The 51,944-nt window shown below is 45.7% G+C and carries 35 protein-coding genes, 1 rRNA gene, 1 other RNA gene and 1 pseudogene; 2 read left to right on the plus strand and 36 right to left on the minus strand.

The window, feature by feature from the left end; translation table 11 throughout:
• Positions 1-171 (minus strand): 16S ribosomal RNA (locus G636_RS0111550); the annotation flags it as partial.
• A 506-nt stretch (positions 172-677) separates the two neighbouring features.
• Positions 678-1,985, minus strand: a complete 1,308-nt coding sequence (locus G636_RS0111555; RefSeq protein ID WP_026508184.1) for an HlyC/CorC family transporter — start codon at positions 1,983-1,985, stop codon at positions 678-680.
• A gap of 284 nt (positions 1,986-2,269) precedes the next feature.
• On the opposite strand from G636_RS0111555, the gene G636_RS18355 reads away from it, so the two are divergent.
• A complete protein-coding gene (locus G636_RS18355; RefSeq protein WP_035779614.1) occupies positions 2,270-3,046 on the plus strand; it encodes a 4'-phosphopantetheinyl transferase family protein in 777 nt (258 codons plus the stop codon).
• Positions 3,047-3,473: 427 nt separating this feature from the next.
• Here G636_RS18355 and hisS read toward each other — a convergent pair whose 3' ends face one another.
• The 34 genes and pseudogenes from hisS to G636_RS0111740 all read right to left on the minus strand — a co-directional run bounded on the left by hisS (position 3,474) and on the right by G636_RS0111740 (position 51,458).
• Positions 3,474-4,739, minus strand: coding sequence for a histidine--tRNA ligase (gene hisS / locus G636_RS0111565; RefSeq protein ID WP_026508185.1), 1,266 nt, complete (start codon positions 4,737-4,739; stop codon positions 3,474-3,476).
• A 69-nt stretch (positions 4,740-4,808) separates the two neighbouring features.
• An RNA gene (gene rnpB, locus G636_RS19665) (RNase P RNA component class A) lies at positions 4,809-5,161 on the minus strand.
• Between the two features lie 45 nt (positions 5,162-5,206).
• A complete protein-coding gene (locus G636_RS0111575; RefSeq protein ID WP_026508186.1) occupies positions 5,207-6,853 on the minus strand; it encodes a nucleoside kinase in 1,647 nt (548 codons plus the stop codon).
• 76 nt (positions 6,854-6,929) lie between these two features.
• Positions 6,930-7,712: a Nif3-like dinuclear metal center hexameric protein gene (locus G636_RS0111580; RefSeq protein ID WP_026508187.1), complete on the minus strand. Its 783-nt coding sequence runs from the start codon at positions 7,710-7,712 to the stop codon at positions 6,930-6,932.
• Positions 7,713-7,741: 29 nt separating this feature from the next.
• Entirely contained in the window at positions 7,742-8,596 is an 855-nt protein-coding gene (locus G636_RS19650; protein WP_051226949.1) for a class I SAM-dependent methyltransferase, read from the minus strand.
• Entirely contained in the window at positions 8,593-9,255 is a 663-nt protein-coding gene (gene hypB / locus G636_RS0111590; RefSeq protein WP_026508188.1) for a hydrogenase nickel incorporation protein HypB, read from the minus strand. The genes G636_RS19650 and hypB (G636_RS0111590) overlap by 4 nt, the downstream gene beginning before the upstream one ends.
• 80 nt (positions 9,256-9,335) lie before the next feature.
• Entirely contained in the window at positions 9,336-10,013 is a 678-nt protein-coding gene (gene hypB, locus G636_RS0111595) for a hydrogenase nickel incorporation protein HypB (RefSeq protein WP_026508189.1), read from the minus strand.
• A gap of 108 nt (positions 10,014-10,121) precedes the next feature.
• Complete coding sequence (locus G636_RS19655) at positions 10,122-16,940, minus strand: DUF5057 domain-containing protein (protein WP_051226951.1); 6,819 nt, start codon at positions 16,938-16,940, stop codon at positions 10,122-10,124.
• Positions 16,941-17,024: 84 nt separating this feature from the next.
• A complete protein-coding gene (locus G636_RS0111610; RefSeq protein ID WP_026508190.1) occupies positions 17,025-19,016 on the minus strand; it encodes a prepilin-type N-terminal cleavage/methylation domain-containing protein in 1,992 nt (663 codons plus the stop codon).
• A 14-nt stretch (positions 19,017-19,030) separates the two neighbouring features.
• The gene (locus G636_RS18370; protein WP_035779615.1) at positions 19,031-19,636 is read right to left on the minus strand and encodes a pilus assembly FimT family protein; all 606 of its coding nucleotides are present in this window, start codon (positions 19,634-19,636) and stop codon (positions 19,031-19,033) included.
• An 8-nt stretch (positions 19,637-19,644) separates the two neighbouring features.
• Positions 19,645-22,068 (minus strand): hypothetical protein, encoded by a 2,424-nt coding sequence (locus tag G636_RS0111620; protein ID WP_155832383.1) that lies wholly within the window; start codon positions 22,066-22,068, stop codon positions 19,645-19,647.
• A 3-nt stretch (positions 22,069-22,071) separates the two neighbouring features.
• A complete protein-coding gene (locus tag G636_RS0111630; protein ID WP_026508192.1) occupies positions 22,072-23,535 on the minus strand; it encodes a prepilin-type N-terminal cleavage/methylation domain-containing protein in 1,464 nt (487 codons plus the stop codon).
• A gap of 86 nt (positions 23,536-23,621) precedes the next feature.
• Positions 23,622-24,569 carry a hypothetical protein gene (locus G636_RS0111635; RefSeq protein WP_026508193.1) on the minus strand — a complete coding sequence of 316 codons (948 nt, stop codon included), beginning with the start codon at positions 24,567-24,569 and terminating at the stop codon, positions 23,622-23,624.
• A gap of 14 nt (positions 24,570-24,583) precedes the next feature.
• The gene (pilM, locus tag G636_RS0111640) at positions 24,584-27,115 is read right to left on the minus strand and encodes a pilus assembly protein PilM (protein WP_026508194.1); all 2,532 of its coding nucleotides are present in this window, start codon (positions 27,113-27,115) and stop codon (positions 24,584-24,586) included.
• Between the two features lie 38 nt (positions 27,116-27,153).
• A complete protein-coding gene (locus G636_RS0111645) occupies positions 27,154-27,900 on the minus strand; it encodes a prepilin peptidase (RefSeq protein ID WP_026508195.1) in 747 nt (248 codons plus the stop codon).
• Positions 27,901-28,126: 226 nt separating this feature from the next.
• Complete coding sequence (locus G636_RS0111650) at positions 28,127-29,098, minus strand: methyl-accepting chemotaxis protein (protein ID WP_026508196.1); 972 nt, start codon at positions 29,096-29,098, stop codon at positions 28,127-28,129.
• A 166-nt stretch (positions 29,099-29,264) separates the two neighbouring features.
• Entirely contained in the window at positions 29,265-31,310 is a 2,046-nt protein-coding gene (locus G636_RS0111655; RefSeq protein WP_026508197.1) for a HelD family protein, read from the minus strand.
• 96 nt (positions 31,311-31,406) lie between these two features.
• A complete protein-coding gene (locus tag G636_RS0111660) occupies positions 31,407-32,831 on the minus strand; it encodes an AAA family ATPase (RefSeq protein WP_026508198.1) in 1,425 nt (474 codons plus the stop codon).
• A gap of 179 nt (positions 32,832-33,010) precedes the next feature.
• The gene (locus G636_RS0111665) at positions 33,011-35,425 is read right to left on the minus strand and encodes an alpha-galactosidase (protein WP_026508199.1); all 2,415 of its coding nucleotides are present in this window, start codon (positions 35,423-35,425) and stop codon (positions 33,011-33,013) included.
• A gap of 40 nt (positions 35,426-35,465) precedes the next feature.
• Complete coding sequence (locus tag G636_RS21095) at positions 35,466-36,689, minus strand: MFS transporter (protein ID WP_081668422.1); 1,224 nt, start codon at positions 36,687-36,689, stop codon at positions 35,466-35,468.
• 72 nt (positions 36,690-36,761) lie between these two features.
• A pseudogene (locus G636_RS21200) lies at positions 36,762-37,292 on the minus strand (MFS transporter); the annotation flags it as partial.
• A gap of 46 nt (positions 37,293-37,338) precedes the next feature.
• On the minus strand, positions 37,339-38,844 hold the full coding sequence (locus G636_RS0111675) for a DUF6937 domain-containing protein (protein WP_026508200.1): 1,506 nt from the start codon (positions 38,842-38,844) through the stop codon (positions 37,339-37,341).
• A gap of 94 nt (positions 38,845-38,938) precedes the next feature.
• Entirely contained in the window at positions 38,939-39,073 is a 135-nt protein-coding gene (locus G636_RS21000; protein ID WP_256379609.1) for a hypothetical protein, read from the minus strand.
• A gap of 181 nt (positions 39,074-39,254) precedes the next feature.
• Positions 39,255-40,430, minus strand: coding sequence for an ABC transporter permease subunit (locus tag G636_RS0111685; RefSeq protein WP_035779616.1), 1,176 nt, complete (start codon positions 40,428-40,430; stop codon positions 39,255-39,257).
• 12 nt (positions 40,431-40,442) lie between these two features.
• Positions 40,443-41,612, minus strand: coding sequence for an ABC transporter permease subunit (locus G636_RS0111690; protein WP_026508202.1), 1,170 nt, complete (start codon positions 41,610-41,612; stop codon positions 40,443-40,445).
• Positions 41,609-43,156, minus strand: coding sequence for a multiple monosaccharide ABC transporter ATP-binding protein (gene mmsA / locus G636_RS0111695; RefSeq protein WP_026508203.1), 1,548 nt, complete (start codon positions 43,154-43,156; stop codon positions 41,609-41,611). Before mmsA ends, G636_RS0111690 begins: the two co-directional genes overlap by 4 nt.
• A 97-nt stretch (positions 43,157-43,253) precedes the next feature.
• Positions 43,254-44,405: a substrate-binding domain-containing protein gene (locus G636_RS0111700; protein ID WP_026508204.1), complete on the minus strand. Its 1,152-nt coding sequence runs from the start codon at positions 44,403-44,405 to the stop codon at positions 43,254-43,256.
• Between the two features lie 529 nt (positions 44,406-44,934).
• The gene (locus G636_RS0111705) at positions 44,935-45,705 is read right to left on the minus strand and encodes an inositol monophosphatase family protein (protein WP_051226953.1); all 771 of its coding nucleotides are present in this window, start codon (positions 45,703-45,705) and stop codon (positions 44,935-44,937) included.
• 11 nt (positions 45,706-45,716) lie between these two features.
• Complete coding sequence (locus G636_RS0111710; RefSeq protein ID WP_026508206.1) at positions 45,717-47,276, minus strand: ABC-F family ATP-binding cassette domain-containing protein; 1,560 nt, start codon at positions 47,274-47,276, stop codon at positions 45,717-45,719.
• 223 nt (positions 47,277-47,499) lie between these two features.
• The gene (locus G636_RS19660; protein ID WP_026508207.1) at positions 47,500-48,309 is read right to left on the minus strand and encodes a CPBP family intramembrane glutamic endopeptidase; all 810 of its coding nucleotides are present in this window, start codon (positions 48,307-48,309) and stop codon (positions 47,500-47,502) included.
• Between the two features lie 54 nt (positions 48,310-48,363).
• Positions 48,364-49,173, minus strand: coding sequence for a PrsW family glutamic-type intramembrane protease (locus G636_RS0111725; protein WP_026508208.1), 810 nt, complete (start codon positions 49,171-49,173; stop codon positions 48,364-48,366).
• 87 nt (positions 49,174-49,260) lie between these two features.
• Positions 49,261-50,340 (minus strand): DUF6765 family protein, encoded by a 1,080-nt coding sequence (locus tag G636_RS0111730; RefSeq protein WP_026508209.1) that lies wholly within the window; start codon positions 50,338-50,340, stop codon positions 49,261-49,263.
• Between the two features lie 18 nt (positions 50,341-50,358).
• Positions 50,359-50,889 (minus strand): DUF308 domain-containing protein, encoded by a 531-nt coding sequence (locus G636_RS0111735; protein ID WP_026508210.1) that lies wholly within the window; start codon positions 50,887-50,889, stop codon positions 50,359-50,361.
• Complete coding sequence (locus tag G636_RS0111740; protein WP_026508211.1) at positions 50,886-51,458, minus strand: hypothetical protein; 573 nt, start codon at positions 51,456-51,458, stop codon at positions 50,886-50,888. Before G636_RS0111740 ends, G636_RS0111735 begins: the two co-directional genes overlap by 4 nt.
• A 261-nt stretch (positions 51,459-51,719) precedes the next feature.
• Between G636_RS0111740 and tnpA the strand changes: the two genes are divergently transcribed.
• On the plus strand, positions 51,720-51,944 hold a 225-nt coding region (gene tnpA / locus G636_RS0111745), incomplete at its 3' end, for an IS66 family insertion sequence element accessory protein TnpA (protein ID WP_026508212.1).

Here is a 51,944-nt window from a genome sequence, read left to right on the forward strand (position 1 = left end):
CCAACTGCTATCCCCCAGTACGAGGCAGGTTACCCACGCGTTACTCACCCGTCCGCCACTAAGTTACTCAAGATTCTGCCGAAGCTTCATCAGCGAGCAACTCCGTTCGACTTGCATGTGTTAGGCACGCCGCCAGCGTTCATCCTGAGCCAGGATCGAACTCTCACTTTAAAATTCGATTCGGTTCAGAATTACACTAGCTGTAATTCTGCTTTCCGTTTACTTTTGGTTTTGGTTCTCTGAAAATAACTTTGCTTCTTATTAGAAGCTTGGAATCTTCAGGGTTGCATTGCTGTTCAGTTGTCAAAGTTCATTCTGCTTTGCTTTGTCTTGGCTCTTGTTTCTCGTGAGCCGCAACGTATTTTATTTTAACTCATTTCGTTCTTGTTGTCAAGAACTTTTTGAATTTATTTTATCGCTTTTTGAGAAGCGATAATGCTGCCAAATTCGCTTCGGGAGCGGCCTCAAGGGGTCCTGCATCCTGTCCGTTTCACCGGCAGCAAAAATGATTATAGGACTATACAAGGGATAAGTCAAACACTTTTTGACAAAAAAATACAAAAATCGCTATTCCGTAAGCACTAATCTCGGAATAGCGATTTAATCATGAATGTTTGCATAAAAAGCACAAGCATCAAACCCTTATAGCTGTGAGAAAGAATACTAAATACAGCATATTACTCTGCATTTTCATTCATTTTTTCTGTATTTTCTTCCGTATTTTGAGGTATTGTCATGAGTACCTTCATGATCCTGTGCTGCTTTATCCCTCTTACTGCAAGGGTGATACCGTTATCCAGCTTCACAACCTCTCTGTTATAAGGGAGCCTGTCCAGCTGACCTATCATCAGACCGCCTATAGAGTCATAATCCTCACTCTGAAAATCCGTATGCAGAGCATTATTGATATCATCCAGCTTCATTGCGCCCTCTATGATATATTTACCTTCTCCCACATTGCGAATCTGCAGAGCTTCATCCTGGTCATACTCATCTCTGATCTCACCCACTATCTCTTCAAGAAGGTCCTCGAGAGTCACCATGCCCACTGTAGTACCATACTCAGACAGGACCATGGCTATGTTATAGGCCTTTTCCCTCATCTCTTCGAGAAGATCAGCGGTTTTCTTGTATTCGTATGTATAGTAAGCCTTGCGAAGATAATTCTTTACATGAAAATTATCCTTGTCTTTGACAAAGAATATATCCTTGATATTAATAACACCTATAATATTATCCTGGTTATCCTCAAAGACAGGAAGTCTTGTATACATATCCTTACGAAAGGCATCCCTTACCTCTTTATACGAAGCATCTGCAGAAACGCAGGACATGTCAATTCTGGGGATCATAACGTCCTTGGCCACCGTATCGCCAAAATCAAACACGTTGATGATCATGTCCTTTTCCTCGGACTCGATGACGCCGTCCTGGTGACTTGCATCCACATAGGTCCTAAGCTCCTTTTCTGTAATGGTACTGCGCTGATCCCTGTCTATATGGAGAAGGCCCAGTACCACGCCTGCCATGGCATCCACCACTACCACAAAAGGAGTCATCACTGTCATAAGGCTCCTTATAATACTGCTATAGCGAAGGCAGGTCTCCAGGGATCTGGCGGTAGCTGCGCTCTTGGGCGTGATCTCCCCAAATATCAGGACCAGCACTGTCAGTATGCCTGTACCAAGACCTATAAATGCACTGCCAAAAAGGTCTGTGACCAGCACTGTAGCAAGGGCAGATGCCGAAAGATTTACTATGTTATTGCCTATCAGGATTGTGGATAGAAACTTGGAATAGTTATCCAGGATATAGATAACAGTGCCTGCTCTCTTATTCTTTTTGTCCTTGTCATCCGCAAGAGACATGACACTTATCCTGTTAACAGAGGAAAAGGCAGACTCCGCTCCGCTGAAAAAGGATGACAAAAACAGCAGTACAAGGAGCACAAGCCAAAGGATCACTGTCTTTGTAGAATTATTCATGATATAAGCTCCAGCCTTTCATATTCTTAGCAAATATATATATGGATAGATAAAATCGGTGGTATTTATAAGCACAGATCCAACGGCAAATATGCCGGCAAAAATGCCGGCAAAGATGCCGGCAAAGATACCGGTTAGGATACTGACAAAGATACCGGTTAAGATGCCGTCAAATATGCGACAAATATACGAAAAAAAGCCAGCAAAAAACAGATATCATCACCAGACTTAATCTGCTAATATGTTATATGAACACAGATTAACGCTTTTTCATACGGATCATTATGCTTAGATACTACTATTTTGATATTAACAACTTTATATCCGCTGCACAAGTAGAAGAAAGGCAGGTATCCGGCGACGACTTTACAGCTCGCTACAGTAAATATATGCCTTATATATCAAAAGAGCGCCTTGAAAAGCTTCTTAGATTCAAGTTTGAAAAGGACAGATTAAGGTCCATGGCAGGGTCTCTTATGATGACTGCAATATATGCTCTGTCCGGTGACAGGATGAGCCTCCCTGATATTATGGATGAGCACATGCTCTGTGCAGATCATTTGCTCTCAGTACTAAGGGATAGCAAGGCAGCTCCTGCACAAGTGGAATTTGGCCCCTATGGCAAGCCGTATCTTGTGGGGCGCAGGGATATTCCCTTTTCCCTGTCACACTCCGGTGACTATGTAGCTCTTGCCATCGGTTCTACCAAGGACAAACACACCGGCAGCATAGGGATAGATATCCAGGAGACTTGCTCTGTAAGGAACTCCGACTCTATAGCGCGCAGATTCTATACAGAAAGCGAGCTTGACTATATATCCGGTTCAAATAATAAAGAAACCGCCTTTTATAAGATCTGGACTGCAAAAGAAGCAGCCTCCAAGGCAGTAGGGAGCGGTCTATTCACAGAGAACCTTACCTATGAAGCTGATCCCAACGCCGCTATTGTCAAAGTATCAGACAAAATAACCAAGGAGACTCAGCTTCCCGATAACGGTATCATCCCCATCAGCTACCCGCCTGCACCGGATGGATATGTATGCTGCATCGCAGCAATATAAGCGCACCAAAATAATGGCTCACATAAAATGAGGTAGGTGTCAAAAGTTCCTTTTGACACCTTATGACTAACGGATTGTTCCGTTTCTTCGAAACTCTCACAATCCTAAAACATTCGCAAATCCGCACTACGTGCTACTTTGCTCATGTTTTGCGGGTCATAAATTCATATTCGATTTCGAGCAAGCTCGAATCGAAATGACTTTTGACCCTTACGTCATAAAATAAATTCATAGGACTACAGACATACGAAAATAAACTTGCAGATAAGCAAAGCGCAAAAGCCAATAAGAAAATACAAAAGCCGGTCCATTCCCATATGACCACGCTGATCATATAAACAGCGCTATCATATAGGGATTAACCGGCTTAAATATTGACGCGAGGTTCTGACTCATATTATGATCTGTTCAAAATCCATTACACAGCTTAGTTGAGGGGATTCTTATAGAAATCCCTAAACTCCGTATAACCCTGCTCTGTAAGCTGCTGCTTCTGGAATTTCTTGTTCTTGTTCATCCTGACTACCAGGATCTGCTCACCCTCCATACGGGCCTTCTGAGCCTCTCCCAGGATATCAGAGAGCATCTGTCCGCCAACTCCCTTCTCAATGAGGTATGCAGTCTTCTTGGGTGCTCCGGGCACCTTAAAGCCCTCGTCCATCATGATCATGATGATACGTTCAAAACCAATAGAGAATCCGCAAGCAGGAGTATCCTGTCCCAGGAACTTGCCTACCATCTTGTCATATCTTCCGCCGCCACCGCAACTGCCACCATACTGAGGCATAGCTATCTCAAATATGGTACCTGTATAATAGCTCATACCACGTACCAGAGTAGGATCAAATACCATTTCAAATTCAGCAGCCTTATTGGCATCAACGCTGGAAATTATCTCGTTAAGATTATCAGCTGCGCCTTCTTCCAGATATTCGCCAACTGTATCAGCAATAAATCTGATAGCTTCAATGCCCTTTCTCTCTTCAAGTTCCCCAAAAAGTCCCAGGTATTTATCAACAATCTCTGCAGCGTAGCCTGATTCGAGAAGCTCTGCGCTAACGCCCTGGGGGCCTATCTTGTCCATCTTGTCCAGAGTAACAAAAACTGAATCGTAGTTCTCTTCGCTAATACCTGAATATGCGGCCATAGCCTTTAAGATACGACGATCATTGATCCTGATCTGGAAGCCCTTAAAGCCCAGCTTGCCAAGAGTAGTGGTAGTAGCCAGGATCAGCTCTATCTCAGCCAGATTGGAAGCTTCTCCAAGAATATCTATATCGCACTGCATAAACTGACGATATCTGCCCTTCTGGGGCCTGTCAGCCCTCCATACGTATCCCATCTGAAGAGCCTTAAAAGGAGAAGGAAGCTCTGCAGCATGATTGGCATAGAATCTTACAAGAGGTACGGTGAGGTCATAACGAAGGCCTGAATCTGTAAGGTCATTTTCCTCTTTGGCCTCAGACAGCCTGAGCTTCTCGCCTCTCTTCATGATCTTGAAGATCAGCTTCTCATTATCTCCGCCCTGCTTGGAATTAAGATTAGCCAGGGACTCCACACAGGGAGTGTCGATGGATGTAAAGCCGTAATTTGCGTATGTTTCCTTGATAACTCCGATGACGTAATCCCTTAGCTGCATCTCTGCAGGAAGCACGTCCTTCATTCCTGTAACAGGTTTCTTGATAAGTGCCATTGTCTTCTCCGATTAAATGTATTATTAAGTAAGCTCCGGTAAGCCGCAGCAGGTGCGGTATTATTATAAAAAGTGAGTAGGCCTGTAAGCCGGGTTATGTCTGGGATGATCATCTATCTAGAACACTTGTCGCCAAGTGCTTCAAGCGACCCACCTGAAAGCGAGCCGGGCCGACTCATGGCTTTCTATTTGGTCTTGCTTCGGATAGGGTTTACATGGCTACGGATGTTACCACCCGCACGGTAGTCTCTTACACTGCCTTTCCACCCTTACGCCAGCCTTAGCTAACGCGGTATCTCTCTGTTGCACTGTCCCGGGAGTCACCTCCGCCGGATGTTATCCGGTATCCTGCCCTGCGAAGCCCGGACTTTCCTCACCTGCGCCCTTGCGGGACTTGCAGCCGCGATCATCCAGCCTACTCACACAATTAGTTAATTTACCTCTTTTGAAAGATATTGTCAAACTGCTCAGACATCAAATGCCGATCCGCCTACAAATTCCCTGATGATTGAATTTCTGGGCAGCTCTGCAGAATCTATCCCTACGAAATAATCCAGGAATTTCAAAAGGCGCTTGGCTTCAAAGTATTCCTTGTCGTCCTTGGTAATGGAGAACAAAAGGGGCTCTGCGTGGATCTTGAGCACTGCCAGCTCGTATATCTGGGATGAGTTAAACATTTCATCGGCTGATTCCTGGAAGGGGAATATATATTTTTCTTCGCCACGCCTTACAGAGGGCCACATGCCTATAGTGCGCTTACCGCTGGCACCTCTGGTCCTGGCATCCCTGACCATTCTCCTGATAAGTCTGGCGTCAGTGGTTGCGATCCTGTTATGGGCATCAACATTAAGTGTTGTCAAACAGGAAATATAGATCCTGTACTTACTCTCCTTGGGAAGACGATAGCTCATCTTGTCATTGAGACCATGTATACCCTCTATTACCAGCACATCCTCAGGTCCCAGCTGTAATTTATCTCCCCTGTATTCTCTCTCGCCGCTGATAAAGTTATATGTGGGCATATCCACTTCTTCACCTGCAAGGAGTTTCTCCATATCATTATTGAACTGCTCCACATCCATGGCTTCGAGGCATTCAAAATCGTAATTGCCGTCCTCATCTCTTGGAGTGTCCACCCTGTTTTTGAAATAATTGTCCAGAGCGATGGGATGTGGCTTCATACCAAAGGTCCGAAGCTGAATGGACAATCTGTGTGAAAAAGATGTTTTGCCCGAAGATGAAGGTCCCGCTATCATGATAAATTTGATAGAAGGGTTATTATAGATCTTCTCAGCGATCTGGCCAATGCGATGTTCCTGAAGAGCCTCCTGCACCAGGATCATATCAGATACCTTGCCGTTACAGATAGCCTCGTTAAGGTCGCCCACATTGTCTATGCCCATCATGGCTCCCCATTCGTCAGCCATGGCCATCTGCTCAAAGAGCTTCTCCCTGGGCGCAAAAGGCTTGATCTGAGAAGGTGAGGATGAAGGAGGCAGTACCAGCATTATCCCTTCATGATAGAGCTTGACCTCAAAATGCTCCACATAGGAAGTATTAGGGAGCATATAACCATAGAAGTAATCGCAAAAGCCATCAAACCTGTAGACATTGATCTCACTGGCTCTCCTGTAATGGAAGAGCTTGACCTTGTCCTCCATGCCCTGCTTTCTGAAAATCTCAATAGCCTCAGCGACAGGATAGGTCCTCTTGGTGATAGGGATAGCCTGATCTCTCATCTCTTCCATCCTGGACTGGATCTTGTCAGCCAGAGACTGGTCTACTTTGTCCACGCCTTCCAGTTTGCAGTAATATCCATAGCCAATCTTAAATTCAACCTTGGTCCTGATGTTAGCATCAACATCGTGCGCAGCCTTGATCAGCATCATGACTGCAGTACGGCTGTAGGTCTTATGGCCGATGGAATCGTCCATGGTGATAAAAGATAATACGCCGTCCTTTTCCACCTTTTTAAACAGCTCTCTGATCTTGCCATTGAAGATCACCAGGCCTATACGATTGCTGAATCTGACCTGATATTCCTTGGCAATCTGTTCAAAACTGGTCCCTTTCTCGTAGTCTCTTTTCTCTCCCTGGATGATAAGTGTAGGCATAGGCACCTCCCGTCAAATAAGCTGTTGTTGTTCCATTTTTTGCTCAGAACTGCATGGATGCAGTTCTATGTCGTATTCAGATATCCGCAAAAGGGGCTTTGTATTCAGCGCAGAGCACCTCTATTTCCGGCAGTTCTCTGTGAAGATAATCTCTCATGTAAGGGATAAATATCTTCTCAAGGCCGTAGTGACCTGCATCAATTATTGATAGCCCCTTTGCCACAGCATCTATACCATCATGGTGGTCTATATCACCTGTAATGAGGACGTCTGCATGACCTGCAATGGCCTTGTCTATACAACCGGACCCCGATCCGGGGCAAATGGCGACCTTGCGCACCTTTTGACCGGGCTCGCCGTACATTCGCACATTGCCTATGTGAAAGCACTCCTTCACATATTTGGCACATTCCATCAGGGTCATCTTCCTCTCAAGATCCCCAATCCTGCCAATACCTTCTCTGGATATATCATCCTCATAGGTCACATCCAGTACCTCTCTGCGCTCTAACTTCATCTCATCAGCTGCCGCATCTGCCATTCCCATTACGTCAAAATTGGTATGCATGGCATAATAGCTGATATCATAGCGAAGGAGGCGTACTATGCGCCTGCCGATAAAGTCGTCATCACTGACCTTCCTGATACCTTTGAAAATAAGAGGATGGTGAGTCAGGAGCATATCAGCCTCGTGTCTGACAGCCTCATCAACCACCTCATCAGTGGCATCCAGGGCAACAAATATACGTCTGACTTCCCTCTCCCTACGGCCTGCCAAAAGGCCTACATTATCCCATTCCTCTGCAAAAGAAACAGGTGACAGACTTTCAAGATGATCGATGATATCTCCGCACCTCATGACTTACCTCCCCCCATAGGCCTCTGATTTTAATAGACACAAAGAGCAGCGCTTGCCATCCTCTTCTCCCTAAGGACAGCCTTATAACGCTCTGTTTCTCTGCGATCTGCAGCTTCTAATCTACTTAAAATTGTATCACATACCTCTATAGAGTGCATTAAGAGCCTGCGCAGGTCATCGCCTTTTTTGGCCAGGATCACAGGCCCAAAAGAGTCGCAGACAGAGACTAATAATCCCGTCTCACCCTTCATATCATCCACGGTAGTGCAAAAATGCTCGCCATCAGAGACGCTTCCATATGAGATGTCCCTTTTTCCTGCCATAGCAGCCAAAAGCTCTGTTATCATCTTCCTATAAGACAAAGGCAGCTTATCAGCCTTATCATCTACAGCCTTATATATCGCCTTGATCACGGGATAATACTTGCCCTCTTCAAAGACAAGAGTCTCGTCTATGATCTCATAGCCCTCTATTCTCAGGAATCTTCGAAAGCTCTCAAGCTCGGACTGAGGCTCTAAAACAAGAGTCTCTATGCCCTTGTCATAAGGACAGCCATCGCGGAGTATCCTCTCCATAAGAACGCCTCCCATACCTGCACAGATAAGGGTGTTGCTCTCACCGGGCATGAGCTTCTCCAGGCCGTCGGAGAGTCTGCATTCTATCATGTCTGTAAGGCCATATTCAGATACATGCCCGGCGGCTCTTTCAAGAGGGCCCTTGCGCACATCCATGGCTATGGCATGATCCGCCCTTTGCTCCATAATAAGGGTAATGGGTACGAAACCGTGATCCGTACCCACATCTGCCACCCTGCTGCCCATATCTACCATGTCACAGACAGTCCTAAGGCGCAGGGATATCTTTGGTAATCTCTTGTCTGTCATTTATTTCTCCAGTCAGCTATCTTCTCCTCAAGCCAGGCTTCAAGCTCATCCATTCCCTCTCCGGTCCTGGCTGATACAGGGAATATCCTGATATCCGGATTAAGGGCCAGTACACGCTCTCTGCATGCCTTCATATCAAAGTCAAAGTAAGGCGCTGTATCAGTCTTGGTAATCACCAGTCCGTCGCTGACCTGAAACATCAAAGGATATTTCAGAGGCTTGTCATCTCCTTCGGGAAGAGAGAGTATCATGAGATTGCAGCCTGCACCTGTATCAAACTCCGCAGGGCAGATGAGATTGCCTACATTCTCCAAAAAGATCAGGTCCATACCCTCTGCTCCCATCTCGTCCATGGCCTTTTTTGTCATAAGAGCATCCATATGGCACATGCCGTCTGTATGAGCCTGGATGACCCTGGCTCCTGCCTGCTCTGCTCTTATAGCATCCACGTCAGAAGCAATATCTGCTTCCAGGATGCCTATATTAAGCCTATCCTTCATATCACTGACGATCCTGGTCAGAAGTGTAGTCTTGCCTGATCCCGGTGATGACATGAGATTGACCAAAAGAGTGCCCTTTTGTCTCATATCCTCCCTGATCTGTCTGGCATCCTCATCATTATCTTCTGTAACTGATTTATTAAGCTCTATTACTTTCACTATATAACCTCCGTTGTCTGCATATCATCAGGCGTCATTATCAATGATCGAAAATCACTATCTCTCACTGCCTACACCTGTCATTTTGCTTTCTTGGTCTCAATAACGCTCACAATCCAATCTTCCAGCTTGTCAAAGCCCTCACCTGTCCTTGCTGATACCTGCAATATCTCTTCAGCAGGATTAAGCTCATGAACCCTCCTGCAAAAAGCATCCATGTCAAAATCAAAGGCAGGAGCTGTATCCATCTTGCCCACCATGCACAGATCACTGACTGTAAACATAAGAGGATATTTAAGGGGCTTGTCATCTCCCTCAGGAATACTCAGGATCATGATCCTCTTGTCAGCACCTACGTCAAACTCCGCAGGGCATACCAGATTACCCACATTCTCCAAAAAGACGATGTCCAGATCATCGACTCCCAGGCCCTCAAGGCCCCTGCGGGTCATGTCCGCGTCCATATGGCAGCTCCCGCCTGTGTGAAGCTGGATGACCTTGGCGCCTGCCGCCATTACAGTCCTGGCATCCACATCAGAATCCACATCTGCTTCCATGACTCCTATCCTGTACCTGTCCTTCAGGTCACTTATGAGCCTCACCAAAGTAGTGGTCTTGCCTGCTCCCGGAGAAGCCATAAGATTGATCAGCACGATCTTCTTTTCATTCAGGATGTCACGTACTCTCTGCGCCTCTTTATCATTATCTGCCAGGACTCTCTCCTTGGTCTCAAGTATCTCAAAATCTCTGTTTGACATATTTCCTCCCAGTTTCCTCTTTTCTTATAAAAAAGATAGCACAAATCCCTCATTATTGCACATAATGATCCCCTGCCGCCGTCAGGAAGCAGGGGATCCATATAAGCTTTAATCCAGATCAAACATTTCCTGGTGACTGATGCTGAGCCTTGCAGTTCCCGGTACGGATACCGAATTCTTTTCCCTCTGCTGAGTAACAGTACAGGAGATATAGATATCCAGGTTATCCGTATCCTTAAAGAGGCCAGCCCTTATCAGATCATAGATGGATATCCTAAGCCTGTACCTCTCTCCGCTCTTAAGCTGAGTGTGGCTCTCAAGGCCATAGCTCCTGGCCACTGAATCAGTCCAGTCTACAAACTCATCGCCGGAGAGTATCTGCAGCTGATAATCCGTGGTATAACGGGAGAGCCTGTCGTTCTCATCAAAGGCACCTGACTCCCTGCCACTGCTGGATGAGCCCACATAGAAATTGTAATTCATCCAATGAGGATACTTGGAAACATTCAGGTCGTTGGGCGTGAAGTATACATAGTAGTCAGAGAACTGGGCGCTCTGTTTGATGACAGCCTGCCTTGCCACATCGCCTATGGTATTATCCTCTGCCTCCTGCACTATCTGGCCCGAAATATCCGAGTCAAAGGGAAGCACATCCCTGTTCATCTGCCTCGTGTAGGTCTTGTCATTGATAGTCACAACAGGAGCACGTACGCCGGCATTATAGGCAGCGATCATGGTATTAACAAAGAGCTGTATCTCCTGAGGAGTATCTGTCACAGACTGATGTCCCACTCCGGAGTAGGTGATACTACCGCGGTTATAGATATAGTAATTGTTTCTCGTGTCATAAGGATTGATACCATAACGGCTCTTGTTATAATCTGCATTTCCGCCCAGTGTATACCATACTGAGATATCGGAATCCTTGTCATTGTCCTCGTCCAGTTCCAAAAAGAGCTGGTAGTACTGAGAGTGGGTCTCTGCTATATGCATATCATCAGGAATGCTGTAGGGATATGAGGATATAGCTCCGTCATTACACTTCTGCACTCTGCTGGTACCTTCATTTCTATAGCCCTTACCCATACCGGCATTATATTCTATCTGATCATAGCCCGGATAGAGCTCAGAATAGGAAGCTCCAACCAAAATGGAATCCGGTACAGCAGAATAGTCGGTACTGTTAACAGGATACTCTTTGTCATGGACTGTGGCATAATCGCTGTGCTGGGCATTGCCGTCGCCTACATATCCAAAGCGGTCCATACCTGTCAGGTCTCTGATGGCATTACTCAGATAGGAGCTGATAAAGCCGCCTCTTGTGGAGTTGTAGAGCCACCAGCCCTCCAGATTGTCCTTACCTGCGACCTCGCTGGGATGTTCCCCATAATAACTATCCCTGCCATAGTAGGCATCCAGGCCATCATCCCTGTCCCAGAACCAAGATGAAGTATCATGGGTAAAGAGCATGGACCTTCCGCTCTTTCCAAAGCCTACCAGCTGCCTGATAGCTTCGGCACTGGGGATATTGGGATAGGAATCCTCAAAGCCTACGATGACCATATCGTAGTCATAGAGGCAGTCCGGCTTCTCATTATCGGGATCATCCACGTCAAAGGCCTTGTATTCTGTATAGCTACCATCTTCCAAGAGCTCACTTCCCTGGAGTATGACATTGCCCTCAGAATCCTTCTTGGGATTCTTGTAGCTGTTTGCAAAGTCAACATTGGTAATGGTGACAAGGTTGATATCATATCCGGGCACATTGTTGAGCATCCTGGACCAGTAGCCTTCAGTATTGATCTTTTGTTGATACATGAGGTTACAATTCCTGGGATCATTACTGATCCAGTACTTACTGGCTATCTGCAGGACATTGATCTTGACATTGGGCTGACCTCTGGGGATGACCGCAGTCATACCGATCTCGGAATCATGGGAATAAATGGATGATCCCGATCCGTTCATAGTCACCTTGAGCTTCCAGGGTATACAGCCAAAGTATCCGTCAGGGAGCCTTCTCCTGATGTGATAGGAGTTGTAAGCAAGGAGCGCAGAAGGATTCACCCCTGCCCCTGATGAATCAGTTATATTGGCTGATGTCAGGGTGATCTCTTCCGTAGAGCCCTCATCTCTGGCTTCACTCTTACCATCATCTGTAGATCCCGAGAATCTTCCGTCGGAATTGGAATCCAGATAGAGCTGCACACGGTAATTTGTGGACAGCGGTGTTACATTGGCTATATCTGTGATATTAAATTCAAAATCCAGATAATAGGAGCCATCAGGATCCTTTTCCAGGTACTGGCAGCTGGCCGGATCCAGGATATAACTGTCAGGTCCTGATGTGCCCTTCATCACAGCTGTATAAGGAGTAGGCTGACCTGTAAGGTTAAGTGTGAGTTTTGCAGTATTAAGACAGTCGGTCAGGGATTTTCTGCCCTCTATCTCATTATTGGTATAGTAGATGGCCTCATACTCAGTCATGATATTCTGATAAGACCTGTCTATCCATTTGCCGCCGGAGTTATCCTTGGTCCTGGCATAGTCCACCAGCTTGTATATATTGGAATTAAGGTCCAGTGTTCCAATATATTTATTTTCTCCATTTGAAGAGATGAACTGATCGTTGCCCTGGCTGATCCTGTCGGGATTGGCCGATACCACATTATTCTCATAGCTAAAGAAGTCATTGGATACTATGATGGGGTAACCCAGATCCAGGTAATTCTTGAACACAGGAAGCTGCAGGTCTGTAATATCTATACCTGAATAGGTAAGCGCAGAACCATTGGAGCTGTTCCAGTTATACCAGAGAGAATTGCCATCATTAGGCTCTACGATGGTATCGCCAACACCTGCGTATACTACGCCGTTCATTGAGGTGTTGTTGTAAACAGGATAATACTTGGTCCTGTACCAACAGCCAAGACTCTTATTCCAGACATATTCCTGTCCGTTGTCATAAGCTGTGGCTGTGCTGGGAGAATTGTCCTCAGCGCTTCCTGTCCACTTGCTGCCATCCCAGATCTTGCCGGATACGTCTATTGTGGTAAGAGGGCCTGCGCCGTTAAGGCACCTGACACCATTAAGCTCTTGTTTATCATTGATATTTATAACAGGCGAGCCTATCTGGTCAGTGATCCTCACGATAGTCCTGTTCTCACCATCAATCCTGTCAGTAGCCTGACTGATAGCAGTCTTGACACCCTGAGTACCTATGAAGATCAGGTCATACTCCTCGCAAATATCTCCAATATTGCCCACAAACTGGTTCATGCTCATACCGGTGATCTTGATCTGATTCTCTATACCGGCCAGAGTATTATTGTCATAGCTGTACTTTGCAAACTGAGGAGCAAAGCTCTCTGCAAATGCCTCAGTCCTGCGCCTCTGATTAACAGAGTCTTCTGCAGCGCCGGGCTCATAATATCTAAAGCAGTACCAGGGCTCCAGCTCCAAAACGCTTATAGTAGATTTGTAGATCAGGGCATGGGACTCGGAATTAAGGAGTATATACTGGATGACTATGGCAGGACTGATAAAGCCTGCATCCATGGAGTCCTTTTTGTCCGTCTGACGTCTGATATTCTCCTCTGTTATAAACTGATATACTCCGGAAAAGCCTGCGCCGTACTCAGCAGATGTAAAAGCGCTGTTAAAATCCATATTGGCAATATCTGCAATAGGATTGTCCTTGTAAGAAGCAGAGGCTGAATCTGCAAATTTGGACGCAGCATAATTCACCACAAATACATTGCCCAGTGCATAATTGCCGTCTCTGGAGGAATTAAGAGCCTTAAAGGCTCCTGTAGCCTTGGAGATAATGCTCTGCCTGCCTGCATCTGTAGAAAAGTCACATGAGCTGATGATCTCTTCTCTTGCAGAAATATCTGACATGAGACCTGTAGAGAGGCTATAGAGCACAGGCAGGGAAGATGCAGCATTTGAGCTATTCCTCTTGCCATAAAGATCATAATTGACTATCACACCTGTATAAAGCCCCAGAGCCGCATGAGCACCCTCATACTTATCAGAATAAGTCATAAAGAGCCTTGCATTATCAGGGTCTATATCTCTGATAGCTCTGTCCGATATACCATCAAGATTGGCAATGACGCAGTCATCCTTAATACCGTCTGCGGAGATATAGACGATATCAGGTGACTGGGAAGCCTTCATGATAGCAGACTTCCTGTCTGATACAGACTCGGGAAGCCTAGAGAGATCCACAAGGGATATCTGAAGGTTAAAAGCCTTCTTCTTGCCTGCATCTGTCACGCCAAATACATACTGTTTGAACCACTCATTATTATAAATAGTATATGTCGCATATCCGTAGCCGGGTATAGCAGTATCAAGAGCTGTTCCCGTAGGCTTATCAATGACAAACTTATATCTGGTCTTACCGGATAATAGTGCACTATCCTGAGCAAAGCTCATGACCATGCGTGAAGAGCTGTCATCACTATCATCCTCTGAAGCTGAGCCTGATGCCGAGCTGGCATGGGCTTTTAATGTAAAGGCCCCTTTTATCCTATCCAGGATGGAAGGATCAGCCATAGCTCCGCCTTCATCGGAAGATGAGCCTGTAGTATCCGTATCAGTATGAGAGTCAGTATCATTTCCAGTATCATTTCCGGTATCATTTCCAGTACCAGCTCCTTCTGATGTGCCACTTCCTGAGCTACTTCCATTATCACCGGAGCCGCCATTTTCTGAGCCTGAACCATCCAGGCTTTCTCCGGAATCAGTGCCGCCTGTGCCTGTTCCGCTATCTCCTGACTCAGAACCGCCTTCGCCTGTTCCTGTACCGGATCCGCTGCCGCTATCGCCGGAGTTATCATCTCCTGAGGAATTATCGTTTCCGCCGGTTTGTGAGTTGCCACCACCGGAGCCGTTTCCCCCACTATTATTTCCACCTGAAGCATTCCCGCCATCGCCAGGAACGGTAATATCTGAGGAACTATAGATACTGTTTTGGATAGTAAACGAATACTTCAATCCGCCATATTCTACTGTTGTATTGGAAGTACTTCCACTCTCCAGATTATTTGCAAGTCCTACTATACTAACAATATCTTCCTTGGATTTTATAGAGGCATTTATTTTTCCATCTGCTGCAGTAATTTCTATAACAGCAATCTCTTGACTAATTTCATCATATATATATGTGATTCCCAGCTCATAGCTTGTATTATCTTTCTTTATAGTAAGCGTGCCATCATTAAGCGAAGCATCCTCGGAATTTGTAAAAGATGGTCTTAATTCAGCATTCTCCGGTGCGTAAGCCTTGAAAGTAAAGGTCTCTGTCAGTTCAATATCCCCATTACTTATAGTTAGTGAAAAACTGGCCGTTTGACCAATCTTTAGCTTTGCAATATAAGACGGGTCAACAGTTACCCTAAATTCTGCGTTTTGACATAATACACCGGTAATATCCGAGTGATCGCCAACAAGATTTACTGTTGCCTGACTATTATTCTGACCAAACACAGTTATGGAAGTTGCGCCTATCAATCCCGGATCACCCTCTACTTCATATGAGGATGTACTACCTCCGACCAATAGTCCCTGTTCAGTAGTCAGATTCTCCGAAATGATATTCAGATAATACGAGGCAGTGGGATTATTGCTATCAAACTCAATTTCATCAGGATCAAAATAAACGCCTTCAACAATGCGAACTTTACAGCTTACTATTTCAGAGCTGTATTCAACACCCTTATATGAAGCTGTGGCTGTGACATTGATCTTGGCAGTCTGGTGCTGGGATCCCAAAGCCCTTACTCCAACGGCATTTATACTGCTTGCTGTGATCTTGCTCACAGTTTCTTCGGGATTATTTAGGTCAAACAGACCTACAACATCAGCGTCTTCATATTCATCAGAAACCGTCCAGGTATAGAGAATGTCACTATCTTCGAACTCCTTGGAATCATCGTCAAGGCTGACCATAAGAGCAACATCAGAAGCACTCCAGCTGCCGCCGTTGGACGGAGTTTCAGGAATCTGTTCGCCTTCCTTCAAGTAGAGATTCTTGCTGCTGAGTTTGAGCTTCAGCGCCCTATCAATAGGTCCTTCCACGCTGACTACGCAGTAGTAATAGCCCACAAGATTATCACCGTTTACCACCTTGCAGGTAACATAGGTCACTCCGCCGCCGGCACCTGTGATCGCAGCAGTGGTGCCGTCTCCATCTACAGTTGCAACCAAGCTGTCATCAGTAGACCAGCTGTATTTATAACTGCCTGACTGAGCATTATCAGGCAGATGAACCAAGGCAGTGCCTCCCTTTGTAAGCTCAACGCCGGAGAGCTTAGATGTCTGAAGTCCCAGCTCCACGCTGCCGGAGAGGTCTTCTTCATAATATCTTCCGCTATTATCAGGCACATACCAGCCCTTTACAAGGTCCCTACCCATAAGGCCAGTGCCCTTATTGACTGTAAAGGCATTATAAGCTCCTTCTCCGGGAGCTGTTCCTTCATAAGGAGCCATATCGTAATAAAGGGGATGGACAGGAGACTGGTCATTACCCCTCTTGTCACCCAGAAGACCGTTTTTCTGGAGCTGACCGATGAGCTTACCCAGTGAATCAGTGGGATCCTGGTCCCTGTCATTACCCTCTGTCTTTATCTCATTCAGCACAGTATCAAAGCTTCTGAAGGGTTCATAGCCTGCTGCCAGATAACCAATAGAGGCTTCTTCGTCATTGTCAGCTATTTCCACAATCCTAAAGGCATCAGAACCTGTGAATTTGGTCGCTGAGTTCTCTATGCCGATAAACACTCCTGCGGCAGCGCTGGCATCCATGACTGCAGAGCTTGCAAGGCCAATAGTCACAGCAAGTGCAGCAGCGCTGCTAATAATAGCTTTAGCAGCAGGTCTTCTTAGTATTCTTCTACTTTTTCTGAAAACTCTATTCATCAACAACCTCATTATCATTCAGACCAATTGTTTTATATACATTTAATGATAGTAAATCTTCATCAAGTATAGTCACAAACAAGATCATTCATCACTCATCTGAACCGTGATAGTAGTCGTAGTAGCAGGGATATTGTCCACATTGATATTGACTGTCCATACAGAGTTCTTGATAAAGGGAGCCGATGCTCTGATGACAATCTCTCCTCCGCTGACATCCGCAGAGATCTGGGATGTGGAAGGTGATATGGATACTACCCTCACATTACCGGAATCTATACCGGTAAGTGTATAGGGAACGGATACGCTGCTGACGGCAACTGTGCCTATGTAGCGTCCCGGTTCTTTCTTAACCAGCTCAGAAGCTGCCGCAGACGTAGATGTAAATGTTACTGAGGAGCTCTGAGGTACTATAGTCACCTTAGGGATAGTCACGCTGGCGCTTCCCCTGACCAGAGCTATGGTCTCGCCCTGGGATGTGACCTTGGCTACAGCTTCAACAGATACTGTGTAGCTGTTGTTATAGGATATGGCGCTGGATGCTCTGATAGTGCCGTCCTGACTAAGGGTGAGCATATCCTTGCCCAGAGTCCCATAATCAGCTATGGAATAGGTGAGCGTATACTCGCTGCCGCCGCTTAGTCCCTCTACTGTAGGGCTAAATACCAGTGCTCCGCCTCTGTTAAGTATTGCTTCCGAAGGAGTAAGTGCAACAGATACTTCCTCATCACTACCCACAGTAAATCTGTATTCGCCAAAGATCTCCTTGCCGGATAGACTGGCAGATGCCCGTACTCTGACCACAGATCCGGAATCCAGGCTGGGCACCTTAAGAGATGCCGTGGCACCGCTGCCGCTTATATTAACGCTCCCTCCGGGGCTTCCGGAAGGCGTGGTATAATCAGCGCTCCAGCTGTCAGGATCTGTGGAGCCTGTCATATTAGAGCCAATAAGGGAAGCAGTAAGATTAAGTACTGTTCCCGGTAATATCTTGTTATCAGGACTGTTTCCGTTGACATTGGAGGATCTGATCTCATAACCTGTGTACTGGGCTATGGATACATATCCTCTGCCTACAAGGCCGCCTACTTCATCTGAAGTTGTAGTGGCTACTACAGTGAGATTCTCAGCTGTCTCGCCTGCGCCTACTATCATCACACCCGAAGCTGGATCTATAACTGTAGCAGGATCCGTAGGAGTACCCTCAAGAGTCCATACAACGCTCTGATCGGGATAGCCTATACCTGATACGATAGCCGCAAATTCCTGATTCTGGCCAGGCGCCATAGTCACAGATGCAGGTTCTACGGTCACTCCCGTAGCACGGGCCTGACCTGTGCCCGGCTGATCAGTGTTCAGGAAGCCTCCTGCCTCATCTGAGAAGGCTGCTGCAGTATTTCTCTTGGCCACGGAAAAGCCTGTTGCAAAATCAGCTGTGTCATTCTCCATATTTACAGAGACATTGATCACAGGATTGTCCTGATCAACGTCACAGTAGAAGGCTGTAACATCCTCTGCTATAAGAGCCCAGCTATGCTCTACATCTGCTACGAAGCTGTCACCGTCCACTCCGGGAGCAAAATCAAATTTGCTGCCGCGGATTCCTTCGCTAAGGGTCACAGGACACTCATTGTAATAAAGCTTATCAACATCTCCGCCAAACCAGATGACATAGCCTTCCTTATAGCTGATAAGGTCACTCCCATCTTCTGCCTTGGACAATTCGCTCCCTGTAGTCACCAGCAGGGCATCGCCTCCTGTGCTGTTTAAAATCCATTTGTATCTGTCTTCGGATATGTCAGTATTCTCTTCCTCAGAGTCCTTGTCATTGGTGAAATATACCAGCATATCAGCATTAACAACACGGTTCTCGATCTGGTTCTTGAGAAGCTGGGCAGAGGTCTGAAGCTGTACCTGGGCATTTTGCCGCCTGTACTGAGTGGTACTGGTGACCATAAGCCCCATAATGGCACTACCTACTATAGCAAGCAGTGCTATGGCTATTATGAGCTCCACCAGGGAAAAGCCCTTATCATCTGTATGCAGTTTGTATCCTGTATTATCTGATCTCTTCATAGAATTCCTGTTTATTAAGCACCCTTAAGCTCTACCTTGCCTGTTGCAGGGGTCAGTATCAGTTCATAAGCCCTGTTGCCCTGGGCGATACGTATCTTCTTGATATAATGCTCAGCGTCATCCTGAGGGATAAAGCCCCCTGTGGACCTGTCATAAGCCAGGATCAGGGTATAGCCGTCAGAGCCCATATGCTCTGCACCTGTCACACCATCTCCCACAAGAGCTGTGATACCGGTATCGGAAAAGGTCATAAAGGAGGTCAGGCCATCTGACTTTATCCTGATGCTGTCTACAACATAAATGGTGCCATCATCCTTTTTCCTAACCTGGCTGATATTGCAAAAGCCGCCTGTAAGCTCCACTTCCAGGTATACATCAGCCTCTGCAGCTGTATCTGCTGCTCCCGTAGACTGGGACATGGTGATCACTCTGACCTTGCCCAGGGATGATAGCAGGTCCTCTGCAATCTCCCTGGCCTGCCTTCCAGCCAGGATATTGAATATGCCAACCACGCCTGTAGTGAGTATGCCTATGATGGCCAGTATCACTATAAGCTCGATCAGAGTGTAACCCTTATTATCCCATGAGGGATATTTTTTAGTTTTTTTAAGTCTGCTCATAAATCAAATCACTTCTTGGTCCAGTTGCTAAAGGTGACAAGAGAGTCTGCAGGCACAGTGGCATCAACGCTCTCTCCGGGATCTCTTCCTGTCTGTATTGCTGCAAAATCAGCACCTTCATTAAAGATATTGGCAACACTGACTTCATGTACAGTCTCGCCGCCTATCACTGCATCCATCTCCCTGGTCAGGTTCAGACACTCACTGATCTTCTCGGAATCTGCAAAGATATCTGCTCCGTTGGTGATCCTGGTGGAACCGGAGGTCAATATGGTACCTGTAAAGCCCACATCTATCTCCACATCCTGGCTGGTGATCACCAAGATCCCTGATGAAGGATCAAGCTTGTCACCCCCTACACCTGTGATCTCACTGAGCTTTAAGGTATCAGAGCTGTCTGTCCTCTTGGACACATATACTCTGCTGCGACCGTAAGCATCCTTGAATATCACAGAGGATGTCCCGTTAAGGATGGCATTCATATTGTCCTTTGATACCAGATTATCAAAAACATCCTTCTGGCTCTGCTCTACAGACATGGCAGAATAGTCTGCGGACAGGATCCTGCTCAGCGAATCAAAAGAACGGGAATACATCTCATACTCTACCCTGAGCTCTTCTCTTTCTGTATCTTCATTGTCCTCAGGAGATATCATGATATAGTTGGGGCTTCCTTCCAGACCGGAGTCCGAAGGGTAAAAGATATTACCTGCAAGATTTAGTCTAAGGCCACCGTTGCTGCCGCTGATGCCTGTAAGGGAATCATTGAATTTAAACTCCCCTATGTAGCTACTGATATAGCGATCTATAAATTCATGATTGGCATTGTAGTAGTCCCTGAAGAAGTTGCCGGCGCTCTGCTCATTGGCAAAGTTCAGATAATAATATCTCCAGTCAGAGCCCTGGGGGATCACCACTCTGTAGGGATGCTCTTCATCAAACTTGTAGCTGCTGCTCATATTATCAGTAATGGAGCTAAGGTCCACTTCCATGATATTATCTGCAGTTGCAAGTCCCCCCTCTGCAAAGCTCTCTATGAAATCCCTGTATTCCGATGAGGATACAGGATTCTTGCCCAGGACACATTTATCAGCCTGGCCGTCCTTCACCGTCCAGCCAATGCATTCCGGAGGTACCAGATATGCTATCTGTCCTGCCTTGGAAGCCAGGGACTCACCCATCCTGATATCCTTGCCCTGCTCTGCAGTCAGGGCATTGTCAGTAGAGTCAGTATTAACACCACTCTCGTATACATCAAAAGAACTATCTCCATCGCCGCTCATACCTATAAAGGCATTGCCTGCCAGCACCAACTGACTTAGATTCTCCATATCAAGGCTGGTCTTGTATCCGTTGAGGAGGATGGCACTGCTGCCTTCTGCCTTGCTACCGCTCCCTTTGCCATAACCGTAATAGGAGCCTGCGAGCTTGACTACGCTCTTGGTACCGCTGACAGTCAGATCATCCTTTATATAAGAAGAGCCGGACAGGTTCAGATTCCTGCTGTGAGGGCCTGCGGAAGGTGCAGAAGATGTGACATCTATACCACCTGCCCAAAGGCCTGTGCCCTCTCCTGCTTCAAAATAGGAACCGGAGCCGGCCACTTCGACATCGCCTCTGCTCACTACATATTCACAATTTCTAAATTCTATACCGCCTCTTGAAGAACTGCCGCCGGCTACAGGTCTTCCTACGATAAAGCTGGAAGTCTCACCCTCTGACAGTCCTGCATATACATTGGCATTTGATACTACGCTGCCTTCCATGGCTACATTGACGCTTCCGCTGGAAATCAGAGCATAATCCACGATCTCGGGAAGAGACAGCTGTCTGTTAAAGTCCAGATTAGGCATAAGGAGATTGATATCTGTAGATATAATGGACACATTGGAATTATCAGGATCTGTGTAGGTCACAGTCACATCCTCTAAGACTATCCTGTCCAGATAGGTCTCCATGACAGGATGAGAGGAGCTGACAGTAACTACAGGAGGCGCCTGGGTCAGGTAAGTCATGAGCACATCCGGATCATAGGTCTTGTCAGATGCGCCCCGGATACCGCAATTAGTCAGATGATGGAAAAAGTCATACTGGAACCTTGAAGCTCTCTGGGCTTCGCTATACTCAGCATAATTCTCCATAACATCAAAGTAGCCCTTGTTGACGGCTGTGGATACTTCTTTTTCAAGTCCCGCCTTGATCTCATTCAGAGCCATCTCAGCTGAATAGAAGGTATTTTGAGCCGAGAAATCCATGGTCCTCATCTGATAGCTGTAGAGGGACATATATGTGATCATTGACAGCAAAAGGGCAACAAAAGCAAGGATAACAACCACCATTACCATGGAGATTCCCCTGTCATCCTTTGCCGCTTTTTTTAACATCTTCTTATACCACTGCCCTAAGGACAGCCTTGTGAGTAATCTTATCATCCTTTAATCCACTCCTGTCAGGCTCAGGAGCGCATCGTCCTCATAGCCTGAATAAAGGGCATTGCCGCTATTAAACGTATCGGCATACCAACCTTTGTTGTATATTCTTATGGTCGTATCATAAATACGGTCCATGGAAGAAGCATTATCAAGTCCCTTGATAGTCAGGACATTCTCCAAAAGCTCGGCCCCGGGATAGCCTGATACATCAGCCACCGAAGATCTGTAATGATAATAAACCTGTGTAGGAAGACTGGGAGCAGTGTCGGGGTTAAAAGCCAGGTTCTTGCCAAGATTGGTCAGGATCCTGGTAACACTTGAGCCGGAATTGGTGCCCTCATTGACTTCTACGTCCATATGATAGGCTGTTTCATCAGAGGCAAGTGTGGAGCTCTCGCCGTATTTCTGCTTGACTATACACACATTCACAGGCAGGAGGCCTTCATTATTGATGATGATCTTATCCAGCTTATTTGACTGAGTAGAATAGTAATCCGGCTTATAACAGATAAAGATATTCCTGGGCAGAGTTTCTAGCACACTGCCATCCTCTGCAAGCTCATATGCGTAAGGACCAAAGGCATAGGGGACAGTCACAACTTTGTCGCCATAGCTGTAGCTGATATTCATATCCACGCTGGCAGAGCTGTCGCCGCGGTTTATGGTAACTTCAATAGTCCTTGTGGCTACGCGGCCTATCTCTTCGTCTGACAAAGTGCTGTCTCCGGAAGCGATGCGCAGCTTATGGAACTGCTTCTGGTCATCTGTATATTCCTGCAGCAGCATACAATCCTTTTGAGCAGAAAAAGCTGCTACTGCGCTGTATTCATCTGAGTTATAGGCTATACCTGCGGCAGTGGATGCGGATTCCCTGTACAGGCCTCCCGTATCAAGCTCTAAGAGGGCATCATAATACTGGCCGTCATGGTATATGTTCTGTATGGCAAAGGTGTATCTGTCATCATCCCTTCCCACAAACTGTCCGTCCACTGTAGAAGGGCCTTCGTCTCCAAATACTTCTCTTCGAAGAAAGCGGTCACTTCCCACTGCTCCCCCTTCGTATACTGCGCCGTCCCTGACAAAGTCATAGAGGCTCACTCCCAGACTGTCATTGGCTTCTCCTGTCTCAAAAGAGGGCTTGTCCGCATTAAGTATCTGATTCCTCATGATAAAGTCGGAAGAAATGGATGAGTTAAAACGTCTGCTCACCTCTTCCACAGTATAGGGCTTAATGGATTCCATGAGATTCTGGGCAATGGCATTTGCCCTCTCTGTCTGCCTGGTCCTGGCATTGAGCCTGGCTGTGAGCACAAAGCCTCTCATGAGAGGTATAGCCACCATAGCCAGTACCAGCATGGCCACCAGTACCTCCAGCAGGGAAAAGCCTGCATTGGGATCAGCCTTTCCTTGGGAAGGGGACTTTCTTTTATGGGTTATGGACCTGGTAAATGTCCTGTTAAAGATCATATAAAGCCTCTGTCCTTTTTAAACAATTCGCCGCAGCATATAAACGTGCTCTGCTGCGGCGTTAAACTTCGTAATAGAGATCAGGCTCAGCCATGGCCTCCGGTATCGATCCTGCCGGAGTCTGTAAGGGAACCGCCTGATTCTTCACGGCTATCCTCATCTGTATCCTCTTCGCCTGTACCTTCGTCCTGTGTATCCTGATCCGGAGTGTTCTCATCATCGGAGCCTTCATCATAATCCTCGCCAAGAACAGGTCTCTTACCAGCGCCTGTAGGCTTCTCTATGGATCTGAGGCTCTCCTGATCACCAAAGATAGTGTTAACACCTGTGGAATCAACATTGGTATCGGGCTCAGTATATTCTTTACCCAATCCGTCCATATAGTAATGATCCAGCACCATGGACACCGCCAGCATGCCATAGCCCTCATCATAGGCAATGGATATGCTCTTAACAGCCTTGGGTCCTGCACTCTCCGCAATAGAAGTCAGCACTCCCTTGAGACCGTCATAGCTGGTCAGCAGTGATACGGTAGACTCACCCTGATAGAGGGTCATACCATTCACATCCAGATAGCTGCCATCATTTACATACTGATTGGCTGTGATGGCACCTGTGATATCCTGAGAAGATACCAACAGGTCCTCCCTGGCAGGTACCTCTACAGGGACCGCCAGAGTCTCGGGAGTAGAAGCATAGCTGATATATGTATCAGGGATGATCTCCTCCAGCTCTTTGACATAGACGATCATATCCTCTTCCTGAAGGAAGGCGGGATATCTCTCTACCAGCTCAGCTGTAGCCTCATTATAGTCCAGGCGCTTATTGGTATAATCATCAGCGCTGTTGGATAGCTGCAAAAGCAGCTGATTCTGCTGTCCCAGAACCACGTTCTGAGCTTCAATGACCCTGGTCTTATCACCTATCTTTTTATATCCGTATAAATACACCAGAAGGACTACAAGCAAGGACAAAACAATGATAAGAAGGTGTTTTTGCCTGTCTGTAATCTTTAATTGCTCTTTAAGATTCACCGCTCTCTCCCTTCTTATTCACCATCGGCCTCGTCTGTAAGAACTTCTCTTTGGCCGTCTTCGCCTGTGCTGTCATCATCTGTAAATTCATTGTCATTCATCACATCTTCATCATATTCGCCCGCGCTCTCTGACTCCATAGCCAGCTCTTCGGAAGTCTTATAGGTTCCTACAAGAGTCATGCTGACAAGATGAGAAGCATCGGGAGCATAGGTATCTGATATGGACTCAACCGTAAGATCCGACAAGGTCTCAAACTTTCTGATCTGACGGATGGCTTCTGCAGCTTCATCCTTGCCTGTTACCATCAAACTGATCGATACCGTCGAGGCATCAGAGGAAATGGAGCTCACAACAGAACCTGCAGGAAGTCTCTCTTCCAGATCTCCTATGAAGTTCACCAGGTTATCATTGGGAACCTCTGCAAGTGAGTATGCCTTTTCAAGGTACTCATTAAGCTGACGGGACAGAGTGTATTCCTGATATATGGATACTGATTCAGCATTGATCATGACCTGCTTTCTCAGTGAGTCATTGGTCATCTTGGCTGCAAAATAAGGAACAACAGCACCTACCATCAATGCAGCAGACACTCCAAGGCTTCCTATGAGCACATATTTACTGATCTTCTCAAGATCTGCTCCGGCACCTGAGGACTTGGTCTCAGATAGGAAATCAACAGGCTTTAGTCCGGCGCCAAGACATCCAATATATTCACTAAAGGAATCATTCTTAAATGCCTTGCCGATCTGAATGCCTTCCAGACTTCCCAGGACTTCCACAGGTACTTCCAGAGTGTTGGAGATGAGATCTGTAAGACCTCTCACGCTGCCTCCAAGACCTGTGACCACGATCCTGTCAAGTCTCTGCCCGCTATTTCTGGAATAGTAAAGGTCCAGTACAGTGGAGAGACCGCTTATGAGATTCTCAAAAGAATAGGTAACTTCTCTTCTGAGACTCTGCATCTCTTCACTGGCAGGCTCCTCATATGCATTCTCATCATAGGCCGAGGCATTTGAAGCAACGGCAGCCCTCTCTTTTGCTGCATATGCTCCCTGACCGACAGGAGCATCTACTCTTTCATCACCATGAAAGGTTGTCATTCCATCAAGACCGTCAGAAGCCATACCCTGAGATGCAGCATTATCAGTATCTTCAGGAGAAGTAAACGGGCCTATAGCCTCGCCCTCGGCTCCGCCTCTGAAGGTCATAGCTCTGGAGAGGTCAAGCTTTTCCGAGCCTTCACGGGATTCTTCAGCCGAAGCACCTGCAGCATCATCTACGGGAGGGAGTCCCAGTTTGGCAGCTTTGGCAGCTTCCCTGGCTCTCTTCTTCTCAGCCTTCTTTGCTGCCTTTTCAGCCCTTCTCTGATCCTCGAGTCTGTCTTCTTCCTCTTCCTCCCTCCTGATCTTCTCCAGCCTTGCCTGCTTCTTTTCGGCTTTTAATCTCTTCTTCTCGGCCTTTTCTTCAGGAGTCAGCTTGCCCATTGCAAATATGGACATGAAGCCTGACTTCTTCTCTTCAGGGGGAACCTTGCCTTCTCCTTCTCCCTCACCATCACTTACGGGAGCATCAGACCGGGGTCCGTTATCTCCATCATAGCCCTGCTCATCGCCGGGGGCTTCTTCATATCCCTCTCCCTGAGGCAGAGCATCTGATCCTGTAAAGGTACCCATGCTGCCTGCTCTGTCAAAAGAGCCTTCAAGACCTGTAGGCACATAGGAGGAATCATTGAAATGATCCGATGCAAAGGGATCCGGAATACCGTCATCATGGTCACCATCGTTACCCACCCTGCTCATATCAAATGCGGGATTGACGCATCTGATGGCTCTGAGATAACTGATAGCCTGGGATTTGGTAGTATTGTCTGAGTATATCCTGGAATCAATGACTGCATCAGCAGCATCTGCCAGACCATAAGGCACGGTCCTGGTCAGACTCTGAACACCTTCCTTGAGCACAGTCACTATAGACGAATTCTCATCTACCTTGAGTATGATCTGATTACCAACAGCACACTCTTTCTTTACTGCCTGGTATATACTGTTGCCGTCATAGTCAACAGCTTCCAGCTCCAGACCTGCCTCCCGGGCAAAGTTCCTATAGCTGTCAAGTAGCTCTATGGGAGCCGCCAGAGCATTGATCCTAAGGCTTCCCGGCCCGTCAGGCTTTGTCACATGCTCCAGGACAGTGTAGCTGACGCTGTACTCGGACAGATCAACCGGAAAATAATCCGCTGCATTGGCCAGTACCAGCTCCCTGATCTGATTATCCTTGACATAAGGTATCTCTGCTTCCCTGCAGGCTATCCTTGATGAAGACACTGTGAAAATAGCCTTTTTGACGCTAAAGCCCTTCTTCTTGAGCATGCGGTCAAGAGCCTGGGCAAAGGCGCTGTAATTAACCAGCACACCTTCATCCAGCACGCCTTCGGGAGTAGAGATCATCAGGCTTTTATATACTTTGGGGCTTCTGACCCGATAGTCCATTTCGACAATTTCCGTAAGGGAACTGCCGATTTCGATACTAAGGATTTTTGCCATCCTTTTAGATCCTCCAGATCTGTAGATTTATATGAAAGCTATATGTATAGCCTCAGGTATGCTGCTATCATCTCATCGCCCCAAAGAAGGGAGATGATGATACCCGCCGCCAGATAAGGCCCAAGAGCCAGTACTTTGCCGGCGCCTGTCAACTTCATCCTAAGAGGATGAATGATGCTGCCAAGGATACATCCGATGAAAAATGCCAGGATATTGAGCTGCCAGCCCAGTAGTAATCCGCTGGCTGCCATCAGCTTGATATCTCCGCCACCTATGGCTCTTCCTCTTGATATTAAGTATATCAAAAGAAGCAATAAACTTACAGAAAATAGACCTGCCAAATATTTGATCATTCCCTGTGGATCAGTGATAATACCTATCACTCCCATGATCCCTATAAAAAGATTAAGGGATGGAGGTATGATAAATGTGCGCAGATCAATAACTGCAATAGCCACAAGTGCAGACATTGTGAGGCATACAAGCAGGCATCTGATTGAAAATGAGTATTTAACACCCGCTAAGATATATAATACTCCATTTAACGCTTCAATGAAAGGATATTGTACTGAAATCCGTGAACCGCACTTGCGGCAACGACCTCCGTAAATAACCCAGGACACTATAGGGATAAGGTCAAACCACCTGAGCTGATAGCCGCAGCTTGTGCAGTGGGATCTGACCCTGACCACATCCTGATGTTCAGGAAGCCTGTATATGAGCACATTTACAAAGCTGCCTATCACAGCACCATATGCGAACAATATGATATAAAAAATTATCATAATACCCCCAAATGATCATCCTAAAGTTAAACTCGCAAACGCTTCGCTTTTTGCTCGTTATAAAATCACTGCTGACGCAGTTCTACGGGTACGGGGCTTATAACCCCGCACCCGTAATCAAGATATTCCCACCACCTAAAGGTGGTGGGTTATCTTGATTATTTAATATATAATAGCCCGGAAGCAGCACCGATTGCTGCTTCCGGGCTGATCCTTTTCAAATAAGTCACAGCTTTTTGATGGTATCCTTTATGGCAGGCTGGATCTGTTCAAGCTCATCCCCGATCTCATCGATTAGGCTGACACTCTCAGAGAGCTCTTCTTTGGCAGATGTGATAGACTCTGACACATTGCCAAAATGTACAGCTGACTCTTCTATACTAAGTCCCATCTCATCCAGAGTCTTGTCGCACTTGTCAAAAACCTGTACCATTTCTTTACTGTGGCTATCCACAGCATCTGCAGTATTTCTGATAGAATCGATAACTCCCTGAGTATCACTTATACTCTTATGGGACTCTTCCAGAGCACTCTTGGTAGTCTCAAGAGATTCCTTAAGTGATTCATTACTGGACTGAAGCTCATTCATACCCTCTCCGATAGAGGCAACCAGATCCTTGATCTCCACAGAGAGTTTATTTACTTCTGTAGCAACAACTGCAAAGCCCTTGCCTGCTTCACCTGCTCTGGCTGCTTCAATTGAGGCATTGAGCGCCAAAAGGCTGGTCTGTGAAGCGATGCCGTTGATCTTTACTACCTTTTCCCTTATATCATCAAAGCTCTGCTGGAAGGCATCAAACTTCTGCTGCATCTCACTGATGGTATCTGCTACAGAATTGGCACTGTCTCCCACTCTGTCCATTCCCTCACGGGAATCATTGGCGGTAGTCACCATCTCATCCACAATCTCGTTGAACCTGTCGGTGATACCCTTTATATCGCTGAATCTGTCTTTGACATCAAACACATATCCCACGATGCCTTCATATACCCTTGTTACCTGGGTAAAGTAGTTTTCTATATCATCTACACCCTTGCCAAGATGATTTTCATGGTTACTGAGTTCTTTTTGCTTATGTATCGCATTGTCTGTAGCGTCCACAACAGGAGTGAGAATCTTCTGGAGGTCAGAACTCTTACTCTCTTTTACTGTAACAGCTGCTTCAGGAACGCTCTCTTTTTTAGTAAAAAATGACATATCATACCTCCACCACAACTCGTTAAAGAAACAATTAAGCTCATTCCCCCAAAGGGTCATATATTGTATCGGTATACATCGCAAAAAGCTTAGTAAAAATAACGCTGATAAGTCAAAAAAACGCCTATTTTACGGGAACTACACGCCTCTTATAAGTTTCCAAATATCAGTGGACCAAGGTAGTAGTAAGGCATCCCTTTGCCAATATGGAAAGTTGCCTGGTAGCGCGGCTCATAGCAGTATAGAGGCAGTGCCTGCCCAGTTCATCACCCGGATAGCTCTCAGGATCTGCATCCGGTAGGATCACGTGGTCAAATTCCAGTCCCTTGGCATGAGACAGCTCCATCAGGAACACGCCCTTTGAAGGCAGTGTATCATAGCCTGTGATAAGGGGAGGCGCTGCATCGCCCAAAAGAGCTATGAATTGTTCCAGATTGTGCCTGTTTCTGCATATGATAGCTGTAAGGCCATCGCTGCCGCTATATTTATCAAGGAGGCCTGTAACTGCCTTTTTGTAACTATCTTCATCAGGAGCGGTCTCTATGCTGACCTGGTCTCCCGACCTTTGCACAGAGGATACCAGGAGCTGCTTGTCCTTTGGAAGGAGCGATGCAAAAGCGTCTGTGATCTCCGGAGAACTCCTGTAGCTGGTCATAAGGGGGAGTTCTGCATATTCCTTGTCATCAGCTTCCGCCATCTCTCTGATCTCGCCAAAAGTAACAAGACCGGGGCGTATTGCCTGATATTCATCTCCCAGGAGCATAAATTTCGCTGACGGATAATACTTCTTAAATATCATCAGCTGCGCCCTGGTATAATCCTGGACTTCATCCACCATGACATAGCGCATATTCCTGTCGCACAAGCCTGTGAGCTCCATCCTGGTATATAGCAGCTCTGCAGCGCTGATCTGCTTTCTGCCCAGGATCCTCTGAGCAATATGAGCAGCATTTACAAAGCCATACCCCCTGGTCTGACTAAGAGCTCCGCCGTAATCATTTTCCAGCCTGTTCTCTCTGGCTTCTTCACTCCCGGCCATGCCTTCAGAGCCGCCGCGTTCGTCTTCCATATCCCTGAGCCTGCCCTTAACTCTCTGCTCCAGCTCATCTGCCGCAGTCTGGATCAGGCGCACTCCCATAGGGAACCGGTCAAACTTTCTGATAACAGAGAGTACTTCATTCCTGGACAGGACCCTTTTGTCCTTTTGCCTGATATCGTAGAAATCGTCTGCTTCAGGCACGAGAGAGGGAAGCTTTCTTGTGATCTTCATAAGATCCTCTGCACTTGTATAGTCATAACCATCGCCTGCAAAGGGTACTTCCAGCATTTCCAGATATTCCTGCCAGGTCATGGTCAGAGGATTGGTCTCGCCCAGATCCGGAAGGACATTATCTATATAATCTCTGAATATGGGATTTAAGGTCATGAGGCAGAGCTGGTCGGGACGCAGGCTCTTTCTCTTACGGAAAAAGAGATATGCGATCCTCTGCAAAAGGACCGAAGTCTTGCCGCTGCCCGCAATACCATTGACCAAAAGGACAGATACATCGGGATAGCGGATCACACTGTTCTGCTCCTTTTGGATAGTGGCAGTGATAGCCTGCATCTTGTCAGATCTGGTCTGAGAGAGCGACTCCAAAAGAAGCGGATCTTCAATGGCCACCTGAGTGTCAAAATAAGCCTTAAGCACATCCCTATCAAGGTCAAACTGCCTGCGCAATATAAGGTCTACAGCTATCTGCCTGTCATCCACGCTGTAGCTGGTATGACCGCTCTCCTGGTTGTAATAGACCTCTGCAATAGGGCTTCTCCAGTCCACCACCATCTGGTCATAGCCATTCTCAGATACTGCAACTCTGCCTATATAGTAATCCTCCGGCTCCTCCAAAGGATCAAACTGCACTCTGATCTTGGCAAAATAAGGGGATTCCAATAGCTTATTAACAGTAGACAAGCGCCCTGTAAGGGAACTGCTCTCCACATTATAGGTATCAATATAACGGTTCCAGACCTCGATCTCAGCCAGAGTCTCCATAGTGGTCTCTGCATCTGCATAATCAAAGCGGATATTATCCCTTATATCATTTTTGTCATCTACTGCCTTTTCATTAAGATCCCTGATCTGCTTCTCCAGCTCTTCTTTCATGACAAGGAGCCTTTTGTAGACGTGACTTAAGTGCTCTTGTTCATTTTTTAGTACTTCTTTATCCATATAACTCCTTTGATGCTTGCCCTATACACTGGCCATACCCCAGCGTCTTAATCATATATCGGAAATGTCGCTGCATCTTATCAGTATAGCATCATTTCAAGCATCAAACAGATCATCTCCAACTATTATATTCTGCACAATTCCCAAATACTCATTTTGCTTACAGCCATTACCACAGATAAGTGTTATGTGTATTGCTTCTTTCGATCCTGTCTCATTCTGAAACTTTTCCAGTCTGTAGCGGATTTTTTCAGACTCCTTTCTATCAAGCATATATTCTTCATTTGTGAACTTCATTTCACAAATATTTATTACGCCATCCTTCCGACAGATTACCAGATCAATCTGAGCGCCCTTGTCTCCTTCTCTGCTTCTCCAGGAAAATTCATTTGTCTCTATGCCGTTTATACCAAGAGCTTTCTTTATCTGAGCAATATGATTCATGCACACTATCTCAAAAGAGTTTCCCCTCCAGGCATTATACCCCGGAGAATTAATATACTCATTCCAGGAATCAAATCTCTTATTATTAATAAAAGCTATAGCAAAAAGCGTAAATGGATCTATAAGTTGGTAAAAGGCGTCATTTCCTTCTTTCGTATAATTTGCAAACTTTCGAATAAAACCGCACTCTTCAAGCTCACGAAGATCCTTGGTAAGAACTGAACCTCCTCCAATTGATTTTTCACCTGCAAGCTCTGTTCTGCTCATGCCTTCTCTCTTTTTTGCCAATGTCTCAAGTATGGCCATGTGCTTTTCCGGCTTTTCAAAAAGCGAATAAAATAGATTATTATATTCATCATGAAGCTCTCCGAACTCCTTGAAACACAGTTCATTAATATTCTGTGCCAAAGAGAGCCTTGGATCAAAGCGATTGAGATAATGCGGTACACCGCCAAATACCATATAGCTCTCAATCATCTGACTTCTGGTCATGACAATGTCGTTCATCTCAAAAAGCGCCTCACATTCCGCAAGTGAGAAAGGCGCTAAATATATACGTCTGGTAACTCTGTTGTGAAATCCTTTCTTTGCAGTGAGCAGATTAGTTGTTATCCAGGAGGTTGCACTGCCACATACGATCAGCACCAGATCTTCCTGGGCTGATGCCCAGCTGTTCCAAAAATAATCCAAAGCACTCTTAAAGTCAGAACGAGCAGTATCCATCCAGGGCAACTCATCCAAAAATATAACTCTTTTATTATTTATTGGCTCACGATAAACTTTATCACTTTCAAGTAATTCCCTTAGCCATGTGAAAGCCTCAAACCAGTCCTTAGGGGCCGTTTCACTCACATGTCCATACCTTTTCAGGCTCGCATCAAAGCCACGCAATTGCCCCTTAGTTTTTTCATCGGTAAGTCCGGTGGCATAAAACGAAAACTTTTGATTGAAATATTCCCTAATCAGGTAAGTCTTACCAATACGACGTCTGCCGTATACAACAACAAATTCAGGTCTCTTTGATCTAAGACACTGTAATAGTATATCCTTCTCATTTTTTCTTCCGATTATCTTCATAGCGCAGCCTTTCGAATTATATTCCGCCAAAACATGTAAACCAAAACACATTCTGGCGATTTATAAGCTATAATCTTATTATAAATCGCCAGAATGTGTTTTTCAATAAATCTTATGCACTTCTATGTCGTAGATACAAGGAAGTATTTCGACATGTTCAGAAGTGCAGGGATGCACTTCTATGTCGTAAGGAAATAAATCCTTGACCCAAAATCAGGGAAATGGCGCACTTCACTATTAAAGCCCGTAGCGCCAAAGGCTTGCTTAAGGTGTACTCCGCCGTCCATCAGTACGCTCCCGGGTGCAGTGATATCTTCCGTTTCCCCGTCCATCTTGACAAACCTGGCTATGACTCCCATGAGGAGGCCATCCTTTTTGATGTGTATGGGCGAGGCAGTATTTACAAGATCCCCAAATTCCCTGACATCAACTTTGAGAGCTCTGTTATAGAAATGGTATATACTGTCAGGATCAAGCCCCCGCACGTGATAGCAGTGAAAGGGGCTGTTAGGTACAGCAAGCGTCTGCATGACCATTCCCACTGCCCTGGTTTTATCAGGTGATACACAGGTCCACTCTGTGAAATTATCACCGGCAGAGCTGCCGGGGCTGATACCGCTCATGGCAACACTGATCCGGGGCATGGCAGAAGGGCCGATCCCCCTGTAGAAATCGCCCCATTGCAGAACTTCTCTCCATTCCTTATATAGCTCTATCTGGGCCTTAATAGCCGCCAGATCCTCCCTGCTCATATCACAGAGATTACATTCATAGCCAAGGAGCCCAAAGGCTGCCACATTAAACCTGCTCTCCAAAGGCGTGGTGCGCAGAGTCTGATGGTTAGGGCAATCCGACACATGAGCTGATACAGTAGACATGGGATAGCCATAGCTATAGCCGGACTGAATAGCCAATCTGCAAAGGGCATCTGTATCATCACTTGCCCATATCTGAGGAAAATAGCATAGGATCCCCAGATCAAACCTGTTGCCGCCGGATGCACAGCCTTCAAAGAGAATGTGAGGAAAACGCTCTGTGAGGACCTTCATACAGTGGTAGAGACCCAGCACATATCTGTGGGACAGCTCTCCCTGCCTGTCAGCAGGAAGATACTGAGAATAGTAGTCCGAAAAGATCCTGTTCATATCCCATTTTACATAAGCAATAGCAGCTGATGAAAAGACTTCGCTCATCTTGTTAATGACAAATGTCTGCACATCAGGATTGGACAGGTCAAGGAGCCTTTGATTACGTCCCTCGCTGTGGGCCCTTCCGGGAATCTCCACGGACCAGTCAGGATGCGCCTTATAGAGACGGCTATTAACGGATACCATCTCCGGCTCTACCCATATGCCAAAGTCCAGTCCCAGGGAATTCACCTTGTCAGCCAGGCTTTTAAGGCCCCCGGGGAGCTTGGCCTTATTAACGTCCCAGTCGCCAAGAGATGAACTGTCGTCATTTCTCTCACCAAACCAGCCATCATCCATTACAAAAAGCTCTATACCCACTTCCCTGGCCGCTCTTGCCAGTCTAAGAAGTTTACCCTCATTAATATCAAAATATGCAGCTTCCCAGCTGTTTAAGAGAACAGGCCTTGTCTTTTTCTTCCACTCTCCTCTTACTATATGCTCCCTTATGAAATGGTGCATATTATGGCTCATACCGTTATAACCCTTATCACTAAAGGTCATCACAGCTTCCGGTGCATCAAAGCTTTCTCCCGGCTCAAGAGTATACGCAAAGCCCTCAGGATTGATGCCGGATAGCACCCTGGTCTTGCCAAAAGAGCTGCTTTCAGCACACTCATAATGATTACCACTGTAGACCAGGTTAAAGCCGTATACAATGCCGGTATCTTCCGTTGTCTCAAGAGGATGCAGCATAAAGAATGGATTACATCTGTTGGAGCTGGTCCCTGTATAACTGGAAGCTATATATTTACCTCCTGTAAGTAGACAGTCCTCCCTTTGCATCTCTCTGGCCCAGGCTCCGCGAAAAGATGTAAATACATATCCCGACCTGTCAAAATCAAGCATCATGCTCATAAGGCGCAGTAATGTGACGCTTTCTGCAGATCCATTAACAAGCCTTGCATTTCTGCAGATCACATCAGCAGCTTCATATATCACATAATTGAGATAGAGCACCTGGTCATAGGAGCGGTCTATAAGCCTTATAGATAGGGTCTGAGCGCACCCGCTCTCATCATAGGAAGATGGCATATCAGCAAGATGCAAGGTGTCATCCATGATCTCATAGGAATCATAGATAAAGTCACTGCTGGTGCTTCCATCCCAGTGCCTGATGCAGATAAAGGGCTCGCGAATATCCCCTTTGCCATATGAAGACATCTCCAGCCTCATATCTTCAAGAGAATAGCTTTTGTGCTCATCATCATAAACATTTGTATTGCCCGGAGCAAAAGCATGCTTCTCGGTAAGGGCAGCAAGTGCTGCAGCTTCTGACCCATTGGGGATCACAAGCTTTCTACCGTAATAGAGATGTTCCAGTTGACCGGTGGGCAGTAGCCTGAATATATATGAGGTAGATGCTGTTTCCAATATAAAGCTATTATTATCAATCACCCTGATCATATTTACACTTCTCCAGTCTCACACTCTTTACAGATGCTTTTCAATTATTTCTCTTCTTTAACTCTGCTGTAATCTCTTCAATCTTCTCATCTGTCAGGATATACCTGGCTTTGAAGATCATAAGTGCCACAATGAGAACGATCACTGGAAGGACCGTCATCACAAATCGAAGGCCGATAACAGAGCTGCCTGTGACAAGTGTCTTGCCCTCAAGACCGATCTTATCCACCATAGACCTGAGGCCTTCTGCCATGCTACCGTTTACAGCTTCATAGCTGTTTGCAGATTCGCTGATCTTAAATATGGACAGACATATAGAAGCCACAAGTGCTGCAATACCTGATGCCAGCTTGACCACAAAGGTCTGCATGGAGAATATTACAGATTCATCTCTCCTGTTATTTCTCAGTTCGCCGTAGTCAACGGTATTGGCCAGAAATACCGTCACGATAACATTGAGCATACCCACTGCAGACATGATAAAGAAGCCCGGGATCAGGAATGGATAGACACTGGCAGTGCCTAAAAGAGCCATCACCAGGAGAATGATATATCCTGCAATCGCAGAGTAGATACAGATATAGAATATCTTCATAGTGTTAAAGAATCGCCTAAGGAAAGGAAAAAAAGCCATCATCGCCAGTATCTGGCATGCTCCCACAAAGGTGTTAAAGGTAGTATAATCGCCCTGCCAGTTAGATCCCCCAAGATCATATTTAAAGAAATAGATCAGAAGATTGGAGGTGATATAGGTAGCGGAATTCACAAGTACTATGGTAAATACCATAGCCATCGCCTGATCATTTTGGATCAGAGCTTTGAACATATCTCCAACACCGGCTGTATGAACATCTACAGTTGATTTTTCCTTGATAACAAGGCAGGTGATAAGAATAAACACAAAGAAGAGGATGGCTATGATAAGCGAGAACCACTTAAAGCCCAGTCTCTCAACCTCTTTTTTGGAAGAAAAGGCTGCATGAAGCTTGACATCCTTGTCCAGGGAAGCATATTCAGAGCTGCCAACTCCCAGCGCCAGTACAGATTCACCATCCGGAGCATCTATAGCCAGGTCCATAGACCGGAGCTGGGGCGCCTCATTGTCTTCACTATCAAAAAGAGTTTCCCCAAGTTCAACCTGATATTTAGAATTACTGCCATTAAAGGTAAGAGCCTCTTCAAACTCCCCTTTGTCGGCAGTCACTGTGACAGATGCACTGCTGATGACTTCCACATTGCCGGTGGCAGCTCCCGTATCATCCATTTCGATAAGATATACTACAGGGTCAGTCAAATGCTGATCTATGGTATTGGTGCTTTGTCCAAGAGCAAGATTACCAAGACCGGCCACCGCAAGGACAGTCACAATGGTAATGATCGCAGAACCGACGCCTGCACAGGTACGTCCCAGAGCAGACATATTCTCCCTCTCCTTGCCGCTGTCTGTAAAGGCAGGGACCATGGACCAGTAAGGGATATCCATCATTGTATAGGTCACGCCCCAAAGTATATAGAAGGCTGCAGCATATGCTATGAGCCCCTTGGAGCCAAGTCCGGGAGGTGCTGAGAACATGAGGAAGAGAACCACGGCATTGGTAAGGGTACCAATAAAGAGCCAGGGTCTGAACTTCCCCCACCTGCTCCTGGTCCTGGCCACCAGGACACCCATGATAGGATCATTGAAGGCGTCAAATACACGGGCGATAAGAAGTATTATTCCCATGACCCACGCAGATACACCCATGATATCCTGATAATAGTAAAGGATATAGCTGGCAGAGAGCATATATACCATATCCTTGCCAACTGCGCCTATACCATAGGCAAATTTTTCTTTTGCAGATAATTTCTTTTTTGCCTGCTCCATCCTGACCTCCCTCTTTGGAACTGAGCCAATATCTGTCCAAAACACTTTAGTTACAACGGTCCTTAAGTCCCATAGCAAGTTCTACAACCTTGTAAGCACCATCATAAAGGCCTATGGTCTTGTTGATCTTTATAGCTTCGCACATATCACCAAGCAGACCAGGACTATTCATAAACTGCTCTACCATCTGAAGTGTATGGGGGATATCCCTGCATTCAAGACTCCCATCTCCCACCTCTGCGGAATGGATCGCCCCCCACATTTCATGCTTGCCCACTCTCCTGATAAAGAGCTTTGGAACAGGATAAAAGGCAAGCTCGCTGGGTTTGGTCACTAGTACATCACAGCTTCTCATAAGGAGATTGGTACAATATACAGCTTCGAATATATTCCTGTGCCAGAAACCGTGGATACCAGAGATATCCTGATCCGGATCAAGGGCTGACGATGCAAAGCTTACGGTCTCATTCCAGTCGTCCATATGACCTATGCTAAGCTCTTTCATGCCGGGGATCTCAAGGAGGAGTTCATCCCATACATTCCTGTAATCTCCTACGTTGACATAGAGAGCTGCCTTATGCTCTCTGATATAGGGAAGGAGATATTCTATGATCGCTGCAAATATCTCCTTCTGAGCTCCGGCCCCGCCTATGGTGAGAAGAAAGCGCATGGGTCCACCCGCCTTTTGTCTGTCCAGCCTGGCTTTGCAATCTTCTTCTATAGCTTCCACAATTTCATGATCAATATAATGTCCTGTATATACAAGACTGCCCTCTGTCATGGGATGGCATACCTTATTCTTCATCATCCCATTGCAGATCCTGTAGCCCTGATAGGCATTACGGCATTGAATAGTATGGACAGCCCCCTCTGCAAAGTGCAGTGCCATAGGCCAGTTGTCCGGTATGGCATTTACTACATATTTCATTCCTGCGTGAATGGCAGCCTGAGCAGGCCAGACATGAGTACCCACCAGAGGGATATCTTTGGGGATATTTCGAAATACCGGAGCCATAAGCTCAGCATTTTTCTGATCGGCAGCATTATATGAGAGCGCCCTGAAGCCCTCATAATTGGTAGGTTCCCATATTAATTTATTAAAAACAGGATTTTTGGACAGACGAGATCCTAGAGAATAAAGGTCATTTTGAGCACTGATGACCTTGGTACAGGTAGTCTGCCCATAAGAATTAAGATCCATCCAGTATGGAGTATATCCCAGATGCCCCGCAGCAGAGGCAATAGCCATAGAAATACGGTAATGGCCAAAGCCCATACGGATATTGCCTACTATGATCCCTTTATCAATATCCCAGGACTCAGAAGGCAGGTCCTTCGAGGGATCATAGTGGGCATTAGTGCCAAGGTCCCCCACCAGTATATTGTATACTCCCAGGCTATCGCCTATATAGCTGTTCTTTTCAATTCTGACAGGATAATCTGCCTTAGAGTCATCCCCGAATTTACGGGCAAATATCTTCTTTGATCTGACAGCCTTTCTATATACTGCGGGGGACATTCTGTTACCGAAGATAACTTTAGATTTTTCCAAAGCAGGCTCCTTTCACAATAGACTGGCCTATCAGCACATGACATACTTGAAAGAATGTAAACTTTATACCTGCTTTAATTATACTACATAAACGTTATCTCGTATTTGTTTTTAACGTTAAGCTGTATGCATGCTCAGATAGCTTAAGGTCACCCATCTCGATCTCATCTATGCCCAGCTGTCTAAGAGCTCCAATAGTATCAGGATTCTCCATGTTTACAGCCTTCAAAGCCTCCTGATACTTTTCTTACTCGCGCACGAGAATGTTTATATCATATCCATTAATTTACTGTCAATAGTAATTTTGTAACCGCCAGGCCCTGAAAAAAAGCAAAAAAATCCTTTGGCCGTATGCTATCTGTAAATAGCACCCTTAGCCAAAGGATTCTAAACCTGTTTGATAATAATTCTTATTTCTTTGCCTTGGCAGCTGCTCTGGATGAGAAGATGTCAAATGCAACAGCTGCAAGGAGAACCACGCCCTTGATAACCTTCTGGTAGTTGGCATCTATGCCCATAAGACTCATGCCCAGGTTGATAACACCGATAAGTGTAGCACCGATAACTACGCCAAACACGCTGCCCTTACCACCGTATGCGGATACACCGCCCACAACACAGGCAGAGATGGCATCCATCTCGTAGTTGGTACCTGCTGCTGCATTGGCAGACTGGAATCTGGCGATAACAGTAAATGCACTGACAACAGTCAGGATAGACATATTCAGATAAGCTGCAAACTTGATCTTTCTGGTGTCGATACCGGAGAGCCTGGTAGCTTCAGAGTTACCGCCTATGGTATAGAAATATCTGCCCACTGTGGTCTTCTCTGTGATAAAGGCATAGATCAGTACGATGATCAGAGCCCATACCAGAACTGTAGGTATACCACCTGACATAGCCAGCTTATAGGACAGGAGTATTATAAATCCGCCCCATACCAGCAGCTTAACAATAGTTGCTGCAAATGAATCATAGGCATAGCCCTTTTTGATCTTGGTAGCACGGCTGGAGAAGAGCATAAATGCTACGATCACTACAGCTATGATACCGGCAGTCATACAAGGGATATTCAGCACCTTGCCGGGTGTCTCAAAGAGCTTGCCGGAGAATGCTGATATATAGGACTTGGGAAAAGGAGCAATAGATCCTGTAGTACTATTGGCACTAAGGATAGATGTTCCCAGTCCTCTGAATGCAAGGAAGCCTACCAGTGTTGCGATCCACGGAGGGATATTCACATAGGCTATCAAATAGCCCAGGATACAACCGTAGATAATGCCGATCACAATGAGTGCAAATATGGACACTCCCACGTTGACCTGCTTTACTACCATGAGCACACCGCCTATGGCGCCCAGGAAACATATAAAGGAACCGCAGGCCAGATCGATGTTACCGCCTGTGAGCATACACATCAGCATACCACAGCCCAGTATATAAACATATGCATTCTGAACTATAAGAGCATTAAAGTTCAGAGCTGAGAACATTCCTCCTCCTGTAGCGATACAGAAGAACAGGTATACAGCGACCAGAATGAGGAGCCTCGTATTGTCTTTAAGTATCTTACTAAACGTCTGCATCTTCATCCCCCCTTATTTCTTCTGTCTCTTGGACAGGACATCAAACAATACGGCGAGCAGCAGAACGATACCTTTAACTACTCTCTGGTAATTAGCTTCAATACCCATGATACTCATGCCCTGGTTGATAACACCAAGGAGAAGAGCGCCCACAAAGACGCTGGAGATCTTACCTGTACCACCGTAAGCAGAAGCTCCACCTATAAAGCAGGCTGCAATAGCATCCATCTCATAGCCCTGACCATAGGTGGGCTGTGCAGATGTAGCTCTTGCTACTGTCAGGATACCTGCAAGACCTGCAAGGAGTCCCATGTTGGCATAAGCTACAAAGTATACAAGCTTGGTATTGACACCGGAGAGGAGTGTTGCCTTCTCATTGCCACCTACAGCGTAGAGATAACGTCCCACTGAGGTATTGGCCAGTATGTAATTGTATCCCAGCATTACAACGGCTACCCAGATCAGTGTAGAAGGGATGCCCTTGTAATTAGACAGCTTGTAGAAGAACCAGATGATAACACCGCAGATCACAGCAGTCTGAAGGTACTTGGCGGCCAGATTGCCCACATCGATACCCAGCTTCTTGTGACTGATGACTGTACGGATAGTGATAACAGCATAGATGACAGCTATCACAACGCCGGCCACCATACATGTGAGGTTCATTCCGTTGCCACCAAGGAAATCAGGAACATAGCAGCTTGCGCCGCCGCCAAATACATTCAGGAAGGTCTGATTATTGATAGCTACGGCAAAGCCGTTAAGTACCACATTGGAGAAGCCTCTGAAGGCATACATGCCTGCAAGGGTAGCTATAAATGGAGGTACGCTGACCCAGGCTATCCAATAGCCCTGGAACATACCTATAAGAAGGCCTACGACCAGCATCACGATCACTGCCAGCCATACATTGATGCCGCCCTTCATCATCATGGCACCTACCGCACCTGCAAAGCAGACTACAGAGCCTACTGCCAGGTCGATGTTACCACCTGTGAGGATACACAGGAGCATACCTGTTGCCAAAACGAATACATATCCGTTCTGAGAGATAAGGTTGTTAATGTTCTGAGCGTACATAATCTTGCCATCTGTACTAAAGTAAAAGAAGATCATAACCACCACAAGAGCGATTATCATTGTGTATTTCTGAAAAAAGGCCATTACGGGGCTGTTCTTCATGCCGATGCCTCCTTTCCGGAATTGATAATAGCTGCCATGATATTCTCCTGAGTAGCATCCTCAGACTTCATCTCGCCTACGATCCTGCCTTCGTTCATGATATAGATCCTGTCGGACATACCAAGGACTTCGGGAAGCTCGGAGGAGATCATCAGTACTGACTTGCCCTCTCTTACCATGTCATTGATTATGGTATAAATCTCATATTTTGCACCTACGTCGATACCTCTTGTAGGCTCATCCAGCATCAGGATATCAGGATCTGCAAAGAGCCACTTGGCAAGGAGGACCTTTTGCTGGTTACCACCTGAGAGATTACCTACATTCTGTTCTACTGTAGGACACTTGGTCTTAAGCTTCTTTCTGTACTCTTCTGCTACAGCATACTCCTTGTCCTTGTCGATGACACCCCTGCTGGAGATGCTGTCCAGATTAGCCAGAGAAGTATTGACCTTGATAGACTGGGACAATACCAGGCCGTTGCCCTTTCTGTCCTCAGTTACGTATGCGATCTTGTGCTTGATGGCATCAGATGTACTCTTCTTAAGTGTGACTGTCTGACCGTCAAGCCTTAGCTCACCTGATATACCTATTCCGTAAGACTGACCAAAGATACTCATAGCCAGCTCTGTACGTCCTGCACCCATGAGTCCGTAGAGGCCTACCACTTCACCCTTTCTGATATAAAGGGATACGTCGTCTACCACCTTGCGCTCAGGATAGAGAGGATGGAATACATTCCAGTTCTTGACCTCCATCTTGATATCGCCGATCTGTACGTCAGGTCTCCCCGGGAATCTGTCAGTAATCTCACGGCCTACCATTCCCTTGATGATACGATCTTCGGATATAGTCACGCCCTGAGCATTTATTGTTTCTACAGTACCACCGTCTCTAAGTACGGTGATATTATCTGCAACATATGAAACCTCATTTAATTTATGAGTGATTATTATCATAGTCATGCCCTGTTTCTTGAACTCCAGCATGAGATCAAGCAGAGCTTTGGAATCTGTCTCATTAAGAGATGATGTAGGCTCATCAAGAATGAGCAGTTTGGCATGCTTGGCAAGCGCCTTGGCTATCTCTACCAGCTGCTGCTTACCTGTTCCAAGAGCCTTGATAGGTGTCTTGGATGACTCTGTAAGACCTACCATCTTCAGATATTTATCTGCTTCCGAATAGGTTTCAGCCCAATTGATCCTGGCTTTGCTGCCCCTTTCATTTCCAAGGAACATATTTTCACCGATAGACATCTCGGGTACCAGTGCCAGTTCCTGGTGGATGATTACAATACCTTTTTTCTCAGAGTCCTTGATATTGTTAAACTTGCAGACCTCGCCGTTATACACGATGTCGCCCTCATAAGAGCCATAGGGATAAATTCCACTAAGGACGTTCATGAGAGTAGACTTGCCTGCACCGTTCTCCCCTACCAGCGCATGGATCTCACCTTCTTCTACCTGGAAGTTAACATTGTCCAGCGCTTTGACTCCGGGGAAGGTTTTTGTTATATTCTTCATTTCAAGCAAAATCTTAGCCAACCTTCTGCCCTCCCTTGTGATTGAATGTTTATTGCTGTAAATGGAAAGGAGTGAACGGTCCGTAATAAACCGTTCACTCCAATAGAATCACTAAGTATTACTGAAGCTGATCTTCGGTGTAGTATCCGGAATCGATAAGGAGTTCCTTGTAGTTGTTAGCATCAGCAAATACGGGCTCGCAGAGGAATGAAGGAACTGTGATTGTTCCGTTGTTGTATGTCTCTGTATCGTTAACATCAACATCTGCGCCTGTAAGGATCTGACCAACCATCTTAACAACCTGAGAAGCAAGTGTACGTGTATCCTTGAATACGGACATTGACTGCTTGCCTGCGATCATGTTCTTGGTATTCTCAATATCGCAGTCCTGACCTGTGATGATGGGATATGTGCCTGTGTAGTTAGCTGCAAGAGCGTTCTCTACACCAAGAGCTGTTGAGTCATTGGAGCAAAGCCATACATCAACATTGGTTCCATCAGCATAGAATGAGGAGAGAATGTTCTCTGCTCTGGACTGAGCTACTTCAGAAGCCCATGTAGGAGTTGCAACATCGTTGAACTCTGTCTGGCCGGATACAACGTTGAGCTTGCCAGCCTCGATGTAGGGCTTAAGCAGATCCATAGCACCGTTGAAGAAGTAGCCGGCATTGTTATCACCGGGATCACCGGCTGTGAACTCGATATTGAAAGGTCCGTCAGCATTGTCAAGGTCAAGACTATCGATTACATACTGGCCCTGAACTGTACCAACCATGTAGTTATCAAATGTAGCATAGTAAGAAACTGCGTCTGAGTTCATGAGCAGTCTGTCGTAAGCGATTACGGGGATGCCTGCAGACTTTGCCATATCAAGAGCTTCACCAAGTGAAGAACCCTCGATAGCTGCGATAACCAGAACGTCAGCACCGTCATTGATCATGTTCTCAACCTGGGAAAGCTGAGTCTGAACGTCATTGGATGCATACTGAAGGTCAACTTCATATCCTGCAGCTGCCAGCTCTTTCTGCATGTTGTCGCCGTCCTGATTCCATCTCTGAAGATCCTTGGTGGGCATTGATACACCAACTCTTCCTCCGGGAGATGCAACTTCTTCAGCGGGAGCTTCTGCTGTCTCTTCAGCGGGAGCTTCTGCCTGAGTCTCCTCAGCGGGCTGAGCAGCGGGCTCAGCGGGTGTGCTGTTACCGCAACCAGCAAGCAGAACTGCTGCTGTAGCGAAGCACATTGCCTTCTTCAAAACCTGTCTTTTCATAATTCCTTCCTCCTAAAGAATATTGTTAGGATCACTTCCTTTTTCGTCAAAAGGACCAAGCGATCAAGTAACCACAAATTATTATATCATCATTTGTACAATATTTTAATCTTTTTTTACAATTTTTTGCCTTTTCAAGGAACTTTTGTTGTGATTCTGCCAGAACGCTTTTTAATCTTTTCGTGACTATCACATATTCGTATATCTATTGTATGTTTTTTATCATTAATAATAGATATATGATAACTGACCTTTTGTGATATCGACGATAAATTTACTTCCAGCAAGATTATTATTGCTTATTTGACCATAAAACTGTTATGAAAATTCTTTTATGATACTAGAAAATCCTTTGCAGTTTATATGCCTCCATCTAAAACAAAAAAAATTGCAAGCATCAGCTCTGCTTCCCATCAGTGGGACACATAAGTTAATGCTTGCAGGTATTTATTTTGTGACCTGTTAAATTAATAAATAGGTCGCTTTAAGATCAGTAATGATCTCTGTATATGTAATAAAACAGTGATCTTTAGCAGTCTCTGCACAGACCGTTATCTGCCATAATGGAAGATTTCTTCAGCATGCTGACAGGCTCACCGTTTAGATCTGTCACCACGCCTCCTGCTTCCTCTACGATGACCACTCCTGCGCAGATATCATAGGGCTCTATTATGGGCTCGGCATAGAGGCAGGTCCTGCCTGCTGCCACATCACACATATCAAGAGCAGCTGAGCCAAAGCGTCTGATATCAATACATTTGCCAAAAAACTTCTTATATAATGCAAATGATTCTTCCGTCAGCTCTTTATTATACGGAGCGGTACCGATAGTCACTATACCGTTCTCAAGACTGTCTCTATTAACATGGATAGGGCTGCCATTGAGAAAAGCCCCCTCGCCCTTTATAGCCGTATAGAAATGATCTCTGTAGGGATCATATATGATACCCATCATAGGTATGGCATCCAACGTCATGCCCACGGAAATGCAGCTGCGCATAAGGCCCTTGATAAAGTTGCTGGTCCCGTCTATGGGATCTACAACAAAGGCATAGCCCTTGGAGATGTCATCTCTGTCGCCGTTTTCTTCGCCGTAAAAAAGGGCCTGGGGAAAGATCCTGGAAAGAGCATCTTTGAGCTTATCCTGGATCATACTGTCATAAAGCGTGACCAGGTTGTGCCTGCCCTCTTTGGAAGAAGTAGCCTCCTGTCTTTCCTTGAAATCTGTAGAGAGCATGATATCTCCGCACTCTCTCATTACCGCGCATATATCCTGCATTAGCTGCTTATGATCAGGCATCTGTATCCTCCTCAAATCCTGGTGGTCCATTTGCTGCAGTCTATCACATCTGTAGCAAGATCTTCATAGAAATCAGGCTCATGGCACACCATGATCACTGTTCCCTTATATTCCTTAAGTGCCCTGTGTAGTTCCTCTTTGGCATCCACATCAAGATGGTTGGTGGGCTCATCCAGTACCAGTATATTGGACTCCCTGTTCATCAGCTTGCACAGACGCACCTTGGCCTGCTCGCCACCGGAGAGGACCTTGCACTTGCTCTCAATATGCTTGGTTGTGAGGCCACACTTGGCCAGGGCGGAGCGAACTTCATACTGGGTAAAGCCCGGAAATTCATTCCATATCTCTTCAATACAGGTAGTCTGTATATCGGGTGACATCTCCTGTTCAAAATAGCCTATCTCCACATGTTCTCCCCTGTGAACCTTGCCGGATATGGCAGGGATAAGGCCCAGGATGCTCTTTAGGAGCGTAGTCTTACCTATACCGTTTGCACCCTTCAGCACTGTAAAGGTATTTCTCTCAATAGCCAGAGTAAGGGGCTTTGACAAAGGCTCATCATAGCCTATCACCAGATTCTCCAGCTCAAAGAGGAATTTGCCGGGAGTCCTGGCAGTTTTAAAGAAGAATTCAGGCTTTGGCTTTTCCTGGATCTTTTCAATCAGATCCATATTGTCCAGCTTCTTTTGCCTGGCCATGGCCATGTTCCTGGTAGCCACTCTGGCTTTATTCCTTGCCACAAAGTCCTTGAGATCAGCAATCTCCTGCTGCTGCCTGTTATAGGCAGCTTCTCTCTGGGCTTTCTTGGCCTCATATACTTCCGTAAACTTATCATAATCTCCCACATATCTATCCAGGCTGTGGGTCTGTCCATCCATATGATATATGAGATTGACCACGCTGTTGAGGAAGGGTATGTCATGAGATATGAGGATAAAAGCATTCTCATAATCCTGAAGATATCTGGTGAGCCATACTATATGCTCTGCATCCAGATAATTGGTAGGCTCGTCCAGCAGCAGGATATCAGGCTTCTCTAAAAGGAGCTTGGCAAGGAGTATCTTGGTCCTCTGTCCTCCGGAGAGTTCAGTCACGTCTCTGTCCAGGCCCAATTCCAAAAAGCCCAGCGCCCTTGACACCTCTTCAATCTTGGAATCAAGAAGATAGAAATCATGATTGGTCAGAAGATCCTGGATAGTACCAAGCTCCTCCATATATTCCTCCAGCTGCGCTTCATCCGCTTCGCCCATGGCATCGCAGATCTCATTCATCCTGCGCTCCATCTCATATAGCGAGTCAAAGGCTGACGCCAGTACATCTCTTATGGTCATGCCTTTCTTTAATACAGCATGCTGATCCAGATAGCCTGCCTTCACATTTTTGGCCCATTCTATCTTGCCGGCATCGGGAGTAAGCTTACCTGTAATGATATTCATAAAGGTAGACTTGCCCTCGCCATTAGCCCCAACCAGTCCTATGTGCTCTCCCTTCAGGAGTCTGAAGGACACATCATCAAATATAGCCCTGTCCCCAAATCCGTGGGTCAGGTGCTCAACAGTCAAAATACTCATAAAAATCCCTTTGTATAACTCATAATTTTGAATTGCTTTTTTTTACAGTTTTAATATCTCACCAATCTGCTCAAGCTGATAATCCAACCTTCATATTATATTCCCCCGAATGTGAGCTTTTATTATAGCACAGGTCTCTTGAAAATACCCAGAGAAGCGCCGATAGCAGCACGGAATAGGTCAGTCCCTTTAAGAACAGATTTGTTTCCTTCTCCGATTGAATTCAGTTGCTCCACTTGGTCTGCCATATATTCTCTATTGTTTCCTGTTTAGTCTTTCTGATAAGATAACATCCTGCCACAAGAAGTGTCACCGAAACCGCCAGTATAATCACATAATACGAAATACCAACATTCCCGCTATCAGAAACTACAACGCCCTTTTCATTGATGGTTGAATCTGTAACAAAATTGATAAAATCATACACAGCGTGAGCAATCATTCCCGGGATTACCGAGCCGGTCCTCAGATATATTCCGGCGAGAACAAAACCGCCACAGGTCGCCATGAATGCCTGTATCAGAGTCATGACAGGATCTGCTCCTACGAATATATTTGTCAAATGGATCGGTCCGAAGATGGCAGATGAGATAATTACTGCTGCCACTGCCCTATTTTTCACCTTCAGATATCTCATTCCTATAGGAATAAGCATCGCCCTGAAAATGGTCTCCTCACTAATGCCGGCCATTAGTGCCAGGCACACGAAAGAAAATGATGGTTTGAAAGCAAGTCCACTATATATAGCATTTATGATTATGCATCCGATAATAAGGATTGCCATCGCAGAGGATACCATAAGTATCTCTTTTACCGGAACATGAGCCTTAAACACGCCATCAAATTCAGGCGAAAACCACTTATTATAAATGATCAGAAGAACCAGGGACAGAGCGGAGACAATAAGCGCGCTTACTGCTCCCTGTGGCTGGCCGCTCAATTGAGTTAATAAACCCAGAGGAACTGTCAGTATCATTGCAATTACTGCATTTTTTTCACATAATGAATGTTTCCTTACTTTTTTGTTTTCCATAAGCAATGCTCCTTACCATTCTCGTCTGATCTTTTCATGAATTCAATATACTTTTTAAGCATTAGTGTTCTCCTGTTTTGTACTTCCAGCACCTGTGAACGAAAGAGCTACAAGATTTGAGGCGTTTTTCTTAAGGCGTTTGAATAAGTATATCTGAAATATAAATACCGGAATTACCGCAATTAACACCATACCAACCCCAATATATATTGATCTTTGTATTTCTGCTGTCTCAACCTCTACATTTTCCCCGGCATGTATTAGCTTGTTTGCAGCAAAAAAGTCAAAAACAGCATGACACAATACAGGGACAAAATATGCAAGAAGATATTCTTTTATTACAGACCCACTGCCTGTTACTTTGTTATATCTGGCAAGTCCAAGATGCCTTCCCATGGCAAGCCCAAGCATCGTATGCAGTGTTATATTCGGCAGTCTCATCACAAGACCTGAAAGCCCGGCACTATATACAAAATCTTCTATAAGAGTAAATCCGAATCCGACAGCCCCTGCTATCAGCATATATTCATATACATTTCTCATTTTTTTTCTAAAAATGCATAATACAATAAGTGTAACGAGTAGTTTTGCGAGCTCTTCACTCATAGCCGCTGAGAAAAGCGCATGGTTGAAACTGGCAAGTAATGCCGGTCCCTCTGAAGGAGCAAACCCGGTTACCGACCTGAAGCACAACCCAATTATTAAAGCGAAAATAAATGAAATCGGCACAGATAAAAGCCCAAGAAACACCGGCAGCAAAGCCTGTCCTCTTGAAATCCGATAGTCTCCTTCCCAGGCAATCATATTCCTGTAAAGAATACCAATAATGATTAAACACAGAACAAAACTAATAACCGATATCATATCTTTTCTCCTTTCTTATCTGATTTATTACTGCTATGTCATAAGAAGCTTGATCAATTCTGCTAAGTCCACCATTTCCTATTTAAGCTATACCAATCCTGCAAGACGGTTGCCTGATTCCATGATCCTTGATGACACCATTTTTTTCTGGGAATTAGCAGCTTGAAAAAACCGTCCCAGGTATGTATCTTCTCTATTTCCTGCTTTGTATTCCGCTATATGTTCGTCCTTATCAAAATCCGGAATCATCTCTCCGGAAAGACTTTCGCCAAAAGCCTTCCAGTCTTTAGAAGCATCAACCTGCCTTTTGGTAATTATTTCCCGGATTCTTTCAATGTGTAGAGCAATCTTATCTGTGGCATAGGTCTCTTTTTCAAACTCATCCCTCCCACCGTTAAGGTAGCCCAGGGCATATACCATCTGAGCAAATGCGTGCTCATAGTCATAAGGATTGTCCTTCACGATTTCTTTATAGCCGCCCCAGGCAGGCAGATAAACATACCGGATATAACTGTAGTCAGGCAGATGTCCTGCTCGTCCATGACCGAGATTCATGATTGAATTCTCATCTGACTGGTATACGCTTCCAACATATACCGGCTTGTCCACATCCTCCGAAGCAGAAGGGTTATGTGAGAACTTTATCTGCCTGCGTTCCGGTTCCCCGTCATCCCTCGGAAATAGTTCATAAAAATACCAGTTCGTATTATTGATAACAAGGGACGGTGTACCTGCAAAATAAGTATGTGCCCAGGTGTCTGCCAGTACATGCATCGCTATGCCTGCGGCTTCTGTCCCTTTTCCCTTTGCAAGCTTAACCGTATCGACAAGCAGATTGCCATTTGGCCCGCATATAAGGCGGTATTTGTCTTTATAGTTCTGTGAGCCCATGTTGATATCAGCATACAGATCCCTCGGCAGGAAATGAAAAGAAGACCAGATCCTTGTTATATCGCACAGCCCTATCGGATCAGTCCTTGCCTGCAAAAGCTCAGCTTGAAGCTGTGTTGTGGCAGCCTGCGATGGGCCGCCGGCTTTTTTCAGCCAGGTGCGCGAGCAGTGGTCCACAAGCTGTGCTGCATGGCAAATATCGACACTGTTTTTATGATCGTATCCTGCAAGCACTGCAGCGCAGTAGGTTGCATAATAGTGAAAATCTCCCTGCATTTTGTCTCTGCTCCTGTACTAATCTATCGTAATAACCTGCTGCCTGCGGAATGCATTAGCAATATTCATAACTGCCGAGAAAACGAAACCGACAGCACAGATATCCACTACTCTTGCTCCGCTTCTCATAAAGATCAGACAGCAGACCGCAATCAGCACTTTTACTGCTCCTTCAAATGCCTTGAGTTTCCAGGAACTCTGAATTCCTCTGGCCTCATTGGCTCCAATTATGTTCACTGCACCTGAAAAAGCCAGAGTCCCTGCGAGATAAATAAGTACATACATCCTGGGAACCCAGACAAGAGAACCGGTAAACACACCAAAATCAATGAAGAGTATTCCTCGAAAAAGAATACTCCGTCCGCCGACCATATGCCTTGCCATCCTAAAGTAAAACCAGAGCATGCGAATCCCCATGATTTCAAGCGCCAGAGAAACGAAACCTATAATAGCCATATATGCTTCTTCTCCAAAGATGAACAGGGCTGCTCCAATCAGGATCATAGCAATTCCCAAGAGGATTTTTCTAATCTTCTGCCAAACTGTCATTTCCTCACGCCCCCCGCCTTTTCCAATTTTTTAATCTTTCCTGCCGCATATAAAATGTAAATATAGTTTATAAATGCTGTTACTTCCATGATGAAAAATGCTATATCAACGTTTGCACTCGAATCTGTGGACGTCATAAAACTTATGGTGTTCAATATGATCAGCACCGCTGACACAACTACGCAGAATACCGTCAGCGTAAGGTAAAAGCGTTTATCCTTCTTCACTGTCTGACGTCCGGTCCGGAATGCACTCATGCCAATATAATAGTGGAACAAAAAAATGACCAGACTGAAGATCAGAATCACAACCATAAAGCCTGCCCATAATAAGGCTCTCATCACTTTTTCATGTCCGGCGCCGGCAACCTCGTAGACACCCTGAGCCATAATGCTTTCAATGATTTCAGAAATCGTGTTTTCACCCAGGAAGAAACTGATAAATAGTTTAATGATGTCCCAAACGGATAAAACAATCACCATACTTCCGCTAAGAGCTAAAGCATCCCGGTAACGCCGTAGTTGAATTTGCAGCCCTTCATTTCTTGGTTTGTACAAAACAGAATCCATTATGACACTCCCTAATATTTATTCATGTTTCAGAAATCAGACAATCATAAACATGATTTCCGACTCAATTTCCTGCTGATGATATTTTTTAGTATAGTAAACTAATCGGAATAGGGTTATCCATTTTAAAGAGATTTTTTATACCTTTTATCCCCTCCTGTTGCTTTCATAGTAAGCGGTAAACAAAACGCGTCTTTGAACAGCCTTCCAAAATCATTAGTATTCTCTTAGAGAAACTATTGGTTTTGGAGGGCTTTTATTATGGACAAATTTGTGATGGATATTAGGCTTAAGCAATGGATCCCAATCCTTGAAGCTCAAGCCAGCAGCGGACTCGACAAGCAGACTTTTTGCAAACAGCATGGGATCAGCAGAGGTCTCTTCTTTAAATGGCAGAGGATTCTCCGCGAAAAGATGGCCGAAGGGTTTGATCCTGCTTCCATCTCGCTTCCTGCTATTACTGATAATGGCACTGGAGACATCAAA

The sequence above is a fragment of the Butyrivibrio sp. MC2013 genome, assembly GCF_000424585.1.
Lineage (GTDB): Bacteria > Bacillota > Clostridia > Lachnospirales > Lachnospiraceae > Butyrivibrio.

Excerpts from the sequence above, each read along its gene's own strand:
- G636_RS18370 (WP_035779615.1), bottom strand. The coding sequence starts at position 19,636 with ATGAGCAGACTTAAAAAAACTAAAAAATATCCCTCATGGGATAATAAG.
- G636_RS0111710 (WP_026508206.1), bottom strand. The coding sequence starts at position 47,276 with ATGAGTATTTTGACTGTTGAGCACCTGACCCACGGATTTGGGGACAGG.
- G636_RS0111725 (WP_026508208.1), bottom strand. The coding sequence starts at position 49,173 with ATGATATCGGTTATTAGTTTTGTTCTGTGTTTAATCATTATTGGTATT.
- pilM (WP_026508194.1), bottom strand. The coding sequence starts at position 27,115 with ATGGCAAAAATCCTTAGTATCGAAATCGGCAGTTCCCTTACGGAAATT.
- G636_RS0111555 (WP_026508184.1), bottom strand. The coding sequence starts at position 1,985 with ATGAATAATTCTACAAAGACAGTGATCCTTTGGCTTGTGCTCCTTGTA.
- G636_RS0111740 (WP_026508211.1), bottom strand. The coding sequence starts at position 51,458 with ATGGATTCTGTTTTGTACAAACCAAGAAATGAAGGGCTGCAAATTCAA.
- G636_RS19655 (WP_051226951.1), bottom strand. The coding sequence starts at position 16,940 with ATGAATAGAGTTTTCAGAAAAAGTAGAAGAATACTAAGAAGACCTGCT.
- G636_RS0111620 (WP_155832383.1), bottom strand. The coding sequence starts at position 22,068 with ATGATAAGATTACTCACAAGGCTGTCCTTAGGGCAGTGGTATAAGAAG.
- G636_RS0111730 (WP_026508209.1), bottom strand. The coding sequence starts at position 50,340 with ATGCAGGGAGATTTTCACTATTATGCAACCTACTGCGCTGCAGTGCTT.
- G636_RS0111645 (WP_026508195.1), bottom strand. The coding sequence starts at position 27,900 with ATGATAATTTTTTATATCATATTGTTCGCATATGGTGCTGTGATAGGC.
- G636_RS0111610 (WP_026508190.1), bottom strand. The coding sequence starts at position 19,016 with ATGAAGAGATCAGATAATACAGGATACAAACTGCATACAGATGATAAG.
- G636_RS0111580 (WP_026508187.1), bottom strand. The coding sequence starts at position 7,712 with ATGAGGTGCGGAGATATCATCGATCATCTTGAAAGTCTGTCACCTGTT.
- G636_RS0111705 (WP_051226953.1), bottom strand. The coding sequence starts at position 45,705 with ATGCCTGATCATAAGCAGCTAATGCAGGATATATGCGCGGTAATGAGA.
- G636_RS19650 (WP_051226949.1), bottom strand. The coding sequence starts at position 8,596 with ATGACAGACAAGAGATTACCAAAGATATCCCTGCGCCTTAGGACTGTC.
- G636_RS0111700 (WP_026508204.1), bottom strand. The coding sequence starts at position 44,405 with ATGAAAAGACAGGTTTTGAAGAAGGCAATGTGCTTCGCTACAGCAGCA.
- G636_RS0111660 (WP_026508198.1), bottom strand. The coding sequence starts at position 32,831 with ATGAAGATAATCGGAAGAAAAAATGAGAAGGATATACTATTACAGTGT.
- G636_RS21095 (WP_081668422.1), bottom strand. The coding sequence starts at position 36,689 with ATGGATGATACGGGAGCTGCCACCGGCAATGTGGAAGTCATCAGCAGT.
- G636_RS19660 (WP_026508207.1), bottom strand. The coding sequence starts at position 48,309 with ATGGAAAACAAAAAAGTAAGGAAACATTCATTATGTGAAAAAAATGCA.
- G636_RS0111655 (WP_026508197.1), bottom strand. The coding sequence starts at position 31,310 with ATGGATAAAGAAGTACTAAAAAATGAACAAGAGCACTTAAGTCACGTC.
- G636_RS18355 (WP_035779614.1), top strand. The coding sequence starts at position 2,270 with ATGCTTAGATACTACTATTTTGATATTAACAACTTTATATCCGCTGCA.
- G636_RS0111650 (WP_026508196.1), bottom strand. The coding sequence starts at position 29,098 with ATGTCATTTTTTACTAAAAAAGAGAGCGTTCCTGAAGCAGCTGTTACA.
- G636_RS0111690 (WP_026508202.1), bottom strand. The coding sequence starts at position 41,612 with ATGAAGAACAGCCCCGTAATGGCCTTTTTTCAGAAATACACAATGATA.
- G636_RS0111665 (WP_026508199.1), bottom strand. The coding sequence starts at position 35,425 with ATGATCAGGGTGATTGATAATAATAGCTTTATATTGGAAACAGCATCT.
- G636_RS0111685 (WP_035779616.1), bottom strand. The coding sequence starts at position 40,430 with ATGCAGACGTTTAGTAAGATACTTAAAGACAATACGAGGCTCCTCATT.
- G636_RS0111735 (WP_026508210.1), bottom strand. The coding sequence starts at position 50,889 with ATGACAGTTTGGCAGAAGATTAGAAAAATCCTCTTGGGAATTGCTATG.
- G636_RS0111575 (WP_026508186.1), bottom strand. The coding sequence starts at position 6,853 with ATGCCTACACTTATCATCCAGGGAGAGAAAAGAGACTACGAGAAAGGG.
- hisS (WP_026508185.1), bottom strand. The coding sequence starts at position 4,739 with ATGGCACTTATCAAGAAACCTGTTACAGGAATGAAGGACGTGCTTCCT.
- G636_RS0111630 (WP_026508192.1), bottom strand. The coding sequence starts at position 23,535 with ATGATCTTTAACAGGACATTTACCAGGTCCATAACCCATAAAAGAAAG.
- hypB (WP_026508189.1), bottom strand. The coding sequence starts at position 10,013 with ATGTCAAACAGAGATTTTGAGATACTTGAGACCAAGGAGAGAGTCCTG.